At 49.7% G+C, this 57,671-nt stretch carries 49 protein-coding genes, 1 pseudogene and 1 other annotated feature (2 of these 51 cut by a window edge); of the genes and pseudogenes, 41 read left to right on the top strand and 9 right to left on the bottom strand.

Going from position 1 to position 57,671, the window contains the following annotated elements:
- The 18 genes from NNL21_RS21685 to NNL21_RS21770 all read left to right on the top strand — a co-directional run.
- A protein-coding gene (locus tag NNL21_RS21685) for a DUF5696 domain-containing protein (RefSeq protein ID WP_204820353.1) crosses the window boundary here: on the top strand, positions 1-743 show its end. The gene continues 1,831 nt to the left of window position 1, outside the view; the window shows 743 of its 2,574 coding nt (coding positions 1,832-2,574); its start codon lies beyond the left edge, outside the window; the stop codon is at positions 741-743.
- Entirely contained in the window at positions 740-1,627 is an 888-nt protein-coding gene (locus NNL21_RS21690) for a carbohydrate ABC transporter permease (RefSeq protein ID WP_204820352.1), read from the top strand. Before NNL21_RS21685 ends, NNL21_RS21690 begins: the two co-directional genes overlap by 4 nt.
- A 286-nt stretch (positions 1,628-1,913) precedes the next feature.
- Complete coding sequence (locus NNL21_RS21695; RefSeq protein ID WP_309145344.1) at positions 1,914-2,864, top strand: carbohydrate ABC transporter permease; 951 nt, start codon at positions 1,914-1,916, stop codon at positions 2,862-2,864.
- A 45-nt stretch (positions 2,865-2,909) separates the two neighbouring features.
- A complete protein-coding gene (locus NNL21_RS21700; RefSeq protein WP_204820351.1) occupies positions 2,910-4,154 on the top strand; it encodes an alpha-L-fucosidase in 1,245 nt (414 codons plus the stop codon).
- Between the two features lie 35 nt (positions 4,155-4,189).
- A complete protein-coding gene (locus NNL21_RS21705) occupies positions 4,190-5,362 on the top strand; it encodes a Gfo/Idh/MocA family protein (protein WP_309145345.1) in 1,173 nt (390 codons plus the stop codon).
- 201 nt (positions 5,363-5,563) lie between these two features.
- Positions 5,564-7,699 (top strand): IolE/MocC family protein, encoded by a 2,136-nt coding sequence (locus NNL21_RS21710; RefSeq protein ID WP_204820350.1) that lies wholly within the window; start codon positions 5,564-5,566, stop codon positions 7,697-7,699.
- A 453-nt stretch (positions 7,700-8,152) separates the two neighbouring features.
- Entirely contained in the window at positions 8,153-8,890 is a 738-nt protein-coding gene (locus NNL21_RS21715) for a phytanoyl-CoA dioxygenase family protein (RefSeq protein WP_204820349.1), read from the top strand.
- Positions 8,891-8,990: 100 nt separating this feature from the next.
- The gene (locus tag NNL21_RS21720; RefSeq protein WP_204820348.1) at positions 8,991-9,842 is read left to right on the top strand and encodes an AraC family transcriptional regulator; all 852 of its coding nucleotides are present in this window, start codon (positions 8,991-8,993) and stop codon (positions 9,840-9,842) included.
- Positions 9,843-10,160: 318 nt separating this feature from the next.
- Positions 10,161-11,783: a cache domain-containing sensor histidine kinase gene (locus tag NNL21_RS21725; protein WP_204820347.1), complete on the top strand. Its 1,623-nt coding sequence runs from the start codon at positions 10,161-10,163 to the stop codon at positions 11,781-11,783.
- On the top strand, positions 11,761-13,395 hold the full coding sequence (locus NNL21_RS21730) for a response regulator (protein WP_204820346.1): 1,635 nt from the start codon (positions 11,761-11,763) through the stop codon (positions 13,393-13,395). The genes NNL21_RS21725 and NNL21_RS21730 overlap by 23 nt, the downstream gene beginning before the upstream one ends.
- A gap of 110 nt (positions 13,396-13,505) precedes the next feature.
- Positions 13,506-14,840, top strand: coding sequence for an ABC transporter substrate-binding protein (locus NNL21_RS21735; RefSeq protein ID WP_204820345.1), 1,335 nt, complete (start codon positions 13,506-13,508; stop codon positions 14,838-14,840).
- Positions 14,841-14,871: 31 nt separating this feature from the next.
- Entirely contained in the window at positions 14,872-15,807 is a 936-nt protein-coding gene (locus NNL21_RS21740) for a carbohydrate ABC transporter permease (protein ID WP_204820344.1), read from the top strand.
- Positions 15,804-16,634, top strand: coding sequence for a carbohydrate ABC transporter permease (locus tag NNL21_RS21745; RefSeq protein WP_204820343.1), 831 nt, complete (start codon positions 15,804-15,806; stop codon positions 16,632-16,634). Before NNL21_RS21740 ends, NNL21_RS21745 begins: the two co-directional genes overlap by 4 nt.
- A gap of 37 nt (positions 16,635-16,671) precedes the next feature.
- Complete coding sequence (locus tag NNL21_RS21750) at positions 16,672-19,206, top strand: glycoside hydrolase family 2 protein (RefSeq protein ID WP_204820342.1); 2,535 nt, start codon at positions 16,672-16,674, stop codon at positions 19,204-19,206.
- A 40-nt stretch (positions 19,207-19,246) separates the two neighbouring features.
- On the top strand, positions 19,247-20,071 hold the full coding sequence (locus tag NNL21_RS21755) for a carbon-nitrogen hydrolase family protein (RefSeq protein WP_204820341.1): 825 nt from the start codon (positions 19,247-19,249) through the stop codon (positions 20,069-20,071).
- Positions 20,072-20,093: 22 nt separating this feature from the next.
- Entirely contained in the window at positions 20,094-22,106 is a 2,013-nt protein-coding gene (locus tag NNL21_RS21760; protein ID WP_204820340.1) for a glycoside hydrolase family 125 protein, read from the top strand.
- Positions 22,106-23,284: a glycerate kinase gene (locus NNL21_RS21765; RefSeq protein ID WP_204820339.1), complete on the top strand. Its 1,179-nt coding sequence runs from the start codon at positions 22,106-22,108 to the stop codon at positions 23,282-23,284. Before NNL21_RS21760 ends, NNL21_RS21765 begins: the two co-directional genes overlap by 1 nt.
- Positions 23,285-23,694: 410 nt before the next feature.
- The gene (locus NNL21_RS21770; protein WP_204820338.1) at positions 23,695-23,835 is read left to right on the top strand and encodes a hypothetical protein; all 141 of its coding nucleotides are present in this window, start codon (positions 23,695-23,697) and stop codon (positions 23,833-23,835) included.
- 158 nt (positions 23,836-23,993) lie between these two features.
- On the opposite strand, the gene NNL21_RS21775 is transcribed toward NNL21_RS21770, so the two are convergent.
- Positions 23,994-24,419 carry a MarR family winged helix-turn-helix transcriptional regulator gene (locus tag NNL21_RS21775; RefSeq protein ID WP_204820337.1) on the bottom strand — a complete coding sequence of 142 codons (426 nt, stop codon included), beginning with the start codon at positions 24,417-24,419 and terminating at the stop codon, positions 23,994-23,996.
- 193 nt (positions 24,420-24,612) lie between these two features.
- Between NNL21_RS21775 and NNL21_RS21780 the strand changes: the two genes are divergently transcribed.
- On the top strand, positions 24,613-25,068 hold the full coding sequence (locus NNL21_RS21780; RefSeq protein ID WP_204820336.1) for a CBS domain-containing protein: 456 nt from the start codon (positions 24,613-24,615) through the stop codon (positions 25,066-25,068).
- Between the two features lie 140 nt (positions 25,069-25,208).
- Here NNL21_RS21780 and NNL21_RS21785 read toward each other — a convergent pair whose 3' ends face one another.
- From NNL21_RS21785 to NNL21_RS21800, 4 genes and pseudogenes are all read right to left on the bottom strand, one after another.
- Entirely contained in the window at positions 25,209-26,210 is a 1,002-nt protein-coding gene (locus NNL21_RS21785; protein ID WP_204820335.1) for a FecCD family ABC transporter permease, read from the bottom strand.
- The gene (locus NNL21_RS21790) at positions 26,207-27,217 is read right to left on the bottom strand and encodes a FecCD family ABC transporter permease (RefSeq protein WP_204820334.1); all 1,011 of its coding nucleotides are present in this window, start codon (positions 27,215-27,217) and stop codon (positions 26,207-26,209) included. Before NNL21_RS21790 ends, NNL21_RS21785 begins: the two co-directional genes overlap by 4 nt.
- A 4-nt stretch (positions 27,218-27,221) precedes the next feature.
- Positions 27,222-28,184 carry an iron-hydroxamate ABC transporter substrate-binding protein gene (locus tag NNL21_RS21795; RefSeq protein WP_204820333.1) on the bottom strand — a complete coding sequence of 321 codons (963 nt, stop codon included), beginning with the start codon at positions 28,182-28,184 and terminating at the stop codon, positions 27,222-27,224.
- A gap of 147 nt (positions 28,185-28,331) precedes the next feature.
- A pseudogene (locus NNL21_RS21800) lies at positions 28,332-28,607 on the bottom strand (ATP-binding cassette domain-containing protein); the annotation flags it as partial.
- Positions 28,608-28,785: 178 nt separating this feature from the next.
- Between NNL21_RS21800 and NNL21_RS21805 the strand changes: the two are divergent.
- The 14 genes from NNL21_RS21805 to NNL21_RS21870 all read left to right on the top strand — a co-directional run bounded on the left by NNL21_RS21805 (position 28,786) and on the right by NNL21_RS21870 (position 44,165).
- Entirely contained in the window at positions 28,786-29,838 is a 1,053-nt protein-coding gene (locus tag NNL21_RS21805) for an NAD(P)/FAD-dependent oxidoreductase (protein ID WP_204820332.1), read from the top strand.
- 97 nt (positions 29,839-29,935) lie between these two features.
- A complete protein-coding gene (locus NNL21_RS21810; RefSeq protein WP_204820331.1) occupies positions 29,936-30,391 on the top strand; it encodes a MarR family winged helix-turn-helix transcriptional regulator in 456 nt (151 codons plus the stop codon).
- A 55-nt stretch (positions 30,392-30,446) separates the two neighbouring features.
- A complete protein-coding gene (locus tag NNL21_RS21815) occupies positions 30,447-31,535 on the top strand; it encodes a saccharopine dehydrogenase family protein (RefSeq protein ID WP_204820330.1) in 1,089 nt (362 codons plus the stop codon).
- Positions 31,536-31,632: 97 nt separating this feature from the next.
- Entirely contained in the window at positions 31,633-32,817 is a 1,185-nt protein-coding gene (locus tag NNL21_RS21820) for an NAD(P)/FAD-dependent oxidoreductase (protein WP_204820329.1), read from the top strand.
- Between the two features lie 37 nt (positions 32,818-32,854).
- Entirely contained in the window at positions 32,855-33,709 is an 855-nt protein-coding gene (gene sigJ / locus NNL21_RS21825; RefSeq protein WP_204820328.1) for an RNA polymerase sigma factor SigJ, read from the top strand.
- 447 nt (positions 33,710-34,156) lie between these two features.
- Positions 34,157-35,155 (top strand): LacI family DNA-binding transcriptional regulator, encoded by a 999-nt coding sequence (locus NNL21_RS21830; RefSeq protein WP_204820327.1) that lies wholly within the window; start codon positions 34,157-34,159, stop codon positions 35,153-35,155.
- Positions 35,152-36,081, top strand: a complete 930-nt coding sequence (rbsK, locus tag NNL21_RS21835) for a ribokinase (RefSeq protein ID WP_204820326.1) — start codon at positions 35,152-35,154, stop codon at positions 36,079-36,081. Before NNL21_RS21830 ends, rbsK begins: the two co-directional genes overlap by 4 nt.
- Before the next feature lie 26 nt (positions 36,082-36,107).
- Positions 36,108-37,178: a BMP family lipoprotein gene (locus NNL21_RS21840; RefSeq protein WP_204820325.1), complete on the top strand. Its 1,071-nt coding sequence runs from the start codon at positions 36,108-36,110 to the stop codon at positions 37,176-37,178.
- A 93-nt stretch (positions 37,179-37,271) separates the two neighbouring features.
- On the top strand, positions 37,272-38,816 hold the full coding sequence (locus NNL21_RS21845) for an ABC transporter ATP-binding protein (protein WP_204820324.1): 1,545 nt from the start codon (positions 37,272-37,274) through the stop codon (positions 38,814-38,816).
- The gene (locus NNL21_RS21850; RefSeq protein WP_204820323.1) at positions 38,813-39,874 is read left to right on the top strand and encodes an ABC transporter permease; all 1,062 of its coding nucleotides are present in this window, start codon (positions 38,813-38,815) and stop codon (positions 39,872-39,874) included. Before NNL21_RS21845 ends, NNL21_RS21850 begins: the two co-directional genes overlap by 4 nt.
- Before the next feature lies 1 nt (position 39,875).
- Positions 39,876-40,811, top strand: coding sequence for an ABC transporter permease (locus NNL21_RS21855; RefSeq protein WP_256555389.1), 936 nt, complete (start codon positions 39,876-39,878; stop codon positions 40,809-40,811).
- Positions 40,812-40,831: 20 nt separating this feature from the next.
- Positions 40,832-41,782 carry a nucleoside hydrolase gene (locus tag NNL21_RS21860; protein ID WP_204820322.1) on the top strand — a complete coding sequence of 317 codons (951 nt, stop codon included), beginning with the start codon at positions 40,832-40,834 and terminating at the stop codon, positions 41,780-41,782.
- Between the two features lie 20 nt (positions 41,783-41,802).
- Entirely contained in the window at positions 41,803-42,741 is a 939-nt protein-coding gene (locus NNL21_RS21865) for a nucleoside hydrolase (RefSeq protein WP_204820321.1), read from the top strand.
- A gap of 35 nt (positions 42,742-42,776) precedes the next feature.
- Complete coding sequence (locus NNL21_RS21870) at positions 42,777-44,165, top strand: ADP-ribosylglycohydrolase family protein (RefSeq protein ID WP_204820320.1); 1,389 nt, start codon at positions 42,777-42,779, stop codon at positions 44,163-44,165.
- A gap of 106 nt (positions 44,166-44,271) precedes the next feature.
- Here the strand turns inward: NNL21_RS21870 and NNL21_RS21875 are convergent, their stop codons facing one another.
- Both NNL21_RS21875 and NNL21_RS21880 read right to left on the bottom strand, forming a co-directional pair.
- Entirely contained in the window at positions 44,272-45,015 is a 744-nt protein-coding gene (locus tag NNL21_RS21875) for an SDR family NAD(P)-dependent oxidoreductase (protein ID WP_204820319.1), read from the bottom strand.
- A 240-nt stretch (positions 45,016-45,255) separates the two neighbouring features.
- Complete coding sequence (locus NNL21_RS21880; RefSeq protein WP_204820318.1) at positions 45,256-46,173, bottom strand: AraC family transcriptional regulator; 918 nt, start codon at positions 46,171-46,173, stop codon at positions 45,256-45,258.
- A gap of 168 nt (positions 46,174-46,341) precedes the next feature.
- Here NNL21_RS21880 and NNL21_RS21885 point away from each other — a divergent pair, with 168 nt between their 5' ends.
- The 4 genes from NNL21_RS21885 (at position 46,342) to NNL21_RS21900 (ending at position 53,665) form a co-directional block, all read left to right on the top strand.
- Positions 46,342-48,816: a glycoside hydrolase family 38 N-terminal domain-containing protein gene (locus NNL21_RS21885; RefSeq protein WP_204820317.1), complete on the top strand. Its 2,475-nt coding sequence runs from the start codon at positions 46,342-46,344 to the stop codon at positions 48,814-48,816.
- A 319-nt stretch (positions 48,817-49,135) separates the two neighbouring features.
- On the top strand, positions 49,136-50,065 hold the full coding sequence (locus NNL21_RS21890; protein WP_204820447.1) for a phosphotransferase family protein: 930 nt from the start codon (positions 49,136-49,138) through the stop codon (positions 50,063-50,065).
- Positions 50,066-50,148: 83 nt separating this feature from the next.
- Positions 50,149-50,413 (top strand) — a binding site (T-box leader).
- Between the two features lie 52 nt (positions 50,414-50,465).
- The gene (metG, locus tag NNL21_RS21895) at positions 50,466-52,106 is read left to right on the top strand and encodes a methionine--tRNA ligase (protein WP_204820316.1); all 1,641 of its coding nucleotides are present in this window, start codon (positions 50,466-50,468) and stop codon (positions 52,104-52,106) included.
- Between the two features lie 317 nt (positions 52,107-52,423).
- Positions 52,424-53,665, top strand: coding sequence for a hypothetical protein (locus tag NNL21_RS21900; protein ID WP_204820315.1), 1,242 nt, complete (start codon positions 52,424-52,426; stop codon positions 53,663-53,665).
- A gap of 52 nt (positions 53,666-53,717) precedes the next feature.
- Here the strand turns inward: NNL21_RS21900 and tnpA are convergent, their stop codons facing one another.
- The gene (tnpA, locus tag NNL21_RS21905; RefSeq protein WP_204820314.1) at positions 53,718-53,891 is read right to left on the bottom strand and encodes an IS66 family insertion sequence element accessory protein TnpA; all 174 of its coding nucleotides are present in this window, start codon (positions 53,889-53,891) and stop codon (positions 53,718-53,720) included.
- Positions 53,892-54,029: 138 nt separating this feature from the next.
- Here tnpA and NNL21_RS21910 point away from each other — a divergent pair, with 138 nt between their 5' ends.
- Complete coding sequence (locus NNL21_RS21910; protein ID WP_256555390.1) at positions 54,030-54,833, top strand: hypothetical protein; 804 nt, start codon at positions 54,030-54,032, stop codon at positions 54,831-54,833.
- 222 nt (positions 54,834-55,055) lie between these two features.
- On the top strand, positions 55,056-55,214 hold the full coding sequence (locus NNL21_RS21915) for a hypothetical protein (protein ID WP_204820313.1): 159 nt from the start codon (positions 55,056-55,058) through the stop codon (positions 55,212-55,214).
- A 166-nt stretch (positions 55,215-55,380) separates the two neighbouring features.
- On the opposite strand, the gene NNL21_RS21920 is transcribed toward NNL21_RS21915, so the two are convergent.
- Positions 55,381-56,139 (bottom strand): class I SAM-dependent methyltransferase, encoded by a 759-nt coding sequence (locus NNL21_RS21920; protein ID WP_204820312.1) that lies wholly within the window; start codon positions 56,137-56,139, stop codon positions 55,381-55,383.
- A 134-nt stretch (positions 56,140-56,273) separates the two neighbouring features.
- Between NNL21_RS21920 and NNL21_RS21925 the strand changes: the two genes are divergently transcribed.
- Together NNL21_RS21925 and NNL21_RS21930 are read left to right on the top strand one after the other, a co-directional pair.
- Positions 56,274-57,248 carry an aldo/keto reductase gene (locus NNL21_RS21925; protein ID WP_204820311.1) on the top strand — a complete coding sequence of 325 codons (975 nt, stop codon included), beginning with the start codon at positions 56,274-56,276 and terminating at the stop codon, positions 57,246-57,248.
- 145 nt (positions 57,249-57,393) lie between these two features.
- A protein-coding gene (locus tag NNL21_RS21930; RefSeq protein WP_204820310.1) for a nucleotide excision repair endonuclease crosses the window boundary here: on the top strand, positions 57,394-57,671 show its 5' portion. It continues 79 nt past the right edge of the window; the window shows 278 of its 357 coding nt (coding positions 1-278); it begins with the start codon at positions 57,394-57,396; the stop codon falls past the right edge of the window.

Consider the following 57,671-nt stretch of genomic DNA (forward strand, 5'->3'; position numbering starts at 1 on the left):
ATACGCTGGCTTACTACCTGCTGTCGCCGAGGAAGCTCCTTGATCTGACCAGCGAGTTTATGAAGACTTACGAGAAGTGGGATGTCGGCGGGATCTCACTGCGCGACCTTGGCGACGATCTGAATTCCGATGTCAAGCAGGATGCGACCCTTGACCGGCAGAACAGCGCAGCGATCATTACGGAAAGCATGAAGCAGCTGAAAGAGCATGCAGGCAAAACGATGGTCAGCGGCGGAAACGCGGGCGTGCTGCCTTATGTTGCGACCATTGTGAATGCGCCTCAAGGGAGCAGTCAGTTGAACATTACGGATGACGAGGTTCCTTTCTACCAAATGGTGCTGCATGGTTATATCGATTATGCGGGCATGCCGATCAATATGAATCGTGATCAAAATTACAAGACGAGTGTGCTCAAGACGTTGGAAACCGGGTCGAATGTGTATTACCAATGGTTCTATGACAAACCGTCCTCGGTGAGAAATACGGAATTCGACGACTTGTATTCGGCGCATTATGCAAATTGGTTCAACGAGGCCGTGCGTTATTACCGCGAGACGAACGAAGTGCTCAAGGATGTCAGAAATCAGGCGATTGTCAACCACGAGAAGCTGGCCGATCAGGTATACCGCACGACATATGAAGGCGGGAAGACCATTACCGTCAATTATAACAAGGTGGCGGTTACCGTCGAGGGAGTGCGCATGGAAGAGGAAAGTTATGCGGTAGGTGGTGAACAACGATGATGAAAGGCGTTACCCTGTTACAAAAGAAATCGCTGCTCGGCGTACTGTTCGTCAGTCCGTGGTTTCTGGGATTCATATTCCTGTTTGCGATTCCGCTCTATCAATCGCTTGTGTACAGCTTCAACAACCTGGTGGTGGCGATTGGCGGGTTCGATACCGAATTTGCGGGATTGAAGTTCTATGAAGAGATCTTCTATAAACACCCGACGTTCAACCGCCTGCTGATGGAATCGATCGTTGATTTGGTCATTAACATCCCTTCCATTGTTATTTTTAGTTTGTTTGCGGCAACGCTGCTGAATCAGAAGTTCCGCGGGAGAGTGCTGGCGCGCGCGATTTTCTTCCTGCCCGTGCTGCTTGCGACCAATCTGCTTACCATTGAACAGAGCAGCGATTTGGCAACAGTCGCGCAGACGGTGACGGGCGGCGTTGATGGGGAAGGCTTGAAGAGCAGCGAGCTCGAAGCGCTCATGCTGCAGTCCGGATTCGGCAGCGGGATTACGAGCTATATTACGGGTTCTGTCAATCGGATTTACGAAATCATCAGCCATTCCGGGGTTCAAATCTTAATCTTTCTAGCGGGTCTTCAATCCGTGTCGCCGTCATTATACGAAGCGGCCAAGATCGAGGGTGCCACAAGCTATGAGTCCTTCTGGAAAATCACATTCCCGATGGTCAGTCCGCTTATTCTGACGAACATCATCTACACGGTAATCGATTCCTACAATTACAACAAGCTCAGTGTATTGATCAACGATACGGCATTCAAAGCGCTCGATTTCAGTCTCAGCGCAGCGATGTCATGGGTTTATTTTGGCGTGACATCGATTATCCTGCTCATCTTGGTTCGTGCAGTCTCAAGCAAAGTATTCTATTACGATTAGACTCTTAACACAAGCCGCTGCGCAGGCAGAATGTTCTTCCGATCGCTGTTGTTCCCGGTTTTCTTTGAATCTCAAGGTAAAGGTAGAACTCCGGGAACAAAGGCGACCGCTAACGCTTCTCCAGAATCATTCTTCCTGCTCCGCTCTTTATACTTTTCTTTCAGATTAATAATGAAAAACCCTAGTTTATGCTTACGAAGTGAGTTTCCTACGGAAACTCTTAGCTTATGCTTACGAAGTGAGTTTCCTACGGAAACTCTTAGGAGGGATTGTTCTGAAACACGCTGTGGTTAGAGCTGGCGCAACGGTTACCCGATTTGCGCAAGAGAAGCAGCCGCTCATCAAGATGCAGCATTGGGCTTGGATCCTCGTCAGGGCGACTCTAGTCACCGGGCTCTGTTTTGTCATCCTGTACCCGCTATTCTTCAAAATTTCGATCTCGTTTAAAGCGCGCGCGGATATGCTGGATCCGACCGTACTGTGGATCCCGAAGCATTTTACCTTGGAGAATTTCCGCTTCGCAGCCGAAACGTTGAACTACGCCGATACCTTTGTGAACTCCTTATTCATTTCACTGTTAACGACGGTACTGCAAGTTATTTCTTGCGCGCTGGCGGCATTCGGCTTCGCCCGGCTTAAGTTCAGGGGCAGCGGTATTCTGTTCGCGCTTGCTGTCTTTACGATTGTCGTTCCGTCTCAGACCTTGATGATTCCAACATATTTGAACTACCGGTTCTTTGATATTGCCGGTATTATCGGATTGTTCACAGGCACGAATGGCATAAACCTGCTGGACAGCTATTGGCCGTTCATCCTGCAGGCCGCGACAGGTATGGGGATCAAGAGCGGCTTATTCATCTTTATATTCCGTCAATTCTTCCGGGGCATTCCGAAGGAGTTGGAGGAAGCGGCCTACATCGACGGCTGCAGCGTATTCCAGACGTTCTACCGGATCATGCTGCCCAATGCTGTACCGGCGATTATTACCGTGTTCTTGTTCTCGTTCGTATGGATGTGGAATGACAACTATTTCGTCTCGCTGCTGCTGACGCGGATTAAAGTATTATCCACGATGCTGCCAACGATGTGGACGGCCACACAGTTCGAGGATGGATTGTATGCCTATATGATCAAGAATACGGGCGAGCTGCTGTTTATTGCTCCTATAATCATTCTGTATATGTTCGTGCAGCGATATTTCGTGGAAAGCATCGAACGGACCGGCTTGGTCGGGTAATAGACGCCAACAATATTCGAAGAGGAAAGCGAGAGAAGCGTGAATATGGATACAACCGTATTGGCTAAACCTTCTGTTCAGCAGATGGCCTGGCAGGATCTGGAGTTCGGCATGTTCAGCCATTTCGGCATGAATACCTTCTGCGACCAGGAATGGGGAGAAGGCAACGATTCGCCGGCATTGTTTAATCCGGTGCAGCTGGATGCCCGCCAGTGGGTACGGACGGCGAAGCAGGCTGGATGTAAATACTTGATTTTCACGGCAAAGCATCACGATGGCTTCTGCCTCTGGCCGACGGCAACGACCGATTACTCGGTCAAGTCGAGTCCATGGAAGGACGGCAAGGGCGATGTCGTGCGCGAGGTAGCCGATGCATGCCGCGAGGAAGGACTGCTGTTGGGCTTGTATTTGTCGCCGTGGGACCGTCACGAGCCTTGTTACCCGGACAAAGACGCCTATGACGATTTCTATGCTGCGCAGCTGACCGAGCTTCTGACACAGTATGGCCCTCTCGTTGAGGTGTGGTTCGACGGAGCAGGCTCCGAGGGCAGGGAATATGACTGGCCGCGTATTATCGGACTGGTGAAGCAATATCAGCCGGATGCGATGGTGTTCAACATGGGCTCGCCGACCATACGCTGGGTGGGCAATGAAGACGGAGTCGCCCCTTACCCGTGCTGGAATACAGCCGAGACGGCACGAGAAAGCATGTACACGGAGGAGAAGGTCTCTTGGATCGAAGGGACGCCTGCATGGGTGCCGGCGGAATGCGATGTGCCGATCCGCAGCCGTCATTGGTTCTGGCATCCGAATGACGAGAGCAGTCTGCACAGCCTGGAGCATCTCTTGGATCTGTACTATCGTTCAGTTGGCCACGGCGCAACGCTGCTGCTCAATGTGGCGCCGGATGACCGCGGTCTGCTGCCGGACGTCGATGTCTGGCGCATTATTGAGCTGGGCGACGAAATCCGCCGCCGGTTCGGAGCTCCGATAACGTCCACAGCGGGCGAAGGTAAGGAAGTCACGCTGGAGCTGGATCAAAACCAGCCTGTCGACCACGTCATTCTAATGGAAGATATCGCCCATGGTGAGCGCGTCAGGGAATATGTTCTGGAGGCCTGCTGCGGGAATGAGTGGGTGGAGCTGGTGAGCGGAAGTGCCATCGGCCATAAGAAGATCGATCGGTTTGAGACTGTTCATACAAGCTTGCTGCGCGTCCGAGCAACAAGCTGCGTAGAGACCCCGATCCTCAGACGTTTCGCGGCTTATCACGTAAGCGGGCAGCAGTAGAAGTCCCTGGGGATACAAAAGGAGAGTAGAAGCGGATGAGCAAAGTGAAGGTAGCGCTGATTGGCGCCGGTCTTCGGGGGGGCGGGTACACCCATTATGCCTTGAAGCATCCGGAGATGATGCAGGTGGTGGCCGTAGCGGATCCGAACGACGAACGTAGAGAGAGGATGCGGAGCAACCACAGCATCGATCCATCCCGGAGCTTCTCCGGTTGGCATGAGCTGCTTGCGCAGCCAAAGCTCGCGGATGCCGTTCTGATCTGTACGCAGGATCGTATGCATTATGAACCAACGATGCGGGCGCTGGACATGGGGTATCACGTGCTGCTGGAGAAGCCGATGTCGCCCGATCCACAGGAATGCATGGAGATGGGGGAGAAAGCGCGCCAGTGCGGCCTTATTTTCTCGATTTGCCATGTGCTTCGCTACACCAAATTTTTCGGAACCATCAAGCGGCTCCTTCAAGAAGGGGCGATCGGCCGGCTGATGTCCATTCAGCATAACGAGAATGTGGCCTACTGGCATCAGGTGCACAGCTTTGTTCGCGGCAACTGGCGGAATGCAACCGAATCGAGTCCCATGATCGTGGCGAAGTCATGTCACGATATGGATATCCTGCTGTGGCTTGCCGGGGAGGATTGTCTCCGGGTGTCCTCGTTCGGCGCACTGTCTTATTTCAAAGCGGAGAATGCGCCCCCGGGGGCGCCGCTTCGCTGTACGGACGGCTGTCCTGCAGCCGACTCATGCTTGTATTATGCGCCGGATATCTATCTTGGCGACAATCCGGGTTGGGTCGCGGATGCGATCAGTGATGATCCCAGCCCAGCGGCTCGCTTGAAGGCCTTACAGGAAGGGCCATACGGACGCTGTGTCTATCACTGCGATAACGATGTTGTCGATCATCAGGTCGTCAACTTTGAATTTGAGAAGGACATTACCGCCACGTTCACCATGACGGCATTCACGAAGGATTGCACCCGAACGCTGAAATTAATGGGTACGGAGGGCGAGATTCGCGGGGCGATGGAGAAGAATGAAATCGAGCTGATTCGTTTCGATCGCGAAGCGCCGGAGCAAATTACGCTCGAATATCCGGTGGGCCATGCCGGTCATGGAGGAGGCGACGAGGGGCTGATCGCCGACTTCATCCAGCTCATATCCGAGGGCGGCAAGAAAAGCGGGTTAACCTCGGCCCAGAATTCGGTGTAAAGCCATCTGATGGCCTTTGCGGCGGAGCGGGCGAGAGTGGAGCAACGGGTCATCGCGATGAAGGATATGTACGCCATTCGAGGTTAGTGAAGCTTTTATGGGAATGCACGGTTACGGGAGATCTCTTATATGGCGGCTCTTCTAATCGGGAGGGCCGCTTCGTGTTTATCATCCATTGAGGAATGGGGAGAGGATCGAATCATGATGTGGAATAAACAGCTGCATGAGCTTGCCCGTGATCAGCATCAGGCCGGGCCGGGAACGAATGCCGATTGGCTGGTGAATCCGGAACCGTACAAAGCGGGCATTTATCGCGGGGAGCATGAAGATGAAATCGTGATATCGAATGGACTAATCAGCAGAACATGGCGATTGCAGCCTAATGCGGCAACCGTTGCCTTCGACAATTTGATGACCCGTGAAACGATTATCCGCGGAGTCAAACCGGAAGCGACGGTACGCCTCCTCGGAGTGGACTTTCCGGTGGGCGGACTTGCAGGGCAGCCGGATTATGCGTATTTGCTGCCGGAATGGGTCGATTCACTTACGTCAGATCCGAGAGCATTCCGCTGTACGGGCTTCGATACAGGCCGGACCAAGGAGCGGTTTCCTTGGATGAGAAATCAGTATTCACCTGTTTCTCCATGGCCGGCACCGGGCGTATCGTTAGTGTTCCATTATGAGCCGTCTGTAGAAGGGCTATGGGGCGTATCCATTAACGTCCATTATGAACTCTATGACGGAATACCGCTTCTCTCCAAATGGCTGGAGATATCAAACCATGGCAGTAACCAAGTGAAGCTGGAATCGTTCACAAGCGAGCTGTTGGCTGTGGTTGAGTACGAGTCCCCTGTGGAAACGCCCGACCGGTGGGAATACCCAAACCTGCATGTTGAAAGCGATTATTCCTTTCAAGGCATGTCGCAGAAGAAGGCGAACCGGACGACTCATTGGGTGCCGGACCCGGACTATAAGACGCAGATCAACTATGACCGGTTGACGCCGGTCTTATTGGAAAGCCGTCCTCCGTTGGGGCCGGATCAGTGGCTTGAACCGGGGGAAACGTTCGAAACGTTCCGCACCTTTATCCTCGTTCATGACAGCACGGACAGGGAGAGGAAGGGACTCGCCCAGCGGAGGATGTACCGCACCCTTGCGCCATGGGTCACGGAAAACCCGATCTTCATGCATGTGCGCAGCATGGATCCGGCCGTTATTCGCGAAGCGATTGATCAATGTGCGGAAGTCGGGTTCGAAATGGTTATTCTATCGTTCGGCAGCGGGCTGGACATGGAAGAAGAAGATCCCGCGTATATCGCGGCATTGAAAGAGCTCGCGGATTATGCGCACAGCAAGGGGATCACCATTGGAGGCTATTCACTGCTTGCCAGCCGTACGATCAGTCCGGAGCATGATGTCGTGAATCCGAACGGTGCCTATTACGTGCATTCACCGTGCCTGGAGAGCCACTGGGGCCAGGATTATTTTCGCAAGCTGCGCGCGTTCTTCGAGCAGACCGGCTTCGATGTGCTCGAACATGACGGATCCTATCCGGGCGATATCTGCGAATCAACCGATCATCCGGGACACACGGGCCGCAGTGATTCACAGTGGAGGCAGTGGAAGCGGATATCCGAATTCTATAAGTGGTGCAGAGGCCAAGGGGTCTACTTGAATGTTCCGGATTGGTATTTCCTAACTGGCTCCAATAAAGCGGGAATGGGATACCGTGAAGTCAACTTTGCCCTGCCAAGAGAACGTCAAGTGATCCTGTCCAGACAAAACATCTATGACGGCACTTGGGAGAAGGCACCGAGCATGGGATGGATGTTCGTCCCGTTAACGGAGTACCAAGGAGGCGGGCCGGAGTCGACTTTGGAGCCGCTAAGTGAGCATCTGGACGCGTACGATGCCCATCTAATGAACAATTTCACGGCAGGTGTGCAGGCGGTCTACCGTGGATTGCGGTTGTATGATACGGAGGAAACGAAGCGGGTCGTGCGCAGATGGGTGGACTTTTATAAACGATACCGCGCTATATTGGATTCGGATGTGATTCATGTACGCAGGCCGAGCGGGCGGGATATCGATGGCTTCCTGCATGTGAATCCGGCGCTGCAGCAGAAGGGGATGGCGTTCGTCTTCAATCCGCTGGATCAGGAAATCCGGCAGACGCTTGAGCTGCCGTTGTACTATACCGGATTAAGCGGCACAGCTATGATTCGGGAGCAGGAGGGGGAGCTGCGCAGCTGCGAGCTGGACCGTAACCATCGCGTGCAGGTACAGCTGTCGCTGGCTCCGAAGAGCATGACATGGTTTGTGATCGAAGCTCCGTAAGTGAAGCTTTAATAAAGAGGAGTTATTCCACAGCCTCAAGGCACCCATCTAGGGTGCCTTTTTTAAAATGTAAACCCAATTCCTTGAGCGAAGGCAAAGTCGGAAAATTGTTGTGCAAGAGTCACCTTCTGGCCTTTTTCTAATTAGTTGATTTAGGGTTCTAGTTAAGTAAGAAATTCCATTTTCTACATTGTTCCCATAGCAAGTAACAAACTATGTATAATTAAAATAAGATTTGAAGAGCACGGGCGTTTGACCGCGCTCAGGGAGTTACACAGACGCGTCTAATTCGACCAAAGCGATCTGCTTGCTTCGATGTTTTGAACGGTGTGCGAATTTTCTGATACCAGTATCTTAAGAAAAGTTGCATTGCTATGAAGATACGTGGGGAAATGAAAGGGATGTACGGTTATAGTAGTCATGTAAATAATATCATGACTGCGAGGAATGAACATGACAATCCCCCTATTAAACAAACAAGAAGTGGATTTTTATCAAAACAACGGTTATTTTTTGCATAAGAAACAGTTATTCAGTACGGATAAAATGTCGAATTTACAGACGATCTTTGAAGAACAGCTTGCCCAGAAGGGTAGTAAGCTGTCTGATGAGCTCGATACGCCGCATTTTCGAGATGAGCGGCTGCTGGAGTATCTCTTAAGCGACGAGGTATTGGATTTAGTTGAGCCGATAATCGGTCCCAATATCGGGCTTTGGTCCAGCCATTTTATTAGTAAAGAACCCTTTACCGGAAGACCGACTCCATGGCATGAGGACTCTGCCTATTGGAATGGAAGATTAAGTTCATTTGAAAAGATCATTACCGTATGGCTTGCCCTTGATCGCAGTTGGGAAGAAAATGGTTGTATGAGAGTCATTCCGGGAACGCATCGAAACGGTTTTTCTGAATATGAGGATGTGGACTCGAAGAAAAATTTGTTCGCCTCGCAAATAAAAAACGTAGATGAGTCTAAAGCAGTATACTTTGAATTGGAGCCAGGTGAATGCTCCCTTCACGATTCCAGGATTATTCACGGTGCAAAGGCTAACACTAGCCCATATCGCCGATGCGGGTACACGATGAGGTATTTTTCGACGGAAGCGAAGGTTGACCTGGAGAAAAATCCGAACCATAAGGTGTGGTTGGCCAGAGGTAAAGATATTGCAGGCAATCCTTTCGTCAATGTTTAAACTGAAGAAAAGAAAACCAAGCTTTGAAAATTAAGTTTTATAAGGCATTATGAGGACTTACCAGGGGCAGTAGGAATTAGAGGGGGGTAGATTCTAAAATATGAGACATCGTTTGCCTGAATTGTTGACGAACGATCAATATATGAATCTTTCCTCCTCTTTTCGTATTTTTAAGAACCAAATTCGAAATATCATAGATGTTCACTGCCACGAATTTTACGAGCTGGCTTTCGTGACCTCCGGTTCGGGGGTGCAAAAGATTAATGGTGTTGAGTCGCCGATCGTAAAAGGGAGCATTTTCTTATTAACGCCAGCTGATTTTCACGAAATCGTTCCGGATAAGAATGCGGGAATCCAGTTATATAATCTGATATTCACTTCGGAGATGCTTCATCAGCAGTTGATGGAATTGTTATTTAGCGTACGACATATTTATACCCACCATTTTGAAGATGAGGAATATGAGCGAATGCTGTGGGAATGGGAACGGATATGGGATGAGGCGCAGATATCGCGGGTCGGATCGCAATTAATTGTACGCGGTGCTATCGAAAGGGTGCTCATTGATTTATTTCGTCAGTGCAGTATTCTGCAATCGGACTTTGAGAACCGCACTGCCAGAAATACAACTGATGCGATTATTCGCAGCTCCACCATCTTCATTCAGCATCGGTTTCGCGAATCAATATCTTTGGAGCAAGTAGCTAAGCATTATAATTTGTCTCCGAATTATTTCAGTGGATGCTTTAAGCAAGTATTAGGAGTTTCTTTTCAGACTTATGTTGTCAATACGCGACTTGAATTTGCCAAATCGCTGATAAGGGTTTCAAATCTAAGTGTTACTGAAGTTTGCCTATCTTCGGGATTTAACACGCTAGCACATTTTGAACGTATGTTTAAGAAAAAATTCGGGGTCACGCCAAAAGAATATCGGGCAACACATTCAAGCTAATGCATCGATTAAATGTGGAACAAACAGATAGCAAATTGGGTAGAGAGCTCTAGTGTATTTTAACAAAATAAAGCAATGGAATGAGGAAACCAGAAATGGTTTTCTTTTTTAAGTATTTATGCATTGTTGTATACGAAGGTAAGAATGCATGGTAGAACCGAAAGTGTATAAGGGAGGGGTGCCATTTTGAAATTTTTTCGGTTTCTGCGTTTGAAAAACTATAAAATCGAACATAAGCTATTATTGACATATCCATTTCTAATCATTTTTTCAATTTTTTTGGTTAGTGTTTCTTCCATATATATTAGCAGGAATCAAATGTTAGAAAGAACCTTGTCGTATGCGCAAACCATCAATCGTCATACCAGCGATACCATTGACGTTCAATTAAAGCGATTGGATCAAGATACAATTCAATTTTTTCATAATAGAGAAGTGGTGCGATTTCTGTCCGGAAAGGATAGTGAATACAATCGATTAAGAGCAATAATGGATACGTTAACCGGTTTTCTGATTTCTCATTCCGATGTGGAGTCCGTTTTCTTGATCAAACGTAACGGGCAGCAGATTAATTCTTCGAACATAATATTAGCAAATAAAGATAAAGTGGAATTTGTTTCGGAAGCCGCAACGGGGAATGGAAAAAGCGTTTGGCTGAAAACACGCGTAAGCGCTCAGGGCAACCGAGTCATCCCTCTTGTTAGACAAATTAATGATCTGACAACGATAGAACCCTTAGGAACACTAGTCCTTTTTATTAAAGAAAACAAGATCAATCGCCTCATGGAAGGACAGGATTTAAAAATAGATGGCGAGTTGGTTGTCCTTGATCCCAAAGGTTATATCATATCGAGTCGAAATTCCCATGATATAGGCCATCCTTATAGATCTGACATATTTGAACAATTAAAGCTGCCGACCGGGCAATTTTTTTCGAAAGAAACAGAAAAACATTTTTACCACTACCTCCAGTCGGATTTAACGAGTTGGATTTATCTTTATCGATTCCCGGAAAGCGAACTGCTGTCAGGTACACATATTGTCCGGAACTGGGTGTTGATTTGCTCCTTGATCTTCACTTTGTTAGCTATTCTTTTGGCCCGGGTAATTGCATCTAATCTTTCAAAACCTATCATACAAATCGTTAAAGAAATGAGGAATATTGAATCCAACGAATTAAATGTCAATCTAGATTATGCCGGAAATGATGAATTGGCTGTGCTTGCATCCTCATTCAACAATATGCTCAGCCGTTTGCGCACCTCCATTGAAAATCAGGCTCAGCTCCAGACGATGGGACATGAACTTGAAATGCGGGCTCTACAAGCCGAGATCAATCCGCATTTTCTCTATAACACATTGGAAGCAATCAATTGGATGGGCAGAATGAACCGCATTCCGGAAATATGCGACATGACCTCGATGCTAGCGGATATCATGCGTTACAGCATAGACACGCAAAGAGAAATGGTTACCTTAGGCGATGAAATCATTCATGTGCATAAATACTTGGGGATTCAAAAAATTCGTTTTGGGGACAAGCTAAATGTTTTTATAGATATTCCCGAGCATCTTCTCGGGTTGACTATTCCGCGGCTATCGTTACAGCCCCTCGTCGAGAACAGCATTATCCACGGTTTTCGTGACAAGGTTGGGGAAGGCAAAATTCGGGTGATCTGTGAGGAACGGGACAATAAAGTATTCATAAAAATTGAAGACAATGGTTGCGGTATGAAAGAAGAAACGATTACTTCCGTATTCAATGGGGAAGATCTCGGTCCCAAGAAAAGTATTGGAGTAATGAACGTTCATAAGAGATTGAAATTATTTTTTGGTGAAATTTACGGTCTTGAAATATACAGTGTTCTTGAAAAAGGAACCCGCATTACAGTCAAACTTCCAGGGAGGTTGGAAGCAAATGTACAAAGTACTCATCGTTGATGATGAAAACGTTATTCGCGAAGGGATCCGCACCTCCATTGATTGGAATAGCTTGGGGTGTGCGGTTATAAATGAGGCGTCTCATGGAGCCGAGGCTATAGAAATGATACAAAAGGACTGTCCGGATATCGTGATCACCGACATTCGCATGCCGGGTATAGGTGGGCTTGAATTGATGGAGAAAGTAGCGGCGAGTTATCCGCATACACGGGTCATATTGCTTAGCGGTTATAGCGATTTTGAATACGTTCGCCGCGCGGTTCAGCTTGGGGCCTTTGATTATTTATTAAAACCGACATCATACCGGGAACTCCATCAAATTCTGGAAAAAGCAATACTCGATTTTGAGGCCGAGAGAGAAAGAGACTTGCAAATTGAAGTTTTTCGGAATGAATTGAAACAAAACCTGTACTTCTACAGGCAAGCCTACCTTCAGAAGCTAATCTTATCTCCGGTGGCATTTGAGCGGACGGAATTGACAGAAACACTCCATATTTATGAGATGAAGGATCAAACCTTCCGCTTGTTGTTGATCAAGGCCGAAATTATAGATACGAACAGGCTATCTCAAAAAACGAAGGAGCACCAACTGAGTCGATTAACCACGGAACATCGGCTGCGTTTGTACTTTCAAGAGTATAAAGGTACGATTTATGTTCCTTTGGAACATGATAATTACGCAATCATCTATAATGGCCACGACATACATGAATTTGATCAGTTCATGCAGAGATGTGAGATGATCCTAGAGCATGTAACCCGTCTTCAACCGAGACTAAGTGTATCCATTGGAGTATCTTCCATACATTCGTCATATGTCGAATTGAACAAAGCTTATTTGGAGGCGTATGAATCTCTCCAGCATATCTTTTATCTTGGAACGAATTCCATTATTTTTTATGATGACTTGCCCACTGATGTCCCGAATTCCCCATCTCTTCGGCTTTCATCTTTACATCTTTCGAATTATGCGGATATTTCGGAATCGATGTTAAGAACCTTAAAGATCGGAAATCAGGAAGATGCTAAAGATCAAGTAAATAAGCTTTTCCAAATCTTTGAAAGTTATAAAGAAAAATTACCGGACGCAAAGAATATATGCATAGAGTTGATAGCGCAAATCGTGAGCTTGATCTCTACCTCGCGCTTCATCATTTCCGATGAATATTACAATATATTCGAAGACATGATTAACGCCCATTCATTCGAGCAATTGCATGAACTGTTGCAGGGCTATGTTTCCAGGGTTGCGGGTGATATATACAAACAAACCCGAACGGGGCACAAAAAAATTGTGGATCAAGTACTAGCACTCATCTCGGAACACTATCGGGAAAGTATCTCCTTGCTATGGATTTCGGAGAGCGTTCACCTGAACAGCAGCTACTTAAGTAGATTAATTAAAGCGGAATGTAATCAAACGTTTACGGATTTGCTGACAAGATACCGTCTCGAAAAAGCAAAGCAGCTGCTTAGGGATCCACATTGTAAAGTATATGAGGTAGCGGAGTTGGTCGGATTTACGGATCCGCACTATTTCGCAACAAGATTCAAGAAATATGCAGGATTGACCCCCTCCGAGTACAGGGATAACTTCGATGATCTATTCTAGTCATCATTTCAAACGAAAAGTCATCTTTGGCCCCTTATCCCTGAACTCGTATTCCTTCATACTAAACGTAAGATATCACGTTCCAACATCATGACTAGGGGGAAAGAACATTGAAACATATTGTAAGGGCTTTAAAAGTGAGTTTCGTATTGATGTTAGTGATGAGCTTGGTTATTGCGTGTTCCTCAAATTCTCAATCAGGAAATACCGACGGGGCCTCATCCGATACAGGGAATCAAGGAGGTAAGGCCGAAAAAGTCACGCTGCGTGTAATGCTGGCGAAGGATCCAACTAAGGATTTGTATTTTGATTGGATGTCGGAAAATATGAAACTGTTCAAAGAAAAAAATCCTCATATTGAATTTGATGTGACGGCAAATGCCTCCGGCGATCAGTATTTGACGGTGGTGACGACGGAGATGGCGGCCAATAACGTGCCGGACATCGTCCAAGGCTGGACACTGGAAAGGATGCGGCCCTTTGTGGAATCAGGCCGACTACTTGATTTACGTGAAGCCATTGAGAGTGACCCGGAATGGAAAGGCTTTCTTCAAGAAGAGCCTTTGAAAGCAACAACCTTTGATGGAGGTATCTATGGGATCCCCTCCACTTTAGATTCGGAAATTATTTATTATAACAAAGACGTATTTGAGAAATATAACTTGCAAGAGCCGCAAACATATGAAGACTTTTTGAATATCGTTAAGACCTTGAAAGAGAACGGGATTATTCCGATGACAGTTCCCAACAAGGACTCATGGACCGGCACAATCCCTTATATGATGATTGCCGAGCGTATCGGTGGTTTGGAAGCGTATCAAAACATTGTTATGGATCATAAAGAACCTTGGACAAGCGAGCCGCTCATCCAAGCCGCAAACACTTTGCAGGAATTAGTGGAATTAGGCGCATTTGAGAAGGATGTTAACAGCGTTCATACTTCGGAAAGTGAGGCCAAATTGGCAGAGGGTAAAGCAGGTATGTTTGCAATGGGTACATGGAGGATCCCCAGCCTATATGAAAATTTAGGCGATAAACTGGGCATCTTTAATTTCCCTGACATAGCAGGCGGAAAAGGAAGCAAAGATCATTACCTCATTATTCCGAACGTCTCCCTGTCGATTGCCAAAGAAACCAAACATAAGGAAGAAGCGATTGCTTTCCTAAAGTTTGCTTTCTCGCAAGAGCGTCAAGAGGCTCTGGCCAAATTAGGATTCCTGACAACAACTAAGGTGAAAACGAATAAGGAAGAGGTTAACCCTATAGCCGTGGAATTACAAGAGTCATTGGCCAATTCAACCGGATCTATGTATCCGTGGGATGTTCCTCTGGGTGCTTTCATGGGAGCGGAATTGAACAATGCCACTCAAATCTTATATATGGGAAAAGACCCGAAGGAAGTTTTCGGAGACTTGCAGAAAAAGCAGGATAACCAAAAGAAGTGACGGCTAAATAAGATGAGGGGGGATCGAATTCATGATCCCCTTTCTTGATTTAACAAAGGAGTGTAAATTCATGGACAGGATGCTTCGCAACAAGTGGATGATCGCACTTTTCGTGCTACCCGCTTTGTTGCTATATACTTTTTTTCTTCCGCTGCCTATCGTCAATTCCATTTATTATAGTTTTTTCGATTGGAATGTCGTTGGAGCCAAAGTGTTCATCGCTTTTGACAATTACCGAGAATTATTTATGCAGGATGATATTTTCATACTCGCACTAAAGAATACATTGATATTTACGTTGGAGAGCGTATTGCTTCAGCTGCCTATCGCGCTGATCCTTGCAATCCTATTGTCAAGTAAACTTCGTGGAGTGATGTTTTTCCGCAATGTGTACTTTACTCCGGTGATCATCTCGGGAACTGCCGTTGGATTGCTTTGGCAGTTTATTTATCACTCTGACATCGGATTATTGAATACAGCGGCCCGGGCAATTGGATTTGCAGGATTCGATAAAGCATGGTTATCCGATTCGGAATTTGCCATTCATGCCGTCGTCATCTCTGTGGCATGGCAGTTTTTCGGCTATCATATGGTTATTTTTTTGGCGGGCATGTCCACCATACATTCGGAAGTTCTTGAATCGGCTCGTATTGATGGAGCCAGCGAATGGAAGGTGATTTGGTATATTATTCTTCCCTTGATGAAGCCCTTTATCGCGATTAGCCTGATACTCATCACAACAAGCTCGGTGAAAGCGTTTGATAATGTTATTGCACTGACGGGAGGAGGGCCGGCGCGTTCTTCGACTGTTCTGGCCTTGCACATGTACAGTACGGCATTTCAACAAATGAGGTACGGCTTCGGCAGCGCGGTATCCGTATTCCTTCTCGGTTTGAATATGTTCTTCACTCTGCTTATTTCTCTTATGTTCAGACAGGGTAGAGAGAGTAGGGGGGCTGAAAAATGAGTTTAAATCAATTCGTGAAACGTACATTTCTCTATGGGTTTTTATTCTTGATTGCCATCGTCGTTCTTTATCCGCTTGCATGGGTTTATATGAGTGCGATTAAAACACAGGACGATTTCTTTCTTCATCCCTGGGGGATTCCGCGATCTTTCCATCTTGAAGGGTTTAAGAAGGTAATTACAGAGCACCACTTGCATTTAAATATATTGAATAGTACTGTGATCTCCATTCTAACTGTAGGGATCGTTATGTTATTGTCGACAACCGCGGCATTTGGGCTTACCCGTCTGAAATGGCAAGGAAGCAAGCTTGTTCTCGCTTTCTTCTTGCTTGGTCTGTTGATTCCGGTACATTCCACTTTGATACCTATATATATTAGTTTGCAAGGATTAAGGGAATATCTTGACCCTCGTTTAGTTATTGTGCTTCCTTATGTCGTATTTGGATTGCCGACGGCGATCATGATTCTTTCCGGATATTTCTCAACACTTCCACGGGAGCTGGAAGAATCGGCGGTTTTGGACGGAAGTTCAATACCCGGGGTTTTTGCACGGATCATAATACCGATTTCTGCCCCGGCAATGTCAACAGTGGCCATTTTCACTTTTATGGGTACCTGGAATGAGCTGTTGTTTTCACTTGTGTTTCTAATAAAATCTGAATATCAAACCGTTCCCGTCGCGATTTTGCAATTTATGGGGCTTTCCACGGACTGGCCTAAAGTGCTTGCCAGCATTGCGCTCACCATTGCGCCAAGCCTTCTGGTTTATATGTTCTTGCAGAATAAAATTATCCAAGGCGTTACAGCAGGATCTGTAAAGGGTTAGTCCTGAATGCCAAAACAGATTAATGGAGGCTTGTTTAATGATACAGATGACGTTAAACGGAGAGGATTGGACCTTAACCGGGTATTATAGAAATCAGTGGCGCTCCAAGTTATCCATGGAGCTGGGCAGACAAATTCTCCCGAACATTCCTGAGGTCAAGGCGACAGTGCCTGGAGCCGTGCAAATGGACCTGCGCAGTGCAGGATGGTTGGGTGATTATAATCAAGGTCTGGAAAGCCTGAATGAAGAGTGGGTTTATAATCGCGACTGGTTTTTTGAGAAGCGGATGTTCATTCCCTCCGAATGGGTGCAGGACCGCTGTGAATTGATTTTGGAAGGTCTTGATTTCAAGGGTGAGATCTATCTTAACGGACAAAAAATAACGGAATTTGAAGGCATGTTCCAGCCATTATCTTTGGATGTAACGGAGATCATCAAAGAAAATGAAGAAAACTGTCTGCAAATCGTATTTTGTGCCGGACCGGAAGTCGATGGACAAGTCGGGTATTCTCACCTTATTACCAAGCTGAAGTCGCGATTTAACTACGCTTGGGATTGGTGTCCGCGTATTACACCGGTGGGGATATGGCGAGATGTGTATTTGCGTACGTTTCGAGAGGTGAAGATCCTCGATTTCTACCCTGAAACTTCACTTAATGATGAATTCAACATCGGTGAGGTGCATTACCATGCTGAAGTGGAGGTATACACCCCCGGTGAATATACGTTTGTCTGCCATCTTAAGGACGATACCGGCGAGAACCGTTTTCACAAGAAGGTAAAAATGTTTTTGCCGGGCGGGAAGCGGAAGGTTGGATGGAAGGGAATTGTTGGGTCAGTCCAACTCTGGTGGCCTAATGGATTGGGAGATCAACCCTTATATATCGCATCATTAGAAATCATGAACGAAAGCGGACTTACTTGCGATGATTCGCAAAAGCAGGTCGGATTTCGAACCATTGAATTTGTTCAAAATCCAGGCGCACCATCGGACTCGCTAGCTTATAGTTGTATCGTCAATGGTCATACAATTTTTCTGAAAGGAATCAATTGGGTGCCGATTACTCCGTATTACGGAGCGGTTACCACGGAGCAGTACAGGGAAACGCTTGGACGATTCAAAATGATGAATGTGAATCTCATTCGAGTATGGGGCGGAGCCATTATCGAAAAGGAAGAGTTTTATCGTTATTGTGATCAACAGGGACTTCTCGTTTGGCAGGAATTTCTGCAGTCGTCAAGCGGCCTAACTAATCTCCCGCCGGTAATCCCGGAATTGTTGAAAGATCTAGAAACCGTTTCACGAATTGCAATCAAAGAGAAACGCTCACATCCTAGTCTGGCTATATGGTGTGGTGGAAACGAACTCATGTGGGATGGATTCATACCGGTTGACGAGCGGCATATCAACATCGGCATGTTACAAAAAATTGTCCGGGAACTGGACCCAAGCCGATACTTTCTGCCTAGCAGCGCGTCCGGTCCTAAATTCTTAGCATCCGAAGAAGACTTCGGCAAAGGCTTGCATCATGACGTACACGGACCATGGCTCTATTTGGGTGAGAACACGCACTATCGTTTCTATAACAACGACGATTCTCTATTGCGTTCTGAGACAGGGACCCCTGGTGTCTCCAGGGCCGAGATCCTTCGTTCGTTTGCCGGACAGCATGAGGTTTGGCCGCCTACTTCGGACAACCCGTTATGGGTTCATAGAGGCTCATGGTGGATTCCGTGGAATGAAATAAGCCAATTATTCGGCCCCTGGGATCTGGAACGTGACGAAACCGAGGTCTTCGCTCAGTGTAGTCGATATGCCCAAATGGAATCGTTGCGTTACGGCGTGGAAGCTACTCGGCGCCGTGAGCCTACGTCATCCGGATTTATCGTTTGGATGGGCAATGAACCCTTCGCCAATTATGCCAACACGTCGTTACTGGAGTATGACGGCATTCCGAAACCGGCCTATTATGCAATGAAGTCCGCCTTTGCCGATTGCCATGTTTCTTTGAAATATGATCGAATCGCTTATCAAGCCGGGGAAACGTTTAGTGGAGAAGCGTTTGTGCATTTGGAATCGAACTTTCTGAATAAAGCGAACATAAAAGGTATGAACCTGCAAATTGAAATTATCGATATGTTCGGGTCGGTCAAGAAACGGATCGATTACCCGATTACAGATCGCGGTTATGTCGGAAGCGTGAACTGGGAAATCGAGAATTGCGGACACTCTCTATTCAACCTTCGACTCGTTCTATGGAATCAAGATCAAAGGTTGGCTTGCAACGATTACTTGTTCACGATAAACGCTGATTTTCCGTTCAAGCCTTTACGCGACCTTCCTCTGTCCAATGTACAGATATCACAGGGCGCACTCGAGAATACGATGACTTTCACGAATGATTCACCGATTACCGCAGTCGGCGTGATGATCAGGGAGAAGGATGCCAGTATGCCGTTGCATCTTGAACGTAATTATTTAATCATTCACCCTGGCGAGGAAGTGACGCTCCGCTCATTAGGTGGGGAATACGCTTTGAAGAACATTATCATTGAAGGATTGAATGTATAAAAGGGAAGACGCAAAATAATAATTTGGGAGGAAGAACAAGATGGAATTGAAAATTGGTGTTGTACAAATGGATTGTATGTTGAAGGATAAGGAAGCCAATATGCAAAAGGCGGAAGAGTATCTTGATCAAACGGGAGCGAACGTGGATGTGCTTTGTTTACCCGAATTGTTTACGACAGGTTATCATCTTGATTTGATCAAAGAGGATTTCTATACGTTGGCCGAAACGGTTCCTGGCCCCACTGTTAATCGGTTGGCGGAAAAGGCGAAAAAGTATAACACAGCGATTATAGCCAATATTGTGGAAAAAGATTCGCTTCAAGAAGCCGTGTTATACGATACAACATTTGTAATTGACGAGGAAGGCAGATATCTCGGGAAATATCGGAAAGTTCATCTTTACCCTACGGAACATCAGTATTTCCGGAGCGGATCGGAATTTCCGGTATTTGAGATACGCGGAGTGAAAATAGGAATCGCAACATGCTATGATCATGCGTTTGAAGAAATGTTTCGCATTATGGCACTTAAAGGCGCTGAAGTGATTTTCATTCCGTCAGCGGTTCCTAAGAATTACGAATATTTACTGAACCTTCGTACCCGCGCCCGGGCGCAAGATAATCAAATTTTCACGGTGGCCATTAATCGAATCGGAACGGAAGATAAGGTTACGTATTGCGGTTTAAGTAAAATCGTGAATCCTCGCGGGGAAGTCGTCTGTGAAGCGGGAGATGAAGAAGGCATCTTGATCGGTACAATCGATTTATCGCTCATCTTGAAAGAACGCAAACAAGAGCCGATTTTACGAAGCAGAAGACCTGAATTATATGGATCTCTGGCAGAGAACCTGGAATCCCAAAACTAATATATAGGCAGGCAGAAAATAGATGCAAACAGAATACAATAATCGTCAGTTGACACCTTTACTGGAAGTGGGCAATCAAAAACCAATTGATGTCGGATGCGGACGTTTGTCGGCCAGCATTGGTCTTGACGGACTGGTTCGTTCGGTAAATGGTTATCATCCACAACAAGGATTTATCACTTTGACTTCGATTGAACAGTTTCCGAATGATAAGTGGTATGACAGCAGCTACGTTCGCCGTTACCGCAGAGGGTTGGTTGATTCATTAGAAGGGGAAAGCAAGGCGCTTGGCTTCGGCATCAGGTATCAAGAGAAAGCTGCTTGGCAGTCCGTTTATTATTTGGAAGGAAAAGCTCCCGTTTTTCGCTATCAGTTCGAGGAGGCCGAAGTTAATTCCCTGTTTATAGCAGCTGAAAAGAATGAAAAAGGCTATTTAATTCAAAGAGTCGAAGTCATAAACAAAAGTGATAAAGAAATTGTTTTTCCATATACAGTAAGCGGACTATTTAGCTTAAACCGCTGCAGTTACGGACAATTGACGGAGGGAGGCCCTATTCCGATTCCTCCATTGGAAAACAGAGTAGATGTTCAAGGCAACCTTATTTCAATTAGCAATCCGCATCTATCTTCCAGGGCCGATCTCTTGTTGTTTAGCGATAAGGATACGCTGATCCTTTCACCCTTACAGGAAAGAGCGAATGAACCGGTAAATTATCAATATGGGACGGAACTCAACCTAGGTAAAGGAGAAAGCCGGTTCATCAGCGTGGTTTACACACTCTCCCAGGAGGAAGAAAGTGTATTAGAACTTACGTACTCCGATGTAGAAGAATGGATTGCCAAGGCGATACAGGATTTACCTAAATGGAATAAAACAGTATTTGCCCTAGGCGAGAAAGTGGAGGCAGCTCCGTTTATCATTCAACGGAATCTTGACTATATTATGTCCTGCTGTTCCGTGCCGATTAGTGATGAGTACGTTTGTGTAATCACCGATCACCAGCTGCTGCCATTGTCATGGAATCGGGACGCCTACTATATGATGCAGCTTTTATCGGAATCGGAGAGAAAATCGGGATTTCTTTATGATGATTCCTATCGAACAGAATGGAAGTCTCAGATACAATGGATTATTAAGGGCCATTTGCTTTGGATGTTTGAAAAGGCCGACCGTCCCCATCGATATTGGGGGCGTGCTTATCTGACCAACGGTATCAGTAAGGATAATGTGTTCCAATTCGATCAGCAATGTTATCCGCTGCTCGAGCTTTGTGATTACTATGCACAGTTCGGCGACAGAGAGACAGTCAAACGAGTGCTGCCGATTGTTAAAGAAATGCTGGATATGATCATCGATTATAAACATGAGGAAAAATGGCTTTTTAAGACGGGAGAGACTCCGGCTGATGATAAAGTGGATTATCCTTATCATTTTTCCAGTCAGGTGCTTGCGTGGTATACCCTTCAGAAATTATCCGGTTTGAACGAAGAGTTTTCTTTTTACGATACGGATTTATCTGAATGGGCGGATCAGGTGAAAAATGATTGCATACAGTCATTTAGTACTTATCATAATGGGAAAGAGCTGTTTGCTTATCTGACGGACTTGAAAGGCAACTTCCAGAAGTATCACGACGCGAACGACCTCCCAGTGGTGTATGCTCCAATCTGGGGATTCTGCGGTAGAGATGATGCTAAATGGATCCATACGATGGAGTTTGGATTCAGTGAAGAAAATAAAGGCGGTTTCTATCCAGGCCCGTTAGGTGGACTAGGTTCTGTACACACGCCTCATCCATGGCCGTTAGGTGATGCTCAGGAGCTTCTGTATAGTGAGTTGATGGGAGATACGGCTTTGCGGGACAAGGTTTTTCACAAGCTTATGGAGCTCGTTCAATGGGATGGACTCTTTTCAGAGGCCATACATGAAGAAACGGGAAAAGTGCAATCTCGGCACTGGTTCTCTTGGCCGGGAGCGTTTATCTCCACTGTGTTTTGTATCACTATTTTCAAAAGCATGGGGAGAAGTATGTAATGAAAATCGTCATTGCTCCGGACTCTTTCAAAGGAAGCATCTCTGCCCGAAAAGCTGCATTGGCGATTCAAGAAGGAATTCTCCGTGTGGGTCCAGATATTGAAACAGTGATTGTACCTATGGCTGATGGGGGCGAAGGAACAGTCGAGAGCCTTGTTGACGCAACAAACGGCCACTTACAAGAAGCTGTTGTGAAAGACCCACTGGGACGAGATGTTAACGCGGTTTACGGGATATTAGGTCACGACAATACTTGTGTGATCGAGATCGCCAGCGCTTCCGGCCTTCCTTTATTAAAAAAAGAAGAGAGAAATCCAATGCTCACCACCAGTTATGGGACGGGGCAGTTGATTCTTCACGCATTGGATAAAGGGTGTCGCAAATTTGTTATCGGATTGGGTGGAAGCGGTACGAATGATGGTGGAGCGGGAATGCTTCAGGCACTGGGCATAAGGCTCCTGGATTCGGCAGGCGATGATCTCTCCTTCGGAGGGGGAAACCTTAATCTGTTGGCTGATATCGAGTTAAACGGAATGGACCCGAGAGTGCGTGAAGCTGAATTTATTATCGCCTGTGATGTGGATAATCCGTTGATCGGACTGAACGGCGCATCTGCTGTATATGGACCGCAAAAAGGGGCTACACCGGAAATGGTGGAATTGCTTGATAGTAATCTAGCCCATTATGCAAATAGGATTGAAATGAAAACCAACATCTCCATTCACCACAATTTAGGTGCGGGTTCCGCCGGAGGATTAGGGGGAGCGTTTCAAGCCTTTTTCAATGCGAGAATGGAACGAGGGATTGACATAATCATGAAGCAGACTGGTTTGAAGCAGAAGCTCGATGGTGCTTCCCTCGTCATTACCGGAGAAGGGCAGATCGATTTCCAAACGGCTCGCGGCAAAACTCCTGCTGGTGTTGCCCAATTGGCGAAAAGCCTGGGAATCCCGACATTTGCTATTGTAGGAGGTATTGGTTCAGGGATTGACCAACTGAGAACCATAGGTATTGAAGCTGTATTCAGCATCGTCAATAAGCCGATGGATATAGAGGAAGCCATGAAAAACAGCTATGATCTACTATCATCGACAGCTGAACAAGTGATGCGAGTTTATATATCAAGTTTAACTCAACTTTCGCAAAAACCGGACTTTTTTCGTGATTGTATTTTATAAATCCGAATTAGCACGCTGTGCCGAATTGTGGTGACATACCGCCTCGTACTCGTTTTCATTAATAAGGGCACCCAAGTTGTAGGGTTCCCTTAAATTTCCTCATAGGGATGATACGCAAAACCGTTCAAAGAGCCCGAATCAGCACATGCTGGTTCGGGCTCTTTGAGTCAGGTATCAAGTGAAATCACTGATTTAACCAGTATAAAAGCATCATGCTGTGAACAGGAGGGGAACTATCAAGGAAACCATCTTAGTGGTGGACGATGAACAGGGCATAGTCGCGCTGCTGACGGATTACTTCGTTCGAAATTAATGGGATACAAATGCTGCAGTGTAAGGGAGGCGTCTTTCCCTCTGCGTCCTATTTAGGCGGTGCCTTTATTTCGGCCCTATGCTTGGGGAGTATGGGCATGCTGGTTTCCAATCTAAGCAACAGCACCATTATCGGGTACATGGCCACCATCGGGTATTTGATCTTTAACCATGATGACCATGGACGAATTCATGAGGAACTTCTACTTGATGTCGATGACAAGCAACAACTTCAATGAGAAATACTGGCTTCTCTTGCGGGAAGTATCCTCTGCATAGCGGCGGCCTTTGCAATCAAGCCATTGAAGAGAAGAGTTGCTTAACAGCCGACAAGCGAAAAAGGTGCCCGACAAGCGGGTACCCTTATTATTCTGCCTGCGCAGCGGCTAGCATCATTTCATGATTCGATGAGTGTACGATTAAATTTTCTCATCAGTTGTCCAAACATCATGCGTTCCTCGTCGGACCAGCTCTGCAGGAGCTCCTCTATGATGGCCAATCGCGCATTCTTGTTGTCATTTAATTCTGTCTTGCCCTGATCGGTGATCTGAAGGAAGTACGCTCTCCCATCTAAAGGATCCGGGATTCGGCTCACGTAACCTTTTTGCTCGAGGGCGGCCGCTTGTCGGCTAACTGTAGAAATATCCAAACGGAATTCATCCGACAATGCTTTAACGCCGGAAGATCCATGATAAGCGATTTGCTGCAGCAGGAGATAGGCGGATCGATCGAGACTACCAATCTTATACGTAGAAATGGATGTGAGCCGGCGAAGTAAGATGGCTAATTCTGATTCTATCATTCCTAATGAATTTTCTTCCATGTGTGCAACCTCACTGTTTTTAAAATGAATAAGCCTTATGGTAACATACGTGCCATTGTTTTGAAATAACAGCCGCAGCAGGTAATCAAGGCCATTGACAACAACCTGTCTAGTAGTTGTATAATGCAATTAGATACTTTCATAATACAACTTGTTGGGTCGGAAATCAAACAGTCGAGAGGGGGGCGTTGATATGAAAGCTCATGAAATTATGGTTCGTGAAGTGTATAAAGTAAAGGAAACAGACACGATCCGTTCTGTCCTCGAAAAGTTCATTGATCACGGAATTAGCGGCCTTCCGGTCGTTAACGAGAGGAATGAAATTGTCGCCTTTATAAGTGATGGAGATATTATGCGCTGTATCGGTAAGCACAAGGACTACGTTATGGACACCTTCTACTTCGTGGAGGTCATTAAAGGCGATGAGGATGCGTTCGAAGACCGGATTCATAAAATACTGGATAAAAATGTGATGACCATCGCCAAAAAAAAGGTGCATAAGGTGAAATGGGATGAAGAGGTTGAGAATTTTGCAGCTGTTCTCGGCGAGAAGCAAATCAAGAAGCTCCCTGTTGAACGCAACGGGGTATTAGTCGGAATCATTAGCCGGGGAGATGTAATCCGAAGTTCCTTCCAGGGCTTATTGTGAGTCCTGCTGTTGAAAGCATGAATAAAAGGCCATTCATTGTGAATGGCCCTAGACGACAACTTCGAAACGGAGATAACCCTGGCGCTGGCGGCAGTGATGCAGTAGAGTGGCTTGCCACGGTCATAACACCGCCAACAACGTTATTTTTTCAATAACAAATACATAAAATACGGCCCGCCGATCAAGGCGACCATAATACCTGCCGGTATACCCTCACCGGCCTGGCGTCCGATTGTATCGGCCAGCAATAAGAACCAGCCACCGATCAGAATGGCAATGGGGATAAATAATTGATTCCGGGGACCGACCAACGCCTTGGCAATATGCGGAGCCATGAGACCGATAAAGGCAATCCCGCCGGTGACGGAAACGGCAGAGGCGGCAAGTGCTACGGATGTAAACAGCAGAACAAGCCGTTCCTTATCGATCGATACGCCAACCCCGATGGCTACAGGCTCATGAAGAGCAAGCAGGTTCAAGCGGTTGGCTTTATATAATGTAAAAGGGATGAGTATGATCAGCCACGGCAGGATCGCCCATACGAAAGGCCAATCCGTCCCCCAAATATTACCCGCCAGCCACTTGGAAATAAAGTCGACCTTCTCACGTTCAGCTGATGAAATCAGCACGATCATCACCCCGGAGAGCGCCATTGAAAATCCAACCCCGGTCAGCACCAGCCTTACCGGCTGAAGGCCGATATGCCTATTGTACGCTAACACATAGATGAGGCTCACAGTCAGCAATGCACCGATGAAAGCGGCGAGGGGGAGCAGATAAATAAAGGAGCCTGCTTGGATGGGCAGGAATAAGAAGAACACGGCAATCGCGACTCCTGCTCCGGAATTAATGCCGACAATGCCCGGATCTGCCAAATCGTTGCGCGTTATTCCTTGCAGGATCGCGCCGGATAATGCCAGTGCCATGCCTGCCAGCAGCGTAATGATGATTCGCGGTAATCGAACCGAGAAGAGAACAAACTCCTCTTTGAAGGTGCCATGGCCGAAGAGGGTCGGAATGAGCCTGTCATAAGATAGCTTGGAATAGCCCATGCCCATGCTCGCCATGATCGTAAGCACAATAAGCGCCAGCAGCGCAACTAGAATCAGACGCTGTTTTTTGATGATCGCCGGATGTATCATGAGAATGCGCGTCCCCCTTTGTGTACAATGAACAGGAAGAAGGGCAAGCCCAGCATCGCGACGATTGCCGCCACCGGCGTTTCATAAGGCGAATTAATGGTACGCCCCAGCGTATCGGCAAACAGCATGAAGGCAGCCCCCGTAACAGCAGACATCGGGATGACGAACCGGTAATCCGTTCCCACGACAGCGCGTACGATATGCGGGATCATCAGCCCGATGAATGTCATATTCCCGACAAGCGAAACCGAGGCTCCGGCGAGCATAACGGTGATGATGAGCAGAAAAGTCTTGATCAGGATTGTCTTCTGGCCAAGTCCAACGGCTACCTCTTCACTTAAGCTAAGTATAGTCAGCTGCCTTGCAAGAAGCTGGGCAATCAGTAGACCGACGGTAATGAAGGGAACGATGATTTGAAGCTGCCCCCAAGAGGTTCCGATTATTCCACCAGCCGTCCACATGGACACGTCCTTCGAAATTTTATAATAGATGCCGATTCCTTCCGCGACCGCATACAAGAAGGCCGAGACCGCAGCCCCGGCTAATACAAGGCGCAGAGGGGAAAAGCCGCCCTTCTTGATCGCACCGATACTGAAAACCAGCATGCATCCGACAGCTGCTCCAATAAAGCAACCGATCATGATCGCAAAGTAATCGGCCGAAGGAATGAACGCGATCGTGATAGCCAGCGCCGCATTGGCACCGGCCGTTAAACCGAGCAGCCCGGGATCGGCCAGCGGGTTTCGCGTCATCCCTTGCATAATAGCCCCGGAAACGGCTAATGCCGCACCCACGAAGATAGCCGCAATCTCGCGTGGCAGCCGAATTTCCCGAATCACCGACAGTTTATCCCCGGTTGCGTGAGAGGTAAGCGCCAGCCATACTTCTTGGATCGTGGTGTCGGCTGCTCCGAATATCATCGCCACGACAAACATCGCCAACAAGAATAGAATTCCCACAATCAATTTATAGAGGAAAGCGAAGGGATGCTGATTATCCTTCACCATCGGACTAGTTACCCAGGAAGCTCTGGATAAAGAAGTCCAGCTGATAATCCAGCGTCAATGGATCATTAAAGTAGAACTCCTTGGCATTGGCTTCGAAGACGCGGTTGTTCTTCACAGCCGGAATATTCGTATACGTATCGGTTTGTTGGAACGAATTGTCGGTATCGGTGCTTTTGCTGAATATGACGTAGTCTCCGGCAAACTCGGGAAGCACCTCTAAGGATAAGGCATAATAACCGTCCTTCAGAGCCATTTCTTTGACCTTATCGGGCATGTTCAGCTTCATTTCCTGATAAAGGATTTCCGTACCGCGTCCCCAGTTGTCGCCGAATACATAGATCTGTTTGTCAAAGTTCTCGATAACGGAGACGGTGGCGTCTTCACCAATCTTGGCCTTGATATCCGTACCGGCTTGCTGCGCGCGTTGTTTGAAGTCATCGATCCAAGCTTGGGCTTCTTGCTCTTTATTCAACAGCTTGCCGATCTCAAGGTGTTGCGTCAAGTAATCCACTTTCCCATAGGTGTAGGTAACCGTAGGGGCAATTTCCTGCAATTTCGCTGCATTCTTAATGGTCGAAAGTCCGATGATTAAATCCGGATCCAGCTCGATGATCTTCTCTAGATTCTCATCGGATACTTCTTCAACATCCTTCAATTGCGCATCGAAACGCGGGTTCATCTTGGACCATGAATCGACGCCGATCAGATTGACCCCAAGCGCCATAACGTTGCCGGCGTAGGAGGATAGTACAATAACGCGCTTTGGATTCGCCGGAACTTGTACGGGGCCGTTCTCGGATTGATAGGTGATCGTATCCGATGCCGAAGCGTTTGCTTCATTGGAATTGGCTGCCGGGGTTGAATCTTTCGGCGCAGCCGAATTGTTCGTTTGGTTGCTCGCATTACTGCTGCACGCGCTCATCAGAAGGAGGAGTGCCGCCAGAAGCGGGATGTATACTTTTTTCATGATCATTAGTCTCCTTTAATTAAGTTATAAGTGAAGCACATGGGTTTATTCGTCCGGGGATCGCGTCCGATATCGGCATCAATCTGAAAGACTTGCCGGAGCACCTCAGGCGTGATAACCTCTTCGCAGTTGGCCCTTACGATCTTTTAATCCGCTCGCGCTTTCCGGCGTTTGCGGGAGAATCGCCATCTTCTTAGCGAGCAGCTTCGTCTTCTCCTTCGTGATATTCCCGCCATCTAGAATGACGGCTCCGGATTGATGCGGAATAAGGCGCGTGATGGCTTTAAGCAGCGTAGACTTGCCGCATCCATTCGAACCAATAATCGTGGTAATCTGCTTGTCCGGAATTTGCACACTTAGATTTTGTACAATTAAGCGTTCACCGTAGCCAATGTTTAATTCGTCTATGTACAGGCGAACCACATCATCAAACCTCCTAATCATGGAAAAAATCAATATTTTAATTGATAACGATTATCAGTATCGATGGTTATAAAGATAATTCGATTTGAAACAGTTGTCAATATGTTATTGTCATCGGAGGTGATACGGTGTATATTTATTGAGAATGATTATCAATTATATCGAGGAGCGGTCGGAGATGGAACAGAATGAAGTATTCGATGTAACTGTCATTGGAGGAGGTCCGGCGGGGCTTTACTCCACTTTCTATAGCGGGCTTAGGGAAATGCGAACGAAGCTGATTGAATATCAATCGCAATTAGGCGGGAAGGTGCATGTCTATCCGGAGAAGATGATCTGGGATGTTGGGGGTCTCACGCCCGTTCCTGGAGCGAAGTTGATCGAGCAGCTTGTGGAGCAGGGGTTAACGTTCAACCCGGAGATCGTGTTGAATGAAAAGGTCGAGTTGATCACCCGCAATGAAGAGGGGCTATTCGAATTGCATGCCGCCTCAGGTAAGACCCATTATTCCAAAACCGTCATTGTAGCCGTCGGGAGCGGGATCTTGAAGCCGCATAAGCTGGAGATTGAAGGAGCGGACCGGTTCGAGGTTAGCAATCTGCATTATTCGGTGAAGTCTCTGAAGCAATTTCAAGATAAGACGATCATCATCTCGGGCGGAGGGAATTCCGCAATCGATTGGGCCAATGAACTGGAGCCGATCGCCCGCAAAGTGTATTTAACCTATCGCAAGGATGCTTTGGCCGGTCATGAGGCGCAAGCAACACAGCTGAGAAACAGCTCCGTGGAATGCTTCTTCAATTCGTCGATTACGAAACTGATTGCCGGCGATAATCCTGAAATGATTGAACGCGTTGAGCTGACCCATCTTGAAACGGGAGAGGTGACGTATTTGCCCATCGATGAGGTGGTTATCAATCATGGGTATGAACGTGACGCGACTTTATTGGAAAATAGTCATTTGAATATTGCCATAGCAGATCATTATTATGTCGATGGCAATCCGAATAGTGAGTCCTCGGTACCCGGACTATACGCGGCGGGAGATATTCTGAAGCATGAGGGTAAGCTGCATCTTATCGCCGGTGCGTTCCAAGATGCGGCCAATGCGGTGAACAAGGCTAAACAATTCATCCAGCCGGATGCCAGCAAGATTGCGATGGTCTCCTCGCACAACGAGGTGTTTAAGAAGCGCAACCGGAAACTCGTGAAGCAGATGATGAGTGAATGATGTACATAAAAATAGAAGGTTGTGTCAAGATGACAGTTCAAGGGCCAATGATTGGTCCTTCTTGACAACCAACAAGTTTAGGAACTAAACTATGCTCATGGATACTAACAATAGCTTGCCAACTAACTCTATCAATAAGGGAAGTCATAGTCTTGGACGACTGTTCCTGCAGCTGCGGCGTCTCGAACGTCAGCCTCAGACCTTTGGTAAGGCGGGTTCATTAACGCCAAGTGAAATTCATACGATCGAGGCGATTGGTTGCGAGGGCGGCATTCTTATGAACGAACTTGCCACCAGCCTTGGCGTAACGAAGGGCGCCGTCTCGCAGCTTGTCGTGCGCTTGGAAGCGAAGCAATTGGTGAAGCGCTCATCGTATCCGCATGATTCGAGAGCTGTATTGATTTCGCTTACCGACAAGGGGAAGGAGGCCTATAAGGCGCATGAGGAAGTGCATGTCCAATTCTACGATCAGCTGCGTGCTCAGTTAAGCCAACAGGAAATAGAAATATTCGAGAAGTGCATCGATAAACTAAATGAATTTTTGCGAAAATAATTTTTTTGTAAATTAGTTTAGTATCTATACTATTTACGAGTGTTAGGAGACAACTATGAAGGAGAATATCATTGTAGTCGGCGGATACGGACATGTAGGGCAGACAATATGCAGGCAGCTGGGTGAATTATACCCAGGCAAGGTTTATGCGGCAGGAAGAAATTTCACGCGTGCGGAGCAATTCAGCGCCACAACCGGCGGGAAGGTCAAGCCTTTGCAAATGAATGTAAGCGATGGTTTCGAGCCGGACATGGCAAACCGTGTCAAGCTTGTCATCATGTGCTTGGATCAGTCGGATACGGCCTTCGTCCGCTCATGCTTTCAATACGGGATCCGTTATATGGACGTTTCCGCGAACCACTCCTTCCTGGCTGAGGTAGAGCGGTTGCAAGAGGAGGCCTGCTTCTACGAGGTGACGGCAGTACTGAGCATTGGACTTGCACCGGGGCTGACCAACTTGTTGGCCCTCCAGGCAAAGAAGCTTACCGATCACGTGGATACTTTGGACATTGCCATCATGCTTGGCATGGGCGATCAGCACGGGAATGCGGCCATCGAATGGACGGTCGACAACCTGGCAGCGGATTTTCATGTGGTGAAGGAAGGCGGCGAGGTTGCGGTTCAAAGCTTTACAGATGGCAGATTAACGGATTTTGGCGCAAAGCTGGGATACAGACGAGCCTACCGGTTCAATTTCTCCGATCAGCATGTCCTGCCGCGCACGCTTGGCGTTCCGAACGTATCCACGCGTCTTTGCTTCGATTCAGCCGCAGTGACCGGGTGGATCGCAGGGCTGCGAGCGGTAGGATTGCTCCGGTTATTGAAGCTAAAGCCGGTTCGCCGCGCCGTGGTTGCACGATTGGGGAAGATTCGTTTCGGAGAAGATCTGTACGCTGTCAAGATCGATGCAAAGGGAAGGAAGGATCACAAGGCCGTGTACGTAGAGTGTTTCCTGCATGGCAGGAATGAGGCTCAAGCAACTGCCCAAGCAGCCGCAGCTGTGGCAGAACGTTTATATGGCTCCGGACTGCCGCATGGCGTATATCATATTGAGCAGCTGTTTGACCTCGATTGCATTCTGCACGCCTTAGGTCCGGAGGTCACAATCGAAACACGTATCGATGGTCAACGAGTACTGGGGTGAATGGGTTTTTGAGAAGTACAACTGACATCATCGTTGTCACAAACCGGCTCCTTATCTCGTTTCATTACCATACGAGATGAGAGAAGGAGTGGCTGCAATGAAGGAATTCAGATGCGTCATTATTGGTGGAGGTTATGCGGGGATTCATGCCGTTAAAGCGATTCAGAAAGCGATGCGGGAGCAATCGGGTAAACGGACAATCCGGCTCATATTAATCGATAAGTGCCCGTATCACCTTCGCAAGGTATTGCTCTTCAAGCCTGCAGCAGGAGATGATAATATTAAGATCCCGCTGAAACAGTTATTTCCCGAGGGGGTTGAATTTGTTACGGCAGCTGTAACTACAGTTGAATCCGCAGTGAAACGGCTGCTCTATCGGGATATGGACGGCAACGAGCATGCCATGAGCTACGACATTCTTGTGTTGGCGGCCGGCAGCGTCGTGCGGAAGCCCGAGCCAGCGCAGGGCGGCATGGCATTGGCGGATTTGGATTCCGCGATGTCCATCCGTGAAGCATGGCGTGCGAATTTACGGAAAGCGGCTGAGGAAACGGACAGCCAAGAGCGCCAGAGGTTAATGACGATTGCCGTTGCGGGTGCCGGTTTAAGCGGTATCGAGACATCTGCAGAGCTGGCGTATTCGGTTCGTACCGATGCCAAGCAGCTCGGACTGGATCCGGGCGCGGTGAAGATAAGGCTGTTCAACGCGCATGAGCGGCTTTTCGAGCAGGGTCCTGCCAAAGTAGGGGTGAAGCTGGAGCGTTCACTTGCTGCTTGTGGAGTCATGGTCTCACACCGGACCAAAGTTTTGTATGAGAAAGAGGGAACGTTAACCCTATCAAGCGGCAAGACGATGCCCGCCGGCTTATGTGTCTGGACACTGGGGCTGCTGCCCAATCCCATGCTGCAATCCATCGGGCTGCCGCTTACTCCGGAAGGGTACGTGGTCGTCGATGAGTGCTATCGGGTGCAGGATTCCCCAGGTATATATAGTATCGGTGATTGCGCGCGAATCTTAGATCCTGCCAGCGGATTAGCGGATGGGAAGACATGTAAGGAAGCGAGCGTTCAAGCGACAAGGCTCGGTAAGATCATACTGGCGGATATGGAAGGGCGTCCGGCGCCGTCGCATAAGCGATTCATAGACTTCTTCTGCTTCGGCCTGGGTCCGGAGCAAGGGATGGCGTGGACCCGGCAGTGGGGACTGGATCTAATCTTCACGGGAAAGCTTGGCTGGCAAATTCGAAAATACACCTGGGACATGGCCAGTCTGCTAAAATAGATGGCATCAAGCGGTGCATGAAGACAGGAGTGGTGAAATGCAGGAACTATATAAGCAGTATAAACGTCTGCTGTTTACGCTTGCCTACCAACTGACCGGCTCGGCCTCCGATGCGGAGGATGCCGTGCAGGACGTATTTCTTAAAGTTCATGATATCGATCTGGAACGTCTGGTAGAGCCCAAAGCCTACTTGTGCAAAATGGTGACGAACCGCTGCATTGATGTGATGAAATCGGCACGCAAACGCCGGGAGCATTATTTTGGCGAGTGGCTCCCTGAACCGATTCTTACTTCGGAGGAGGATTCGCTGGAAACGGTCGTTCGCGGCGAATTGCTGTCGTATGCGATGCTTGTGATGCTGGAGAAGCTGTCTCCGGCAGAACGGGCCGTATTCGTCCTCCGCGAAGCGCTCGGCTTTGAATATCACGTCATTGGGGAGCTGGTTGGCAAGAGCGAAGCCAATTGCCGTAAGCTGATCAGCCGCGCTCGGGGAAAGATGGGTATTGGTCTGGAGGAAACGGTCAGCGCCGAATCGGCGAGCGAAGAATGGGTCCGAAGGTTCCTGTCGGCTCTTCAAGAAGGCCGCGTGGACACGGTAGTGTCTCTGCTGGCGGAGGATGTCGCCCTAATCTCGGATGGAGGAGGCAAAGCCATCGCCGCCGTGAATCGAATTGAATCGCGTGATCATGTCGCCCGGTTCCTTCTCGGCTTGATCCGTAAGTATCAGCAGTTGGAAGACAGCCCGCAGATCGAGATGAAGGACATCAATGGCCAGACGGGGATTATTGTCCGCTCGGGCAAGGGTATCGAGACCATTGTCCTCTTGAATGTCGAGAAGAGTGTCATTCGGCAACTGTACTTTGTTCGAAACCCGGATAAGCTGACGATCTGATGCCAATTGTGCAAGTGTAAGGGCACTTTATTCCGAGTGCCCTCTTTGTCATGCGATAAGCATGTGTGAGCCCTTACTCTGCTTGGACTCTTTCAGCTGTTTCTTAATAATCTCTCCGCAAGAGCGGCGGACCAACGATTGATACGGATCAACCCATTTTAATCCTGCCAATAGATTGAAGGGGCATGACTTCCATCTATTTGAACCTAGTCCAATTACATCCAACCTAATTAATCCCTTCCTACAATATACCTAGAAAAATTCACATTACGACAAAGAAAACGCTTGCACGACATCATTCGACATGGTATATTGATCTCAGAAACCGCTTTCTGGTATGACACGAAGATCAGAAACCGTTTTCTGGTCGAATCTATACGATTAAGAAACCGTTTTTTTTAGTTCTTTCAGAAACCGGTTTCTGAGAAACGAAGGTGAGCCAAGCGAATGAAACCGACCATTCTTCACGTGGCGGAGCGGGCACAAGTGTCCAAGGCGACCGTATCCCGCGTGCTTAACCGCAACCCACAAGTGAAGGAGGAGATCAAGGAACGGGTTCTTCAAGCGATCGAAGAGTTGGGCTACCACCCCAGCGCGATTGCTCGGAATTTGGCGACTAGCCGGACGAACATGATCGGCCTGATCCTTCCTGATATTACAAACCCATATTTTCCGGTATTGGCCCGCGGCATCGAGGATGCTGCCCATCGGCTGGGATATGCGCTCTTTATCAGTAACACCGATAACGATCCGAAACTGGAGCGAGAATATATTCACAAAATGGTGGAACAACAGGTAGGAGGCATTGTACTCATTTCCTCAATTCTTGATGAGGAAACGGTCAACGATTTAAACAGCCTTCGGACACCTATCGTACTTTGCGACCGTGTAATTGCCAATACATCTTTCGATGCCGTGCTGATTGATGATTATAAAGCCGCTTATGAAGCGGTGAACTGCTTGATCGGGCAGGGGCATACCCGCATTGCCCATTTGGCAGGGCCGAAGGATATCCAATCGGCGGACAACCGTAAGAACGGGTATCTCGACGCGATGCGTGAAGCCAATTTGGAGCCCTTCATTAGCGTGGGCGAGTTCAGCTACGAATCGGGGCTTCACCAGATGGGATCGGTCATTGACGAGTACCATCCAACAGCTCTATTCGCATCGAACGATCTGCTCGCGCTCGGGGCGATGCAGGAAATTCATCGCCGTGGAATGAGCGTGCCGGAAGACGTCGCGATTATCGGCTGCGACGACATTCCGTTCAGCAGGATGTCGCGGCCCTTGCTCAGCACAATTTCAATTCCTGCTTACCAGATCGGCGTTACCGCTGTACAGCTTCTGGATGATCAGATGAAGGGGGTGAGCTCCGGCGCAAAGAATGTGATTATGGAACACAAACTTATACACAGAGAAACATGCGGTGGGGTGGACCAGAAATGAATGCACAGATTGTTGTAGTGGGCAGTTTAAACATGGACATGGTCGTAAGTCTGAATCATCGTCCTGATCGGGGAGAGACCGTGCTTGGCAGCGATTTCTTCATGAATGCAGGAGGCAAGGGAGCCAATCAGGCAGTTGCGGCTTCCAAGCTTGGAGCCTCTGTAGCGATGATCGGGAAAGTAGGCTCAGATTTGTTTGGCGATCAATTGCTGGCCAATCTGGAGCAAGTTGGGGTCGACTGTCGTGCGATCGAGAAAGTATCTGAGGATGCAACGGGCGTAGCGTTCGTTACGTTGGATCCGGAAGGCGATAACAGCATCGTCGTTGCGCCAGGCGCCAATCTTCGGTTAACACCGGAGGATGTCCGCCGGCGGGAGGAACTGATCAAGCAGTCGAAGCTGCTGATGGTGCAGCTGGAGGTTCCTCTTGAGACGGTGAAGGAAGCCATTACTATTGCAAGGCGTCATAAGGTTCCAGTTCTGCTGGATCCGGCTCCGGCTCAGACGCTGTCGGAGGATCTGCTCAGCTTGGTCGATTATATCGTACCGAATGAGACGGAGATCAAGCAGTTGACCGGCATTCACGTCTTCGACCAGGTGACGGCTAAGCTTGCGGCCGTCGAGCTGCTCCGCAAAGGTGTATCGACCGTATTCGCTAAGCTAGGGGAGAAGGGGATCGTCGTGGTTAATGCGAACCGCACTTTCTTCGTGGAGTCGTACGAGGTGAAGGCAGTGGATTCCACAGCAGCGGGCGATGCTTTCGCCGGCGCTGTGGGAGCGGCGCTCGTCAGCGGGAAGGACATCTGGGCGGCAGCGAAGTTCGCCTCCGCCATTGGCGCCCTCACCGTGACGCGCAAGGGAGCGCAAGCCTCCATGCCAAGTCTAGAGGAAGCCGAGCAATTCATTAAGCAGGAAGCACACAATTAGAGATACCAAAGGGGAGACTTACAACTATGAAAACCAAGAAGTTCAGCGCGTTAGGTGTCATTTTTCTCTCGATCGCATTGCTCCTTAGCGCATGCGGCGGCAACACGAATAACAACGGCGGAAATGCCCCGGCACCGGACAACGAATCAGCAGGCGGCGAGAAAATTAACGCCGTGTACTTCGTAAACAGCACCTTGGGTGACAAGAGCTTCTTCGATTCCGCAGAGGCCGGCATGCAGAAAGCCGTGAAAGAGCTTGGCATCAAGGCGAAGACGGTTGAAGGCGGCACGAACCAAGCAGACTGGGCAGCAAGCCTAGAGTCCCTCGTTTCCAGCGGCAGCTACAATGTTGTCGTCGTGGGTACCAGCCAAATGAAGGATATTACGATTGACCTTGCAGAACGTTACCCAGACGTAAAATTTATTTTCTTCGATGATGTTATTGATGGCGTTCCGAATATTTACTCCATGTTGTATTCCCAAAGCGAAGGCTCGTTCCTTGTAGGCGCATTCGGTGCACTGGTTACAACCAGCACGGAGCTTAAGGGTGCTAACCCAGATAAAGTAATCGGATTTGTCGGCGGTATGGACATTCCCATTATTAATGACTTCAAATCCGGCTACGAGCAAGGCGCACAGTATGTGGACAAAGACGTGAAGGTCGTAGCTTCTTATGTCGGGGATTTCTCCAACGCTCCAAAAGGCAAAGAATTAACCATGGCGCAAATTAACTCACAAAAAGCGGATATCGTATTCAACGTAGCTTCTGCTGCAGGTTTGGGCACACTGGAAGGAGCCAATGAAAAAGGTGTGTATTCCATCGGTGTTGATGGCAACCAGAATCCTCTATACCCGGGCAGTGTATTGACTTCGATGCTCAAGAACGTCGATCAGTCGATCTTCCGCGCTTTTGAACTGATGCAAAAAGGCGAATTGAAGCTTGGTACAAGCGAAGTGCTTGGCATGAAAGAAGGCGGTGTCGGCCTGTCGAAGGACGAGCTGTACGAGAAGCATGTTCCGCAAGCGATCAAGGATAAAATGGTTGAAATCGAGGACAAGCTGTCCAAAGGTGAAATCACGGTTAAATCGTCTCTGTAAGGAACGAATAGAAGAGAGGTGCGGCAGGCCCACACCTCTCTTTATTAAAATAGGCCCCGAAAAGGAATTATTTTGTGGTTGGGGGAGATAGCGATGCCAATTTTACTCGAGATGAAAAATATTCACAAAGTGTATCCGAATGGAACCGCCGCTAATCGAGGTGTCGATCTGACCGTTCACGAAGGTGAAATCCACGCTCTGGTGGGCGAGAACGGTGCGGGCAAATCAACCTTGATGAAGATTTTGTTCGGACTCGAAGCGCCGACCGACGGAACGATCGAATACAAAGGACAAACGGTTACCTTCGATGGACCTAGAGATGCGATCAAGCAAGGCATGGGCATGGTGCATCAGCATTTTATGCTCGCCCCTTCCTTGACGGTGTCGGAGAATATCGTGCTTGGCGATGAGCCGAAGAAAGGCGTATTCTCAATGTTCCGCGACCGCGCGAAGGAATTCAAAGAAGTGGAGCACTTGATCTCGACCTATGGTCTGAAGGTGAACATGCAGGCCAAGGTAGAAAGCATTCCGGTTGGACAGAAGCAGCGGGTGGAAATTCTGAAGGTGCTATACCGTGGCGCCAAGCTGATTATTCTAGACGAGCCAACGGCGGTACTGACGCCCCAGGAAACGGATGAGCTGTTCGATTCTATCAAGGCGCTGGTCAGTCAAGGCCATACGATTATTTTCATTACGCACAAGCTGCGCGAGGTTATGCAAATTTCGAACCGTATTACCGTTCTGCGGGCAGGTAAATCGATCGCGACCTTGCTCACCCAAGAGACGAACCAAGAGGAAATATCCCGTCTCATGGTCGGACGCGATGTCTTGTTCCGGGTGGATAAAATTCCGGCCGAGCCTAAGGATGTCGTGCTCGCCGTCCGTGATCTCGGCGCACTGGACGACAAGGGCACTCTCGCGTTGAAAGGCGTTTCTTTCACGATCCGCGGAGGCGAGGTTCTAGGAATCGCCGGGGTGGAAGGCAACGGTCAGACGGAGCTGGTAGAGGTGATTACCGGGCTGCGCAAGGCAACTACAGGGGAAGTGCGCTACCAGGACAAGGACTTGCTCGCCGCAAGCGTTGCGGAGATCCGCCGTATGAAGGTCGGCCACGTACCCGAGGACCGGCAAACCGCCGGCGCCAGCCTGACATCCAGCATTGCGGAAAATCTGATTTTGGATCATTATCGGAACCCTGATTTCAAGTGGGGGCCATTCATCAATAAGAAGAAGGTCAAGCAATTCGCCAAAGTCATGATGGATACCTTCGATGTTCGGGCTCAGAACGAGGAAACGATGGCAGGCGCTCTGTCGGGCGGTAATCTCCAGAAGGTTGTCGTAGCACGGGAGTTATCGAAAAACCCGCTGCTGCTCATTGCTTCCCAGCCGACTCGCGGCGTAGATATCGGTGCGATTGAGTTCATCCACCGCGAAATCATTAAACGCCGGGATGGCGGGGCGGCTGTCATGGTCGTATCGGCTGAATTGTCCGAGGTCATGGCACTCAGCGATCGGATTATCGTGCTCTACGACGGTGAGATCGTGGCGCTTCTCGATAACACGCCGGACTTGACCGAACAAGAGATCGGCTATTACATGCTGGGCATCAAGAAGCAGGAACTGGAGGCGACGAGATGAAATCGTCCAAAGCATTATTTTTGGAGGTAGGCGGAATCTTGGCAGCTGTTGTGACGGCGCTCATTTGCGGCTTCGTCGTCATTCTGCTGACAAGCAGTGAGCCCTTCACTGCGATAAGCGCACTGCTTCTTGATCCGCTATCCAGCACGTTCAATATCGGCACGATCCTTAATAAGGCGGTTCCGCTTATTCTGACGGGACTCGCGCTCTCGGTCGTGTTTCAATCCGGCGTATTCAGTATGGGTGCCGAGGGTCAGCTGTACATCGGCGCCTTCGTCGGAGCATTGGCTGCGGTATACCTGCCGGCCATGAGCCCATGGATCCATTTTCCGCTGGTCATCGTTTGCGCGCTCTTGGGCGGTGCCTTATTCGGTATGATACCGGGGGTACTTAAGGCTTACTTGAATGCCAACGAGATCGTTACGACGCTAATGCTTAACTTCGTAGCTATTCTGACCACCTCTTACTTCGTCAACAACCAGTTGAAGGCAGCAAGCGGGGGCGGGTATGCGAAGATGGAGAACATCAGCAAAGATATTCTGCTTCCCAAAATCTTTCCCGGCATGGCCGCTCACGCCGGCATCATAATCGCAGTCGTCGCAGTCATCATCGTTTACTTGCTGATGTACAAGACGTCCATCGGCTATGAGCTGCGTCTGGTCGGGAAGAATGGCCACTTTGCTCGATATGGCGGGATCGCTACCCGCAAAGTCATCGTAGTCAGCGTCATGATAAGCGGTGCGCTTGCCGGATTGGCCGGGATTGTCGAGGTGCTCGGCATACACGGAACATTCAAGGAAAATTTCTCGGCAAGTCTGGGCTTCGATGGTATTATCATCGCGCTTCTTGCCCGCAACCATCCGGTTGGCGTCCTGATTGCCGCACTGTTCTATGCGTATATTCAGGTAGGCGCACAAACGATGCAGTTCGGAAGCGACATGCCTCGCGAGGTTGCCGTCATCATTCAGGTTATGCTCGTGCTTCTTGTGTCGGCGCAGGCGATTTTCACGTACATCAAACAAAGATATGCCAGATCCGGGCAGAAGGCGGTGAAGTAATATGGTGTGGCAAACGATTTGGGGCCAAATCGTAGACCTGTCGCTGGTCGCTGTGCTTCTTCGCTTAATGACGCCGATTCTGCTGGCTTCATTGGGCGGACTGATCTCGGATATCGGTGGCGTTATCAACATTGGCCTAGAGGGACTGATGCTGATGTCGGCATTCACGTCGATTGCGGTAGGCTCCAGCACGGGGAACTGGGCTGTCGGCGTATTGGCGGGCGTTGCGACCTCCGTGCTGATTAGTTACGGGATGGGCTTCTTCTCGCTCAAGATGAAAGTCGACATCATCATTACGGGCTTCGCGGTGAACATCTTTGGTTCAGGCTTTACGATCTTCTTGATGAGCAAGATCTACGGTATGACCGGGAACTACTCACCGACAGGTGCTCCGCGTATTCCAGTCGTGAATATCCCGTTCATCGAGGACATTCCGGTGCTGGGCAAGCTGCTCAGCGGACACAGTCTCATGGTTTGGATCGCTCTCTTGTCTGTCGCATTCTGTATGTTCTTGATTTACCGGACGCCATACGGCGTGCATCTCCGCTCTGTCGGAGAGGCGCCATATGCCGCCCAATCACTAGGGATTCCGGCTAAGCGGATTCAATATTCCGCGCTTGCGTGGAGCGGTGCGTTCGCAGGTCTGGCAGGAGCCTTTATGTCCAACGGATTAACGAACATGTTCGTGAAGGACATGACGGCCGGTACGGGTTTTCTTGCACTGGCTGTCGTATTGCTTGGTAACCGGAATCCGATCGGGATTCTGCTTGGATCGCTCATATTCGGCTTGGCGAGCGCGCTCGCGACGATCGTTCAGACCGTTCCGAACTCACCGATACCGAGCCAGTTCATTCAGATGATTCCGTATGTAGTAACGATTGCCGCACTTGTGTTCTTCGCGCTGCGGAATAAGAGAAGACTCGCCACCATGCCTTAAAGAAGGAGATTGAGACAAAGATGAGCACGACAAACCGAAGAAAAATCATCATTGACTGTGATCCAGGGCATGATGATGCTATTGCGATACTGCTCGGTGCAGCAAATCCGAACGTGGAGCTGGTCGGAATCACGACTGTTGCTGGGAATGCAGAAGTGGAGAAGACAACGGTCAATGCGCTGAAGGTTTGCGAGATCGCGGGCCTGACGGATCTTCCTGTCGCCAAAGGCTCAGGGCAGCCGCTTGTGCGGAAGCGTGAGACGGCAGCGGATATTCACGGTGACAGCGGGATGGACGGTCCTTCGCTGCCAGACCCGAAGAAGACAATCGTAGGCGAGCATGCGGTCGATTTCATAATCCGGCAGCTGCTCGCTTCCGAAGGGAATATTACGCTCGTACCCGTTGGACCGCTAACGAATATCGCAATGGCTATCCGGAAAGAGCCGGCGATTATGCCGAAGATCCGCGAAATTGTCCTGATGGGCGGAGGCACGTTCGGCAACTGGACGCCTGCGGCGGAATTCAATATTTTCGTCGATGCTGAGGCAGCCAAGGTAGTGTTCGAGAGCGGTGTGCCGCTTACTATGTTTGGTCTTGATTTGACGCATAAGGCGCTGGCGACGCCTGAGATTCAAGAACGTATTCAAGCCATTGGAAATCCGGTATCCGGATTCGTGGTAGAGCTGCTGCAATTTTTCATGCATACGTACAAGGAAGTATTCGGGTTCGACGGCGCACCGATCCATGATGCCTGCTGCGTAGCGTATTGTATTGATCCGTCCGTGTTCACCTGCCGTAAGCTGCATGTGGATATTGAGACTCAAGGTGAATATACGTACGGCATGACGGTTGTGGACATGCTTGGTGTGACGGGCAAAGAACCGAACGTGAATGTTGCTCTGGAGCTGGACACCGAGAAGTTCTGGGATATGATGATCAGCACGCTAGCTAGGTACTCAGATAAAAAATAAAGCAGCGAGGTGGGCGTACAATGAAACCGATTATTCTGGATGTCGATACGGGCATTGACGATATGATGGCTATTGCCTATGCTGCACATTCTCCCGAGCTGCGCCTTCTGGGGTTGACGACGCAGTTCGGCAACGTCTCCACCGAAGAAGCAACCCGTAATACGCTGTATGTACTGGAGATGCTTGGGCGGGAAGACGTGCCGGTCTATGCCGGTGCAAGCAAGCCGTTCGCCCGTCCGGAGGTGCTTGGACATGCCAAGCATGTGCATGGCGAGGATGGATTAGGCGGCGCACTCGGCGGAGCGGCGCCTAAAGGACAGGTCGGTTCCATGACGGCGGCCGAGTTCATGGTCGATCAAGTGCGGCGGATGCCGGGAGAGGTCACGATTATCGCGGTAGGCCCATTGACGAATCTGGCTCTAGCTGTTCAGGCCGATCCGGAGTTTGTTCGTTTGGTTGGTCAGGTGGTTATAATGGGCGGTGCTGCCACAGTTCCGGGCAATGTGACCCCCTACGCGGAAGCGAATACCCATAGTGATCCGGAAGCTGCGGATTATGTATTCCGTTCGGGGCTCTCGATTACGATGGTCGGGCTTGATGTTACGATGAAGACCCTGCTGCCTCGCACGAAGCTGCAGGAGTGGCGGAACAAAGAGACGAAGCTGGCGCATTTTATGGCAGATGCAGCGGATTTCTATATGAATGCTTACGAAACATGGAATCCCGGAATCGGCGGATGCGCGCTGCATGATCCGCTGGCAGTAGGCATTGTCATCGATCCTTCCTTCTGCCGGGTAGAGACCATGCCGATTGAGGTCGACGTGGAAGACGGCGCACCTACTTTAGGCCGGACACACGTTAGTGAAACGTCATCCAGGTCATCGGACATTCATGTTTGCATCGAAGTGGATGCGGATCGTTTTCTGGACCATTTCATGAGTCGGGCTGTACAGGCCTAGGGTTACTTCAAAGATAACGGGGGAGGAATTACCACATGAAAGCATGGGAAAAAGCATATCGTTTACTGCAAGAAGCGAATCCGGTCGTATTGGACGAGGAAGAACAGACATGGCTGGCGATGAATGAAGTAGAGAAATTCCATGACATGACGCTGAAGCTGTTCTGGCATAGTAATGTGCCAGGCTCCGGTGCGCCTGAGATGCTGGCGGTAGCGGCTGTGCAATCGATGCACAATATGGGCTACGAGACCGATCATCTGACAGCCTTGCTCGACGCAGGCGAAGAAGCGTATACCAAGGACGACATGGCTGAGCTGCAGCGCATTACGGCACGCTTGATGTCTGAGCTGAACCGGCTGCCGAAGAACGAGCAATCGGATTTCTGGAAGTATACCCCTTATACGACTTGGGAAGCGTATGAGCAGAAGGCGAAGTTCACTTCTTACGGCTCGTATGATGTACAGGCGGAAGACTTCGCATCGCGTATCTATGCCGGCTGGCTAGCCCAAATTGTTGGTGGCGCTCTGGGTACCGCAATTGAAGGATACACCTCGCAGAAGCTGAAGGAAAAGTTCGGTGAAATTCGCCATTACGTGCGCAAGCCGAATACGTACAATGACGATATTACGTTTGAAATTGCGTTCCTGAGCGCATTCGATAAAGAAGGCTATGCGGTTTCATCGGGCACGATTGCCGAGGAATGGGTCGCCTTGGTACCAAGTGGCTGGTCAGCGGAAGAAATCGCCTTGAAGAACATTCGCAACGGCATCTATCCACCTGAAAGCGGCTATGTCAACAACCCATTCCGCGAATGGATCGGCGCTCAGATGCGCGGTGCGATCTGCGGTATTGTCGCTCCAGGCAATCCGAAGGAAGCGGCTAGACTGGCTTGGAAGGACGGAATCGTCTCCCATGCCGGCAACGGCGTTCTGGGCGAAATCTTCAATGCGGTGTTCGTATCGCTGGCTTTCGTCGAGCAGGACATCCGGAAGATCGTCGAACTGTCCGTGGACGCGATTCCGGCGGACAGCGAGTATTACGAATTCGTCTCCACTGCGCTGGAATGGTGCCGTCAGCACGAGGATTGGCAGCAAACCTGGGCGCTGTGCGAGGAGAAATTCAAGGAATACAACTGGATTCACGCGTACCCGAACGCGATGGCGGAAGTGGTCGCGCTGTGGTACGGCAATGGGGATTTCGACGAGACGCTGCACATTATTGCGATGGTCGGACAAGATGTCGACTGCAACGCCGCACAGATTGTATCGGCGCTCGGGATCATGAACGGACTGGCATCCATCGACAGCAAGTGGACCGATCCGATCGGTGATCTGGATACGTATTTGAGAGGCATGAAGAAGATGAAGATCAGCGGGCTGTCCGATTGGACAGTTGCTGCGGTTCGGAAGCATAGCGCGAAATAAAGCAGTGCAGCAAGCAGAAAACCCCTGAGCATTCAGGGGTTTTTGATTTTTCGATGAGTGTATAGCTGTGGTTGAAGGTTCGGTAATACTAGGTAACACTTATTCTTTATTGAGCGGTATAACCGCCGTCGACGAGGAGGCTGGTGCCGGTAATGAACGAAGCGTCGTCGCTGGCCAGGAACAGAACGGCCTTCGCGACTTCTTCCGGCTTACCTAGACGTCCGATCGGATGCAGGCTGATCAGGTGCTGGTTAACGGCTTCATTCCTGCCGGCAATCAGTGGAGTATCAATATATCCGGGGCAGATTGCGTTCACGCGGATGCCGTCCTTGGCATAATCGACACCTAAGCTTTGCGTGAGCAGCTTGACTCCGCCTTTGGCGGAAGCATAGGCCGTTACACTGCTTTTCCCGACATGGCTGTGTATCGAACCGCAGTTCACGATGGCCCCGCCCGTGCCTTGCGCCAGCATTTGCTCGATCACATATTTGTCGCAGAGGAAGACGCCGGTTAAATTAATATCGATGGTTCGCTGCCACTGTTCCATGGACAGCTTGTGCGCCGGAGCATCGTTTGCAATGCCGGCATTGGCAAAAAGAACGTCGATCCGTCCATAGTGTCGAATCGTTTCTTGGACCATCTGTTGAACATCAGCTTCTTTGGTAACATCAGTTCGAACGAATAACGTGTCACTTCCCTGGTTGTTGAGCTCTTGCGAAACGGCCGTACCGCGATCGGAGAAATCAGCGATGACGACCGTAGCGCCTTCCGCTGCGAATAAGCGGACAGCCTGCTCACCGATTCCACTTGCTCCGCCCGTTACAATAACCACTTTGTTTTGAAATCGCATATGAACCCTGCCTTTATCGTAATATGGATGACTGAGCTGCACAGCCCTGCTGGATAGACATAGAGCGTCAGTTATCGTTTTCCATTTCATTAGAGTTTGCCATGAAGGTGGTAAACATGCATGCAGATGGAGCTCATAAGACGACAACGATATGGAGTTTATAATCAAATAAGCCTTTGGAGTCGTATCCAAAGGCTTGGTATGTGGTGCTTAAGATATCCGGTATGAGGATGTAAGCTATTAATGGTGTTGTTTCAGCTTTTGCTCTGCCCGATATTGCGTCGGGCTGACGCCGAAGCTGTTTTTGAACACACGGCTGAAGTAGTAGACGCTGGCAAACCCGGCCTTTTCCGCGATTTCTTTGATCGTCATGTTCTTATGTACGAGATACTCGATCGCCTTGTTGAGCCGGATCTCGGTCAATCGGCCGACAATCGTTTGTCCGGTGCGGCGTTTGAACTCTCTGGCCACGTGGGCGTAGCTCAGGTGTAAGGAAGCCGCGAGCTTCTTGACGTCCAGCTGCCTGTCTTGCAGATCGTTCAGGAAAATATCGACTTTGCGGGTTAGTCCGTCCGTTGCCGATTCTGCGGAAAGCGCCGGATAAGATGAGCTTACCGCTTCGGCTAGCCGCATGAGAAACCGGATAAACGTCATTTGCACAAAAATCGCTTGTTCCCCAGCCTCCGACTCCGCCAGCAGCCGCTCCAGTCTGTCCGCTAGCCCGATCTCGTCCCGCATCGGGGATAGCGTCCAATTTTTCAGTCGAAGCAGCTTATCGTAAACGGTAATTTCATCGGATTTGGCTTCCGAATCCGTCGTCATCTGAGCCTTGCGTTCCAAGCGCCATCGAAGGCATAGTCCTTCATGGGGGGAGACTGGGTCATACTTATGGGAATGTACGGCGCCAGGAGGAATCAGGATGAACGTGCCGGCATCCATCGCGCGCATGATTCCGTCTTCGAAGGCGGTTTCCATGCTTCCGGCCGCGACGTAATTGAATTCGAACCAATCGTGGGAGTGCGGCGAGCAATAAGCGACCCCTGTTGGATCCTCGAAAATGATGTCAATCCACTCGATGACGGCATCATTTATCGTAATGCGCCTGCAGGCGTGATGGGTGAGAAAATGCGTTTGCGGTTTAAGCTCGAGCATTCTCATCGGTACCGTTCCCCTTTCTTGTTGGGGTACGATTTCGCCAAAGGGTACATGGAATCCTTCTTTCGAATATCATTTTTGTGCAAATAGAAGTCATTCCTTGCGATTTCCATTGCCAATCTTCTATGCCACAATTGATCTATTCGATTCGAGAGGGAGGCGCTTTCACGCATGAAAAAATTACATCTGTTAAGTAACGCGCATTTGGATCCGGTATGGCAATGGCAATGGGAAGAGGGGGCAGCTGCGGCCGTGTCCACCTTCCGCTCGGCAGCCGATCTCTGCGAACAATTCGACGGCTACGTGTTTAACCACAATGAAGTGATCTTGTACCAATGGATTGAAGAATACGAGCCCGAGTTGTTCGCGCGCATTCAACGGCTTGTCCGTGAAGGCAAGTGGCATATTATGGGCGGGTGGTACTTGCAGCCGGACTGCAATATGCCATCCGGCGAGTCGATCGTGCGGCAAATTCTCGCGGGCAGAACGTATTTTCACGACAAGTTCGGTGATTACGCGAAGCCGACGACGGCGATTAACTTCGACCCGTTCGGGCATTCCCAGGGGCTCGTGCAAATTATGAATCTCGCAGGCTTCGATTCGTATATTTTCATGCGGCCGGACGAGATGGAGCTTCCCGCGCAGGACTTCATCTGGAAAGGCTTTAACGGAAGCTCGGTTATGGCGCATAAGGTGTGGGGGGGCTATCTTTCCCAGCTCGGCAAGTCCGCAGAGAAAATCGAAAACTGGATGAAGGATCATTCCGAGGCTCCGATCGGGCTCGTCCTATGGGGAGTGGGCAACCACGGCGGCGGGCCGTCCAGGCTGGATTTGAGACTGATCGCGGAATTGAAAGAGAAGACGGAATCGTTCGAGATCGTACATTCGACGCCGGAGGCATACTTCGCGGAGCTGGCGCAGGCGAAAGAGCTTCCGGTCGTGGAGCGGGACTTGAACCCACGGTTCGTCGGCTGCTATACGTCGCAGATTCGCATTAAGCAGAAGCACCGCAAGCTGGAGAACGATTTGTTCATGACCGAGAAAATGCTATCCCAAGCCGCGCTGCAAGAGTTGCTCGTTTATCCGTACGAGGATTTGCAGGCCGCGCAGCAAGACTTGCTCACAAGCCAGTTCCACGATATATTGCCGGGGTCATCCGTACAGAGCGTCGAGGATACATCGCTGCGGGGATTGGACCACGGTTTGGAAATATTGAGCCGATTGAAAGCTCGCGCATTCTTTGCACTCGCATCCGGGCAAGCGGTCGCTGGCCCCGGAGAATATCCGATCTTGGCGTATAACCCTCATCCTTTCCCCGTTCGCGGCATCTGGGAGTGTGAATTCATGCTCGAGGATCAGAATTGGAAGGAAGAATTCACGATGCCGGTCGTATTTAAGGACGGCGTACGGATTCCGTCGCAACCGGAGAAGGAAGAGAGCAATCTGAACCTCGATTGGCGGAAGAAGGTTGTGTTCGAAGCCGAGCTGCCGCCGATGTCGATGAGCCGTTTCGACTGCAAGGCCGAGCTACTTCCGAAGAAACCAGTGCCGGCTTTAACCACTTCGGGCGATAAACTGATCTTCCGCACCGATCGTCTTTCTGTCGTCATTAACACGATGACCGGATTAATCGATGAATACGCGGTCGACGGGCGTCACGCATTGAAGCCGGGCGCCTGCCTGCCGATCGTTGTTAACGACAATGGGGATTCATGGAGAATGGACGTGAACGGATTTCGTGACGTTATGGGTCAATTCCAGCTGATGCCGGCGGGCGAAGGTACGGATTTCTCCGGTGTGGATACGCGCTTGCTTCCGTCCGTGCGCGTCATCGAGGATGGTGACGTGTACACGGTAGTCGAGGCTGTGTTTTTCTATCGCGATTCGAAGCTCGTGCAGACATACAGGCTGCCGAAGAGCGGGATGGAAATCGAAGTGAATGTCCGGGTATTCTGGAACGAGAAGGATAAGATGTTGAAGTGGTCGATCCCGACGACCCTTGGGGAAGGAGCAACCTATCGCGGCCAGACGATGTACGGCGTGGCCGATCTGCCATCGAACGGCGACGAGGCGGTCGCGCATAAGTGGGTTGCCGCAACTAACGGCATCAGCGCCATCACCGTCGTGAACGACGGGGTCTACGGCTCGGATTTCGATGCCGGGGAAATCCGCATGACGCTGCTGCGCTCGTCTGCGTATTGCGCGCATCCGATTATGGATCGCCCGCTCGTCGTACAGGACCGGTTTCTTCCAAGGATGGATCAAGGGGAACGCCAATTTACGTTCTGGCTGAACGCCGGCGGTTCGGCTGCGGAACGTCTGGAAGCCGTCGACCGCGAGGCGCTTTCTCATGGCGAGAAACCGTTCGTGTTGTCGTTTTTCCCATCGGGCAAAGGTAAATTGCCTGCGGCTCCTTTTACGCTCGAAGACGATGTCGTTCAGCTTACGGCGTTTAAGCGGGAGGAGCGGGGAGAAGGTTATATCCTGCGGCTGTTCGAGCCTACAGGGAAAGCGCGGGAGACGGCGATCGTCCTAGGAGACGGGAAGCGCAGGTTCCCTGTCTCGCTCGCCGGCTTCGAGATCAAGACGTTCCGGCTCGATCCGGCGGACGGCAGCTTGTCCGAGGTATCCTTGCTGGAAGACTGAACGTAAGTACACAAGCCGAAGGCTCTTGAAAGGGCTGTTTACCTGCTGAGGTCATGATCACAACCCGCGAACAAGCAACGATCTGGAATAAACAAGACTTTCGACGTAGAAAAAAAGCCTTTGGAGTCAGCTCCAAAGGCTTTTTGTATGGTCATTTTTATCGAGAACTTATTCAACATCATAACAGAGCCTGCAGAAACAGTCTATACTTTCGGGCGGTTTTTTTATACAGTTGGTTAGCCGGCAATACCGAAGTAGAATGGAGTGTTGTTCGTTGGAAGGTACTTGTCACCTCAATCCAGCTGATTTGCAGAATTATATAGAGCGCGTATTAGGTACGGGGTATACCGTTACCAATGTCGCGAGAATGCATGGCGGTGCGCAAAAGGTCATCTATAAGATCGATTGCAGCAATGGATTTTCCTGCGTACTCTATGTGTGGGATCTAACCATGAATTATTTTCAAGAAGAAATAGCAAACGAAGCTAGCGGAGAGCGGTCCTATGGCGGCAGCTTATTTGAACAAAATAACAAGTATTTGACCCAGCGGGGTATTCGAACCCCGGCTCTCTATCATTTAAATCGCGACAGAGACCGTTATCCGTTCGACTATGCTCTGGTTGAATATGTAGAAGGACCCAAAGCAGAAGCTTATTTCGAGCACGCAGATCGGCGTGTACAGAATACTGTGTTTCAGCGGTTAGGCGATATGCTGGCTCGCATGCATGCCGACGAAAGGCAAGTCCATGGGGAGCTTGATCAATGCGGCCTCGACACGAGAGCATGCCATCTGCGGCAGCTGGAGAATGCGAAAGTGCAGCTGGCTTATGCCGCCCAGCATATGGACAGTATGAGGGCGAATCAAAGCAAGCTGCTCGATAAGCTGGTTGAGCTTGAGTCCAGAATCGAACCTAGACGGCGCTACGGATTTATACACGGAGAGCTCGGCCCAGACCATGTATTGGTGAATGACAAGCTCGAGCCTTATTTGATCGATATCGAGGGGGCCGCGTTCTTTGATATTGAGCATGAACACAGCTTTCTCGAATTTCGCTTCGGAGATTATTACCGTTACTTGAAGAATGATACTCTCGATCCTAATCGGATGCTATTCTATCGGTACCATCATCATCTTTCGTTAGTATCGGGCGGGCTGAAGCTGCTTCACAGAGGATTTCCGGATCAGCAATTTGCTAAAGACCTTGCCGAGGGCCATGCCCGCAGTGCGCTGCGATTTATGGAAGGGTAAATTGTTTTGATGCAGGTCGGGCTTGTCTGATCTTGACTTTGCCGATCATGCGCCGTATAATTCCCAATAACTTGAATATTCTGAAAAAAGCGAAGAAGAGAAAGAGTACCATGGCGATGTCTTTGTACAGAGAGCCCCGGTTGGTGAAAAGGGGTAAAGAATAACCGTGGGAATATGGTCTCAGAGCTGCGCACCGAAACCCATCTGTGGTTGTAGGCTGCGACGGAACCCGCACCCGTTACCGTGCTAGGGTATACACGCGATCGCGCGTCGTACCTGAAGAGGTGAATGCCGCAAGGCGTTTATAAAATTGGGTGGTACCACGTGAGCACAGCTCTCGTCCCTTCGGGATGAGGGCTTTTTTGTGTTTGGTTTATCCACAATAAGGGGGGATATCTGCATGGCACCTATTTTTATTGGCGGCGCATGGCCGTATGCGAACGGCTCCTTGCATTTGGGTCGGTTGGCAAGTTTACTGCCGGGCGATGTGCTGGCACGTTATTATCGCGCGAAGGGGGAGCAGGTGTTGTACGTATCGGGCAGCGACTGCCATGGGACGCCTGTCGCCGTTCAAGCTATTCAGGAGGGGGTCAACCCTGGCGATATCGCAGACCGCTATCACCAGGAGTTTGCCGAGTGCTTCAAGCAGTTGGGGTTCTCGTATGACTTATACACACGAACGGATCAACCCTATCATCATCAAGTAGTACAGGAGTTGTTCTTAAAGCTGCTGGGCAACGGCTATTTGTACAAACAAACGAACCAGCAGACGTTCTGCGAGACCGATCAGCGATTTTTGCCCGATCGCTACGTGGAGGGGAAGTGTCCGGTATGCGGAAACCGTGCGCGGGGCGATCAATGCGACTATTGTGGGAACCTGCTTGATCCCGCCGATTTAGCCGAGAAGATATGCAAGCTATGCGGAAACGCGCCTGTAGAGCGGCCAACCGAGCACTATTATCTGGCCCTCTCCCGATTCCAGGCGGAATTGGCCACGTATGCCGGCGAAGCCGAGGGGTGGCGGGACAACGCTGTGCAACTGACGGGGCGGTATCTGGAAGAGGGTCTTCTCGATCGTGCTGCAACGAGAGACTTATTATGGGGCGTAGATGTTCCCGTCGAAGGGTTTGAGGATAAGAAAATCTACGTGTGGATTGAGGCGGTCAGCGGCTACTTATCGGCCAGCAGACAATGGGCGGCCGAGACGGGCGGCGATTGGGAGCTCTTCTGGCGGGATGGCGGAGAGCCAATAACCGCCTATTACGTGCATGGTAAAGACAATATCCCTTTTCATACCTTGGTATGGCCGGCACTGCTCTTGGGAGCTGGGGGATTACATCTGCCCGATCGCATCATTTCGTGCGAATATATGACCTTGGAGGGGAAAAAGTTCTCGACTAGCCGCAATTGGGCGGTCTGGGTACCGGACCTGATCGGCCGCTACCATCCGGACTCCATCCGGTATTTTCTAATCGCGAACGGCCCTGAGAAGCGGGATACGGATTTTTCGTGGAGGGAGTTCATCTATAGTCATAATGGGGAGCTGCTGGGTGCATTCGGAAATTTCGTTAACCGCACGTTAGCTTTTATCGAGAAGTCCTTTGGGGGCCGTATACCTGAAGGAGAACGGAATGCAGAATGGGAGAGGATCCTGACAGAGCTCTATGTAAAGTCGGGTACCCTTATCGAAGGCGGGCATCTGAAGGAAGCGATCGAGCTGATCTTTTCCTGCGTTCGCCGGGCCAATAAATACTTCGATGAACAGAAGCCTTGGGCACAAATCAAGGAAAGCCCGCAGGCATGTGGGGTTACCCTCCATACCTGCGTACAAATCATCGCCAATCTGGCGAATTTGCTGCAGCCGTTCATTCCCTACTCCTGCGAGACAATAAGAACGTTCCTCTCACTTGAGCAATCCGCGTGGCGTCTTGCTTCCGTACCCGCCAACCGACAAATCCAGAGCTTATCGCTGCTGTTCGAGCGTATTGACGTCAGTCGGATTGAAGAGGAAAACCGCCTGCTGGAGAAGCGGCAAACGTAAGTCTGGCTGGAATCGAAGAGCCGCTGATAACCGGCTCTATCGATTCATCGTCATTCGACTTTTTCGAAGTCTCGTCTGAAATATGGCAATGAATAAAGGAGCCTCCGTAGAAGGCTATTCTATTGCCAACTGCGTTGAAGCGCATCGTAATCATCCGTGGCTTTTCCCTTAAAATGGAACATATTGCAAATAAGGTGCGTCTAATAGTTGATCGCAGCTGGCGGTCGTCCCAATATGAATGCAGTAACCCTTCACGATCGTAATGGTTAACCCACATGATCGGATGGGTTCATGCACGGTGCAGAGGAGCGTAATCATTGAAAAAGATCGCAATTAGTGCCTTATTAAGCGGAGCTATCGCAGCTGCATCTCTTACTGGTGCATTTGCGGCATCTGCTTCCGATCCGTCAACAACTGCTACACAAGCAGCTGCGCAGGATTTATCTATAGTCCGGGGGGGATTTACCGATCCGATTACCGGCATGCAATTCTTTACCTGGTATCCGGATGAAGTAAGCTTCGAAAGTGCAGTTACCGTTGTGAAAAATAAAGAAGGGAAATGGTTCAAATTAAACAGCCAATTCGGCGGGCCTTCCCCGAACAATTACAATATGGGAGATGGCATTCGTGATCCGGAATACGGCATCAATGTGAAGGACATGCCTGATTGGTATTCTTTTTTTGGAGACCCCCGCTATTATTTACAGCTTCAAGATCAAATTGTTTTTCACGGATTATCCTTCTACTGGTCGCCTGACCGCAAGTACGGTTATACGCTCGTTAGTTCGGCCGAAGATGGCGGTTGGGGAGGCAAGAGCCTGCTCACCAAGAATCGGGAGACGGGTGAAATCCGGGAGATGCTATTCACCAGTACCAAGTACCCAAAGCTGTACTGGCTGGACAGCAGCCGCCTGCTGCTGGGGGTATTCAACCCCAAGGAGAGGAAAAACGAAATATTGCTGCTGGATGCCGCCGACGGCAGTGTCAAACATTTTGGTTATGGAACGCTCAAAGGATTTGACCCTGTAAAGAAGGAAACGCTGTTCGTCTATAACGAACCGACCCGTACCCCTTATATTATGGAAGCAGCCAGCGGCAGCATAAGAAAAGCGGCAGCGACGGAGCTGAAGCGCTTTGAGCCGAAATATATGGGAAGCAACTACGATATTGTCGACATTAAAATCAATCCGGATACGCTGGAAGAATGGACCCCGCAAATCGTCACACGCTATGAACAAGAACTAATCAGCGGCGATAAGATAATTCCACTTCAATTCGCCGTAACGCACAAAGGAACGTTGTACATCCCCGTAAAACCGCTAACAAGCGGCCTTGGTCTGGTGCTTGGCGAGAAAAAGGGGACCGCAAGAGACTACAATTTCTCTTTGCAATCCGCTGACGGGCGCGCCCGCGTCGTACTTCGGCCAAATAATAGCATCGTTCTCAGCGGCCGATTATTTACGACGCGCGGTGTATTGAGTTCACTCGGCTTTGCTGATGTGCGTATCCAGGAGGCCAAGCAATCCCAGGAGACGCAAGACACAAACGCAGCAACCTAAGCGTCAAATAGCCCCCGCCTTGTAGCCAAGATGAGGGCTGAGATAAACTGAATTACTGGAATTGGAAGGGATTGGAGGATTCTCTCTTTGCTTTGTAGAGCCAGTATTTTAGCTGGTCTTTTGTGAATCGATTCGCCGCGTACCAGGCAGACATAGTGAGACCGCTGGTTTTGTAAACTGCAATAAGGATGGCCCAGTCCTGTCGCAATTGTTCTCTGGCATTCATTAGGCAGCCTCCTCGTTCGTTAGGTTGCCTTCATCTTCTCATGCGTAAGCGAAGCTTAGAAGGGGGTTTGGTTTGACGCTTGCTAGTATTCAAGATGTGGTAAAATATAGCTAAAAAAAATTATGGATGTGAAGGTGTATGGCCATGCCGATGAGGGATGCTTCTGAGGATCAGCAGAAGCACGGGCAGCAGGAGCACATCGAGACGCTGCCGCTATTCTCCACCACAGACACGGACGGACGGATGACGGTGCTCCGGCCGGGACGTCGCGTCGGACGCGCGGCTCCGCTGCTGCCGTGGTTGCTCGCAGCCGCTGCACTGTGGGCGCTGACAGGCTCCGTGCCGTTCGGCGCCCTGCTCGGCCTGGCGCCGACACCGGCAATCAGCATGCTCCTCGGTCATCCGGTCACAGTGGGCGTCGCCGTGGTGCTGCTGTTCGTCGCGATCGGTGCGACCGTCGGAGTGTACTCGCGAGCGGTCGAGCAGTTCGGACAGACCAGGGTCGCCGGCCTGTTCGCGACGCTCGCGATCGCAGGAGGACTCGCTGCAGACGCGGGAGTCCTCCTGCTCTGGACGCTGACAAGCGATCCGTCGCGACCCTTCGACCTCGAGGCCATCGCGACGTCGCCGACGATCCCGCCAGAGTTCGGCGCCGTCGTCGGAGCCGGTTTCGCCCTCTGGGCCGCCATCGCGCTCCTGCGGTTGCTCGGCTCGATCGCTCATGCCCGGCGGCGTCAGGCGGACATCGAGCGCCTCCGCGTGAAGGGCTCGTCATTCACCGGGACGCTGACCGCCGTGAGCTTCGCGAACCGCTGGATCTTCGATCTCCCGATGTTCACGGTCGAGGTAGGTTACATCGTCGACGGTGTTCCTCGTGTCGTCTCAGCGCACATGCGCACCAGCGCCGACCGCGTCCCCATCGTCGGCTCTCGCATGTGCTGACCGACGGTCGCGGAACCACCCACGTGGAGCTGGACCCGTCCAATGGAGCGACATTCGAGCCGGACGTGAGGAAATTCGCCGCACCGGACGGTTGATGCTGTGGCCCTGACCGCTTCGGCCGGTGCACTGATCGGGAGCGGAGAGCGCTCTCTGGCGTAACAGTGCGTCCGGCACGCTTCGACGGCTCTATGATCGGTCTCCGGAACGGTGACCGGCACGCCCGTGCACTCCGTCGAAGAGGAGATGGGGAGCAACTGGTATCGGCACGAATCGGCGTGCTGGGGATCGTTCGGATGGGGCAGCCCATCGCTCGGCGTCTCCAGCACGCTGCGCCTTCATGATCTCAGAGGTTTCCGGGATGTTGAAGGTGTGTCGGATTGACGCTTACGCAGCAACCCAGTGAGGTACCGATAGCAGCAGGGAAGTAATAAAAAGTTGTAAGAGCGAAAATTGAACCGCCTATTTCAAGTCACGATTTGAGATAGGCGGTTTTTCGTTTGCGTTGAAAATGATGCCGATTCGGGGCAGCCTTTATTGGCGAGTTAGCCTAACGGGGTTTGTGGCACTGGATAATCAAGGTAGAAGGGATCAGTCTGGCTTTCGTTCCGGAATACCATTTTGCCGGACTGACCGAATCGTCATCCGCTACGCATGAATCTTCGACGACCTGGTCGATTATAAATCCAGTGGTTATGAGGGCATTGATGAAGGTGCTTATCTTTCTATTGTGCATGATGATGGGAGTGCCTCTCCAGGAATCATGCCGCTCGCTGCCTTCGGCCACATAGGAACGTCTAAATTGCAATTGCTCATTATTATACTCGACCACGCTATGTATGGGATGCTCCCAGCTAAATACGAATACACCGCCTGATTTCAGGCTATTGTAGATAGTATGAAGTGTCTTAGGCAGATCCACGGTCCAGCCCAGCGCATAGACCGAGAGTGCGATGTCAAAATAATTCATAGGGAGACCGGGGATGTCCTCCATGGGCGATTCGATCAGGGTGACGGGGGTATTCAACGGGGAGACGACTTCTTGGGCAGTTTCGATCTGCTTGCTTGACATATCGACGCCCCATAATTCACGTGCGCCGCGCTTGGCGAGGTATTCCAGGGTATGGCCGCTTCCACATCCCACTTCTAAGACAACACGATCCTTAATATCGCCAAGCAAGTTCAACTGTTCCTCCGTAGGTGCATAGGAGCCGTACCCAAGTGTGTCAAAGGAGCCTGCGAAAAACTGATCGGCTACCTTGTTCCACCCCTCCTTGTTTATGTGCAGCATTTCATTCTGATTTAGCATCCATGCTTCATCTCCTATTTCATAGTAGAGTAGAATAGAACGTATGACTGGTCTAAGGAGCGGGGTATTCAGAAGAAAGAAAACATGCTGATGCCGTCAGCTCCACAATCTACGGTGTAAGGGAGCGGAGAGCTATGAGATATCGTCATCTTGGAAGAAGTGGACTCGAAGTATCGGTATTAGGATTGGGAACCAACGCATTTGGAAAACGTGCGGATTCAGACACCTCCATTAAGATTATACATCATGCCTTGGACAGCGGGATAAACTTTATCGATACGGCTAATATTTATGCGAACTCAGAATCGGAACGTATTATTGGACAAGCCTTGGGGGGAAGGCGGCGCGATGTCGTGCTGGCTACGAAAGCCGGGTTAGTGAAGGGGAAGGGACCGAATGCGAGCGGCTCATCCCGCTTGCATCTTCAGCAGGAGCTGGAGGATAGTCTCCAACGGCTGAACACCGATTATATCGACCTGTATCAGATCCATACCTTTGACCCGAATACGCCGCTGGAAGAAACCTTGCGCGCGCTGGATGATATGGTAAGCTCAGGGAAGGTTCGTTATATTGGAGCCTCCAACTATGCAGCTTGGGAATTAATGAAGGCGCTGGGCATTAGTGAAAGGAAGGGATACGCCGGATACACCTCCACTCAAATTAGCTATTCCCTTGCCGATCGTACACCCGAACAGGAGCTTGTCCCGATGTGTCTCGATCAGGGGGTCGGGATCATTCCGTATTTCCCGCTGGCTGGAGGGATTCTTAGTGGAAAATATGGCGTGACCGCTGAGGTCCCCTTAGGTTCCAGAGCGAATACCGACCCGAGCTTTAAACGATTTATCAATGACAGCACGCTCGCGCTCGGACGGAATGTAAGCAGCCTGGCCGCGGAGCACGGGCATACGTCCAGCGGCATCTCACTTGCATGGCTGATGAGCAGACCCGCTGTGTCGACCGTGATTGTCGGCGCAACGCGTATTGAGCAGCTGGAGGATAATTTGAAGAGTGTGTACATTCAGCTCGATTCAGAAGTAACACAAGCGTTGAATGAAATAAGTGAACCATTTCGTTATGGGGCACCATTTGCTTTCTACAGACTGCCCTAGCTGGTGAGCCCAATCGGATGTGATAAAACACGAGGGCTTTTTAAAATAGCATATGGTATATTGATAAGGCAGCGTTTAACGGGTTCGTATCCAAAAAGGACGAGCCGCGTATGTACACCTATATAGAATGAGGAAGTGAGCTTAAGTGATCAACATTACCATTCCAACGCCGGATGTCAGCATTGCGAAACAGGATGCTCCGGTGCTAAGCAATATTTACGGATTTACGGATTTCCATCTGATACCGAGAGATAAAGGCGGAATCTTCATGTTTTACAACGCGAGAGGGGATCTGCTGTTCGTAGGCAAAGCCAGGAAGCTTAGACCCCGAATCAAAAAACATTTTGAAGATACGGTATCGGTCATCAAAGAGCATCGGAATGAAGTAACGAAAATTGATGTTTGCGTCGTTGAGGATCCCGT

This window comes from Paenibacillus mendelii (genome assembly GCF_024498075.1).
In the GTDB taxonomy this organism is placed as follows: domain Bacteria; phylum Bacillota; class Bacilli; order Paenibacillales; family Paenibacillaceae; genus Paenibacillus_Z; species Paenibacillus_Z mendelii.

What these genes read in the sequence shown, in the direction of transcription:
- NNL21_RS21690 (WP_204820352.1), top strand. Translation starts at nt 740, where the DNA reads ATGATGAAAGGCGTTACCCTGTTACAAAAGAAATCGCTGCTCGGCGTA.
- NNL21_RS21700 (WP_204820351.1), top strand. Translation starts at nt 2,910, where the DNA reads ATGGATACAACCGTATTGGCTAAACCTTCTGTTCAGCAGATGGCCTGG.
- NNL21_RS21705 (WP_309145345.1), top strand. Translation starts at nt 4,190, where the DNA reads ATGAGCAAAGTGAAGGTAGCGCTGATTGGCGCCGGTCTTCGGGGGGGC.
- NNL21_RS21710 (WP_204820350.1), top strand. Translation starts at nt 5,564, where the DNA reads ATGATGTGGAATAAACAGCTGCATGAGCTTGCCCGTGATCAGCATCAG.
- NNL21_RS21715 (WP_204820349.1), top strand. Translation starts at nt 8,153, where the DNA reads ATGACAATCCCCCTATTAAACAAACAAGAAGTGGATTTTTATCAAAAC.
- NNL21_RS21720 (WP_204820348.1), top strand. Translation starts at nt 8,991, where the DNA reads ATGAGACATCGTTTGCCTGAATTGTTGACGAACGATCAATATATGAAT.
- NNL21_RS21725 (WP_204820347.1), top strand. Translation starts at nt 10,161, where the DNA reads ATGTTAGAAAGAACCTTGTCGTATGCGCAAACCATCAATCGTCATACC.
- NNL21_RS21730 (WP_204820346.1), top strand. Translation starts at nt 11,761, where the DNA reads ATGTACAAAGTACTCATCGTTGATGATGAAAACGTTATTCGCGAAGGG.
- NNL21_RS21740 (WP_204820344.1), top strand. Translation starts at nt 14,872, where the DNA reads ATGATCCCCTTTCTTGATTTAACAAAGGAGTGTAAATTCATGGACAGG.
- NNL21_RS21745 (WP_204820343.1), top strand. Translation starts at nt 15,804, where the DNA reads ATGAGTTTAAATCAATTCGTGAAACGTACATTTCTCTATGGGTTTTTA.
- NNL21_RS21750 (WP_204820342.1), top strand. Translation starts at nt 16,672, where the DNA reads ATGATACAGATGACGTTAAACGGAGAGGATTGGACCTTAACCGGGTAT.
- NNL21_RS21755 (WP_204820341.1), top strand. Translation starts at nt 19,247, where the DNA reads ATGGAATTGAAAATTGGTGTTGTACAAATGGATTGTATGTTGAAGGAT.
- NNL21_RS21760 (WP_204820340.1), top strand. Translation starts at nt 20,094, where the DNA reads ATGCAAACAGAATACAATAATCGTCAGTTGACACCTTTACTGGAAGTG.
- NNL21_RS21765 (WP_204820339.1), top strand. Translation starts at nt 22,106, where the DNA reads ATGAAAATCGTCATTGCTCCGGACTCTTTCAAAGGAAGCATCTCTGCC.
- NNL21_RS21770 (WP_204820338.1), top strand. Translation starts at nt 23,695, where the DNA reads ATGCTGGTTTCCAATCTAAGCAACAGCACCATTATCGGGTACATGGCC.
- NNL21_RS21775 (WP_204820337.1), bottom strand. Translation starts at nt 24,419, where the DNA reads ATGGAAGAAAATTCATTAGGAATGATAGAATCAGAATTAGCCATCTTA.
- NNL21_RS21780 (WP_204820336.1), top strand. Translation starts at nt 24,613, where the DNA reads ATGAAAGCTCATGAAATTATGGTTCGTGAAGTGTATAAAGTAAAGGAA.
- NNL21_RS21785 (WP_204820335.1), bottom strand. Translation starts at nt 26,210, where the DNA reads ATGATACATCCGGCGATCATCAAAAAACAGCGTCTGATTCTAGTTGCG.
- NNL21_RS21790 (WP_204820334.1), bottom strand. Translation starts at nt 27,217, where the DNA reads ATGGTGAAGGATAATCAGCATCCCTTCGCTTTCCTCTATAAATTGATT.
- NNL21_RS21795 (WP_204820333.1), bottom strand. Translation starts at nt 28,184, where the DNA reads ATGAAAAAAGTATACATCCCGCTTCTGGCGGCACTCCTCCTTCTGATG.
- NNL21_RS21805 (WP_204820332.1), top strand. Translation starts at nt 28,786, where the DNA reads ATGGAACAGAATGAAGTATTCGATGTAACTGTCATTGGAGGAGGTCCG.
- NNL21_RS21810 (WP_204820331.1), top strand. Translation starts at nt 29,936, where the DNA reads ATGGATACTAACAATAGCTTGCCAACTAACTCTATCAATAAGGGAAGT.
- NNL21_RS21815 (WP_204820330.1), top strand. Translation starts at nt 30,447, where the DNA reads ATGAAGGAGAATATCATTGTAGTCGGCGGATACGGACATGTAGGGCAG.
- NNL21_RS21820 (WP_204820329.1), top strand. Translation starts at nt 31,633, where the DNA reads ATGAAGGAATTCAGATGCGTCATTATTGGTGGAGGTTATGCGGGGATT.
- sigJ (WP_204820328.1), top strand. Translation starts at nt 32,855, where the DNA reads ATGCAGGAACTATATAAGCAGTATAAACGTCTGCTGTTTACGCTTGCC.
- NNL21_RS21830 (WP_204820327.1), top strand. Translation starts at nt 34,157, where the DNA reads ATGAAACCGACCATTCTTCACGTGGCGGAGCGGGCACAAGTGTCCAAG.
- rbsK (WP_204820326.1), top strand. Translation starts at nt 35,152, where the DNA reads ATGAATGCACAGATTGTTGTAGTGGGCAGTTTAAACATGGACATGGTC.
- NNL21_RS21840 (WP_204820325.1), top strand. Translation starts at nt 36,108, where the DNA reads ATGAAAACCAAGAAGTTCAGCGCGTTAGGTGTCATTTTTCTCTCGATC.
- NNL21_RS21845 (WP_204820324.1), top strand. Translation starts at nt 37,272, where the DNA reads ATGCCAATTTTACTCGAGATGAAAAATATTCACAAAGTGTATCCGAAT.
- NNL21_RS21850 (WP_204820323.1), top strand. Translation starts at nt 38,813, where the DNA reads ATGAAATCGTCCAAAGCATTATTTTTGGAGGTAGGCGGAATCTTGGCA.
- NNL21_RS21855 (WP_256555389.1), top strand. Translation starts at nt 39,876, where the DNA reads ATGGTGTGGCAAACGATTTGGGGCCAAATCGTAGACCTGTCGCTGGTC.
- NNL21_RS21860 (WP_204820322.1), top strand. Translation starts at nt 40,832, where the DNA reads ATGAGCACGACAAACCGAAGAAAAATCATCATTGACTGTGATCCAGGG.
- NNL21_RS21865 (WP_204820321.1), top strand. Translation starts at nt 41,803, where the DNA reads ATGAAACCGATTATTCTGGATGTCGATACGGGCATTGACGATATGATG.
- NNL21_RS21870 (WP_204820320.1), top strand. Translation starts at nt 42,777, where the DNA reads ATGAAAGCATGGGAAAAAGCATATCGTTTACTGCAAGAAGCGAATCCG.
- NNL21_RS21875 (WP_204820319.1), bottom strand. Translation starts at nt 45,015, where the DNA reads ATGCGATTTCAAAACAAAGTGGTTATTGTAACGGGCGGAGCAAGTGGA.
- NNL21_RS21880 (WP_204820318.1), bottom strand. Translation starts at nt 46,173, where the DNA reads ATGAGAATGCTCGAGCTTAAACCGCAAACGCATTTTCTCACCCATCAC.
- NNL21_RS21885 (WP_204820317.1), top strand. Translation starts at nt 46,342, where the DNA reads ATGAAAAAATTACATCTGTTAAGTAACGCGCATTTGGATCCGGTATGG.
- metG (WP_204820316.1), top strand. Translation starts at nt 50,466, where the DNA reads ATGGCACCTATTTTTATTGGCGGCGCATGGCCGTATGCGAACGGCTCC.
- tnpA (WP_204820314.1), bottom strand. Translation starts at nt 53,891, where the DNA reads ATGAATGCCAGAGAACAATTGCGACAGGACTGGGCCATCCTTATTGCA.
- NNL21_RS21910 (WP_256555390.1), top strand. Translation starts at nt 54,030, where the DNA reads ATGGCCATGCCGATGAGGGATGCTTCTGAGGATCAGCAGAAGCACGGG.
- NNL21_RS21920 (WP_204820312.1), bottom strand. Translation starts at nt 56,139, where the DNA reads ATGCTAAATCAGAATGAAATGCTGCACATAAACAAGGAGGGGTGGAAC.
- NNL21_RS21925 (WP_204820311.1), top strand. Translation starts at nt 56,274, where the DNA reads ATGAGATATCGTCATCTTGGAAGAAGTGGACTCGAAGTATCGGTATTA.